General features: G+C 73.2%; 50 protein-coding genes, 3 tRNA genes and 1 pseudogene (2 of these 54 only partly in view). 31 read left to right on the top strand and 23 right to left on the bottom strand.

Annotated elements, in window-relative coordinates:
- On the top strand, window positions 1-47 hold the final stretch of the coding sequence (locus IE257_RS02515; RefSeq protein ID WP_053702965.1) for an acyl carrier protein. The gene continues 205 nt to the left of window position 1, outside the view; only the last 47 of its 252 coding nucleotides appear in the window; its start codon lies beyond the left edge, outside the window; its stop codon occupies window positions 45-47.
- 79 nt (window positions 48-126) lie between these two features.
- Window positions 127-1,407 (top strand): beta-ketoacyl-[acyl-carrier-protein] synthase family protein, encoded by a 1,281-nt coding sequence (locus IE257_RS02520; RefSeq protein WP_189964036.1) that lies wholly within the window; start codon window positions 127-129, stop codon window positions 1,405-1,407.
- A 94-nt stretch (window positions 1,408-1,501) separates the two neighbouring features.
- Here IE257_RS02520 and IE257_RS02525 read toward each other — a convergent pair whose 3' ends face one another.
- Window positions 1,502-1,996 carry a DUF3145 domain-containing protein gene (locus IE257_RS02525; protein ID WP_189964038.1) on the bottom strand — a complete coding sequence of 165 codons (495 nt, stop codon included), beginning with the start codon at window positions 1,994-1,996 and terminating at the stop codon, window positions 1,502-1,504.
- A gap of 249 nt (window positions 1,997-2,245) precedes the next feature.
- Here IE257_RS02525 and IE257_RS02530 point away from each other — a divergent pair, with 249 nt between their 5' ends.
- On the top strand, window positions 2,246-3,145 hold the full coding sequence (locus IE257_RS02530) for an SGNH/GDSL hydrolase family protein (RefSeq protein WP_189964040.1): 900 nt from the start codon (window positions 2,246-2,248) through the stop codon (window positions 3,143-3,145).
- Window positions 3,146-3,232: 87 nt separating this feature from the next.
- On the opposite strand, the gene IE257_RS02535 is transcribed toward IE257_RS02530, so the two are convergent.
- Complete coding sequence (locus tag IE257_RS02535; protein ID WP_189964042.1) at window positions 3,233-5,683, bottom strand: beta-glucosidase family protein; 2,451 nt, start codon at window positions 5,681-5,683, stop codon at window positions 3,233-3,235.
- A gap of 152 nt (window positions 5,684-5,835) precedes the next feature.
- Between IE257_RS02535 and IE257_RS02540 the strand changes: the two genes are divergently transcribed.
- The gene (locus tag IE257_RS02540) at window positions 5,836-6,417 is read left to right on the top strand and encodes a TetR/AcrR family transcriptional regulator (RefSeq protein WP_189964043.1); all 582 of its coding nucleotides are present in this window, start codon (window positions 5,836-5,838) and stop codon (window positions 6,415-6,417) included.
- Here IE257_RS02540 and IE257_RS02545 read toward each other — a convergent pair.
- A complete protein-coding gene (locus IE257_RS02545; RefSeq protein ID WP_189964045.1) occupies window positions 6,414-7,214 on the bottom strand; it encodes an NAD(P)-dependent oxidoreductase in 801 nt (266 codons plus the stop codon). The genes IE257_RS02540 and IE257_RS02545 overlap by 4 nt on opposite strands.
- Before the next feature lie 58 nt (window positions 7,215-7,272).
- On the opposite strand from IE257_RS02545, the gene IE257_RS02550 reads away from it, so the two are divergent.
- The 3 genes from IE257_RS02550 to IE257_RS02560 are packed head-to-tail and all read left to right on the top strand — an operon-like array spanning window position 7,273 to window position 9,667.
- Window positions 7,273-8,172 (top strand): LysR family transcriptional regulator, encoded by a 900-nt coding sequence (locus tag IE257_RS02550; RefSeq protein ID WP_308277852.1) that lies wholly within the window; start codon window positions 7,273-7,275, stop codon window positions 8,170-8,172.
- 4 nt (window positions 8,173-8,176) lie between these two features.
- Window positions 8,177-8,896, top strand: coding sequence for a carbon-nitrogen hydrolase family protein (locus IE257_RS02555; RefSeq protein ID WP_189964049.1), 720 nt, complete (start codon window positions 8,177-8,179; stop codon window positions 8,894-8,896).
- A gap of 42 nt (window positions 8,897-8,938) precedes the next feature.
- Window positions 8,939-9,667, top strand: coding sequence for a PaaI family thioesterase (locus IE257_RS02560; RefSeq protein ID WP_189964050.1), 729 nt, complete (start codon window positions 8,939-8,941; stop codon window positions 9,665-9,667).
- Between the two features lie 4 nt (window positions 9,668-9,671).
- Here IE257_RS02560 and IE257_RS02565 read toward each other — a convergent pair whose 3' ends face one another.
- Window positions 9,672-10,007: a winged helix-turn-helix transcriptional regulator gene (locus IE257_RS02565; RefSeq protein ID WP_189964052.1), complete on the bottom strand. Its 336-nt coding sequence runs from the start codon at window positions 10,005-10,007 to the stop codon at window positions 9,672-9,674.
- 97 nt (window positions 10,008-10,104) lie between these two features.
- Here IE257_RS02565 and IE257_RS02570 point away from each other — a divergent pair, with 97 nt between their 5' ends.
- Window positions 10,105-10,992 (top strand): NAD(P)-dependent oxidoreductase, encoded by an 888-nt coding sequence (locus tag IE257_RS02570; RefSeq protein WP_189964054.1) that lies wholly within the window; start codon window positions 10,105-10,107, stop codon window positions 10,990-10,992.
- A gap of 79 nt (window positions 10,993-11,071) precedes the next feature.
- Here the strand turns inward: IE257_RS02570 and IE257_RS02575 are convergent, their stop codons facing one another.
- The 3 genes from IE257_RS02575 to IE257_RS02585 all read right to left on the bottom strand — a co-directional run bounded on the left by IE257_RS02575 (window position 11,072) and on the right by IE257_RS02585 (window position 13,447).
- The gene (locus IE257_RS02575; RefSeq protein WP_189964056.1) at window positions 11,072-11,872 is read right to left on the bottom strand and encodes an EI24 domain-containing protein; all 801 of its coding nucleotides are present in this window, start codon (window positions 11,870-11,872) and stop codon (window positions 11,072-11,074) included.
- Between the two features lie 65 nt (window positions 11,873-11,937).
- Complete coding sequence (locus IE257_RS02580; RefSeq protein ID WP_030657091.1) at window positions 11,938-12,360, bottom strand: organic hydroperoxide resistance protein; 423 nt, start codon at window positions 12,358-12,360, stop codon at window positions 11,938-11,940.
- Between the two features lie 64 nt (window positions 12,361-12,424).
- The gene (locus IE257_RS02585) at window positions 12,425-13,447 is read right to left on the bottom strand and encodes an NADP-dependent oxidoreductase (protein ID WP_189964058.1); all 1,023 of its coding nucleotides are present in this window, start codon (window positions 13,445-13,447) and stop codon (window positions 12,425-12,427) included.
- Between the two features lie 95 nt (window positions 13,448-13,542).
- Here IE257_RS02585 and IE257_RS02590 point away from each other — a divergent pair, with 95 nt between their 5' ends.
- Window positions 13,543-13,968 carry a MarR family winged helix-turn-helix transcriptional regulator gene (locus tag IE257_RS02590; protein ID WP_189964060.1) on the top strand — a complete coding sequence of 142 codons (426 nt, stop codon included), beginning with the start codon at window positions 13,543-13,545 and terminating at the stop codon, window positions 13,966-13,968.
- A gap of 65 nt (window positions 13,969-14,033) precedes the next feature.
- Here IE257_RS02590 and IE257_RS02595 read toward each other — a convergent pair whose 3' ends face one another.
- Complete coding sequence (locus tag IE257_RS02595; protein ID WP_443728822.1) at window positions 14,034-14,756, bottom strand: SCO2400 family protein; 723 nt, start codon at window positions 14,754-14,756, stop codon at window positions 14,034-14,036.
- Between the two features lie 78 nt (window positions 14,757-14,834).
- Between IE257_RS02595 and IE257_RS02600 the strand changes: the two genes are divergently transcribed.
- A complete protein-coding gene (locus IE257_RS02600; RefSeq protein WP_189964064.1) occupies window positions 14,835-15,416 on the top strand; it encodes a hypothetical protein in 582 nt (193 codons plus the stop codon).
- Here the strand turns inward: IE257_RS02600 and IE257_RS02605 are convergent.
- A complete protein-coding gene (locus tag IE257_RS02605; RefSeq protein ID WP_189964066.1) occupies window positions 15,413-16,126 on the bottom strand; it encodes an esterase/lipase family protein in 714 nt (237 codons plus the stop codon). The genes IE257_RS02600 and IE257_RS02605 overlap by 4 nt on opposite strands.
- Window positions 16,127-16,338: 212 nt before the next feature.
- On the opposite strand from IE257_RS02605, the gene IE257_RS02610 reads away from it, so the two are divergent.
- Together IE257_RS02610 and IE257_RS02615 are read left to right on the top strand one after the other, a co-directional pair.
- A complete protein-coding gene (locus IE257_RS02610; protein WP_189964068.1) occupies window positions 16,339-17,376 on the top strand; it encodes a rod shape-determining protein in 1,038 nt (345 codons plus the stop codon).
- Window positions 17,373-19,031 carry a sensor histidine kinase gene (locus tag IE257_RS02615; protein WP_189964070.1) on the top strand — a complete coding sequence of 553 codons (1,659 nt, stop codon included), beginning with the start codon at window positions 17,373-17,375 and terminating at the stop codon, window positions 19,029-19,031. The genes IE257_RS02610 and IE257_RS02615 overlap by 4 nt, the downstream gene beginning before the upstream one ends.
- A 15-nt stretch (window positions 19,032-19,046) precedes the next feature.
- Here IE257_RS02615 and IE257_RS02620 read toward each other — a convergent pair whose 3' ends face one another.
- On the bottom strand, window positions 19,047-19,481 hold the full coding sequence (locus IE257_RS02620) for an Lrp/AsnC family transcriptional regulator (protein ID WP_189964073.1): 435 nt from the start codon (window positions 19,479-19,481) through the stop codon (window positions 19,047-19,049).
- Between the two features lie 70 nt (window positions 19,482-19,551).
- Between IE257_RS02620 and IE257_RS02625 the strand changes: the two genes are divergently transcribed.
- Window positions 19,552-20,574, top strand: a complete 1,023-nt coding sequence (locus IE257_RS02625; RefSeq protein ID WP_189964075.1) for a LysE family transporter — start codon at window positions 19,552-19,554, stop codon at window positions 20,572-20,574.
- A 235-nt stretch (window positions 20,575-20,809) separates the two neighbouring features.
- Here the strand turns inward: IE257_RS02625 and IE257_RS02630 are convergent, their stop codons facing one another.
- On the bottom strand, window positions 20,810-21,025 hold the full coding sequence (locus tag IE257_RS02630) for a hypothetical protein (protein WP_189964077.1): 216 nt from the start codon (window positions 21,023-21,025) through the stop codon (window positions 20,810-20,812).
- Window positions 21,026-21,238: 213 nt separating this feature from the next.
- Here IE257_RS02630 and IE257_RS02635 point away from each other — a divergent pair, with 213 nt between their 5' ends.
- Complete coding sequence (locus IE257_RS02635) at window positions 21,239-22,606, top strand: carboxyl transferase domain-containing protein (protein ID WP_189964079.1); 1,368 nt, start codon at window positions 21,239-21,241, stop codon at window positions 22,604-22,606.
- A gap of 16 nt (window positions 22,607-22,622) precedes the next feature.
- Here IE257_RS02635 and IE257_RS02640 read toward each other — a convergent pair whose 3' ends face one another.
- Complete coding sequence (locus IE257_RS02640; protein ID WP_189964080.1) at window positions 22,623-23,447, bottom strand: helix-turn-helix transcriptional regulator; 825 nt, start codon at window positions 23,445-23,447, stop codon at window positions 22,623-22,625.
- A gap of 49 nt (window positions 23,448-23,496) precedes the next feature.
- Between IE257_RS02640 and IE257_RS02645 the strand changes: the two genes are divergently transcribed.
- Window positions 23,497-23,859: a cupin domain-containing protein gene (locus tag IE257_RS02645; protein ID WP_189964082.1), complete on the top strand. Its 363-nt coding sequence runs from the start codon at window positions 23,497-23,499 to the stop codon at window positions 23,857-23,859.
- Window positions 23,860-24,180: 321 nt separating this feature from the next.
- Here the strand turns inward: IE257_RS02645 and IE257_RS02650 are convergent, their stop codons facing one another.
- On the bottom strand, window positions 24,181-25,443 hold the full coding sequence (locus IE257_RS02650; RefSeq protein ID WP_372453022.1) for an MFS transporter: 1,263 nt from the start codon (window positions 25,441-25,443) through the stop codon (window positions 24,181-24,183).
- Window positions 25,444-25,657: 214 nt separating this feature from the next.
- On the opposite strand from IE257_RS02650, the gene IE257_RS02655 reads away from it, so the two are divergent.
- The 4 genes from IE257_RS02655 (at window position 25,658) to IE257_RS02670 (ending at window position 34,958) form a co-directional block, all read left to right on the top strand.
- On the top strand, window positions 25,658-26,815 hold the full coding sequence (locus tag IE257_RS02655; RefSeq protein ID WP_189964087.1) for a carboxylate-amine ligase: 1,158 nt from the start codon (window positions 25,658-25,660) through the stop codon (window positions 26,813-26,815).
- A gap of 226 nt (window positions 26,816-27,041) precedes the next feature.
- The gene (locus IE257_RS02660; RefSeq protein WP_189964089.1) at window positions 27,042-28,502 is read left to right on the top strand and encodes a lipase/acyltransferase domain-containing protein; all 1,461 of its coding nucleotides are present in this window, start codon (window positions 27,042-27,044) and stop codon (window positions 28,500-28,502) included.
- Window positions 28,499-33,976, top strand: a complete 5,478-nt coding sequence (locus IE257_RS02665) for a tetratricopeptide repeat protein (protein ID WP_189964091.1) — start codon at window positions 28,499-28,501, stop codon at window positions 33,974-33,976. Before IE257_RS02660 ends, IE257_RS02665 begins: the two co-directional genes overlap by 4 nt.
- Window positions 33,963-34,958, top strand: coding sequence for a CHAT domain-containing protein (locus IE257_RS02670; RefSeq protein ID WP_189964093.1), 996 nt, complete (start codon window positions 33,963-33,965; stop codon window positions 34,956-34,958). The genes IE257_RS02665 and IE257_RS02670 overlap by 14 nt, the downstream gene beginning before the upstream one ends.
- A gap of 118 nt (window positions 34,959-35,076) precedes the next feature.
- Here the strand turns inward: IE257_RS02670 and IE257_RS02675 are convergent.
- The 3 genes from IE257_RS02675 to IE257_RS02685 all read right to left on the bottom strand — a co-directional run bounded on the left by IE257_RS02675 (window position 35,077) and on the right by IE257_RS02685 (window position 35,491).
- Window positions 35,077-35,150 (bottom strand) — tRNA-Ile (locus IE257_RS02675).
- A 190-nt stretch (window positions 35,151-35,340) separates the two neighbouring features.
- Window positions 35,341-35,413, bottom strand: a tRNA-Asn gene (locus IE257_RS02680).
- Between the two features lie 5 nt (window positions 35,414-35,418).
- Window positions 35,419-35,491: transfer RNA gene (locus tag IE257_RS02685), tRNA-Asn, on the bottom strand.
- A 145-nt stretch (window positions 35,492-35,636) separates the two neighbouring features.
- Between IE257_RS02685 and IE257_RS02690 the strand changes: the two genes are divergently transcribed.
- The 5 genes from IE257_RS02690 to IE257_RS02710 all read left to right on the top strand — a co-directional run bounded on the left by IE257_RS02690 (window position 35,637) and on the right by IE257_RS02710 (window position 41,889).
- Window positions 35,637-35,942, top strand: a complete 306-nt coding sequence (locus IE257_RS02690) for a YtxH domain-containing protein (protein ID WP_189964096.1) — start codon at window positions 35,637-35,639, stop codon at window positions 35,940-35,942.
- 96 nt (window positions 35,943-36,038) lie between these two features.
- Window positions 36,039-37,514 (top strand): FGGY family carbohydrate kinase, encoded by a 1,476-nt coding sequence (locus IE257_RS02695; protein WP_189964098.1) that lies wholly within the window; start codon window positions 36,039-36,041, stop codon window positions 37,512-37,514.
- Between the two features lie 118 nt (window positions 37,515-37,632).
- Entirely contained in the window at window positions 37,633-39,366 is a 1,734-nt protein-coding gene (locus IE257_RS02700) for an ABC transporter ATP-binding protein (protein ID WP_189964100.1), read from the top strand.
- On the top strand, window positions 39,363-41,285 hold the full coding sequence (locus IE257_RS02705; RefSeq protein WP_189964102.1) for an ABC transporter ATP-binding protein: 1,923 nt from the start codon (window positions 39,363-39,365) through the stop codon (window positions 41,283-41,285). The genes IE257_RS02700 and IE257_RS02705 overlap by 4 nt, the downstream gene beginning before the upstream one ends.
- An 88-nt stretch (window positions 41,286-41,373) precedes the next feature.
- Window positions 41,374-41,889 carry a GNAT family N-acetyltransferase gene (locus tag IE257_RS02710; RefSeq protein ID WP_189964104.1) on the top strand — a complete coding sequence of 172 codons (516 nt, stop codon included), beginning with the start codon at window positions 41,374-41,376 and terminating at the stop codon, window positions 41,887-41,889.
- Between the two features lie 70 nt (window positions 41,890-41,959).
- On the opposite strand, the gene IE257_RS02715 is transcribed toward IE257_RS02710, so the two are convergent.
- The 6 genes from IE257_RS02715 to IE257_RS02735 all read right to left on the bottom strand — a co-directional run bounded on the left by IE257_RS02715 (window position 41,960) and on the right by IE257_RS02735 (window position 47,071).
- On the bottom strand, window positions 41,960-43,072 hold the full coding sequence (locus tag IE257_RS02715; protein WP_107475574.1) for an RNA polymerase sigma factor: 1,113 nt from the start codon (window positions 43,070-43,072) through the stop codon (window positions 41,960-41,962).
- Between the two features lie 369 nt (window positions 43,073-43,441).
- On the bottom strand, window positions 43,442-45,517 hold the full coding sequence (locus IE257_RS02720) for a molybdopterin oxidoreductase family protein (protein ID WP_189964106.1): 2,076 nt from the start codon (window positions 45,515-45,517) through the stop codon (window positions 43,442-43,444).
- Window positions 45,518-45,562: 45 nt separating this feature from the next.
- On the bottom strand, window positions 45,563-45,736 hold the full coding sequence (locus tag IE257_RS02725) for a hypothetical protein (RefSeq protein ID WP_189964108.1): 174 nt from the start codon (window positions 45,734-45,736) through the stop codon (window positions 45,563-45,565).
- A gap of 72 nt (window positions 45,737-45,808) precedes the next feature.
- The gene (locus IE257_RS39635; RefSeq protein ID WP_506357757.1) at window positions 45,809-45,928 is read right to left on the bottom strand and encodes an SDR family oxidoreductase; all 120 of its coding nucleotides are present in this window, start codon (window positions 45,926-45,928) and stop codon (window positions 45,809-45,811) included.
- Complete coding sequence (locus IE257_RS02730; protein ID WP_506357759.1) at window positions 45,880-46,350, bottom strand: SDR family NAD(P)-dependent oxidoreductase; 471 nt, start codon at window positions 46,348-46,350, stop codon at window positions 45,880-45,882. Before IE257_RS02730 ends, IE257_RS39635 begins: the two co-directional genes overlap by 49 nt.
- A 13-nt stretch (window positions 46,351-46,363) precedes the next feature.
- The gene (locus IE257_RS02735) at window positions 46,364-47,071 is read right to left on the bottom strand and encodes a SanA/YdcF family protein (RefSeq protein WP_189964771.1); all 708 of its coding nucleotides are present in this window, start codon (window positions 47,069-47,071) and stop codon (window positions 46,364-46,366) included.
- Window positions 47,072-47,325: 254 nt separating this feature from the next.
- Here IE257_RS02735 and IE257_RS02740 point away from each other — a divergent pair.
- The 4 genes and pseudogenes from IE257_RS02740 to dnaG all read left to right on the top strand — a co-directional run bounded on the left by IE257_RS02740 (window position 47,326) and on the right by dnaG (window position 52,869).
- Window positions 47,326-48,179 (top strand): annotated as a pseudogene (locus tag IE257_RS02740) (sirohydrochlorin chelatase).
- 36 nt (window positions 48,180-48,215) lie between these two features.
- Window positions 48,216-49,541 carry a deoxyguanosinetriphosphate triphosphohydrolase gene (locus IE257_RS02745; protein ID WP_189964112.1) on the top strand — a complete coding sequence of 442 codons (1,326 nt, stop codon included), beginning with the start codon at window positions 48,216-48,218 and terminating at the stop codon, window positions 49,539-49,541.
- Window positions 49,542-49,634: 93 nt separating this feature from the next.
- Window positions 49,635-50,909, top strand: coding sequence for an NAD(P)/FAD-dependent oxidoreductase (locus tag IE257_RS02750; protein WP_189964114.1), 1,275 nt, complete (start codon window positions 49,635-49,637; stop codon window positions 50,907-50,909).
- Window positions 50,910-50,943: 34 nt separating this feature from the next.
- Window positions 50,944-52,869, top strand: a complete 1,926-nt coding sequence (gene dnaG / locus IE257_RS02755; protein WP_189964116.1) for a DNA primase — start codon at window positions 50,944-50,946, stop codon at window positions 52,867-52,869.
- A gap of 7 nt (window positions 52,870-52,876) precedes the next feature.
- Here the strand turns inward: dnaG and IE257_RS02760 are convergent, their stop codons facing one another.
- Window positions 52,877-53,323, bottom strand: coding sequence for a gamma-glutamylcyclotransferase family protein (locus IE257_RS02760; RefSeq protein WP_189964118.1), 447 nt, complete (start codon window positions 53,321-53,323; stop codon window positions 52,877-52,879).
- 199 nt (window positions 53,324-53,522) lie between these two features.
- Here IE257_RS02760 and IE257_RS02765 point away from each other — a divergent pair, with 199 nt between their 5' ends.
- From IE257_RS02765 to IE257_RS02775, 3 genes are all read left to right on the top strand, one after another.
- Window positions 53,523-54,218: a hypothetical protein gene (locus IE257_RS02765; protein ID WP_189964120.1), complete on the top strand. Its 696-nt coding sequence runs from the start codon at window positions 53,523-53,525 to the stop codon at window positions 54,216-54,218.
- A gap of 11 nt (window positions 54,219-54,229) precedes the next feature.
- Window positions 54,230-55,489, top strand: coding sequence for an ATP-binding protein (locus tag IE257_RS02770; RefSeq protein WP_189964121.1), 1,260 nt, complete (start codon window positions 54,230-54,232; stop codon window positions 55,487-55,489).
- 252 nt (window positions 55,490-55,741) lie between these two features.
- Window positions 55,742-56,244: the 5' portion of a GVDTG sorting domain-containing protein gene (locus IE257_RS02775; RefSeq protein WP_229920073.1), read on the top strand. The gene runs 40 nt beyond the window's last position; the window shows 503 of its 543 coding nt (coding positions 1-503); the start codon lies at window positions 55,742-55,744; its stop codon lies off the right edge, out of view.

Genomic DNA, 56,244 nt, shown 5'->3' on the forward strand with positions numbered 1-56,244 from the left:
CGGTCGGCGACGCCGCCGAGTACATCCTGAAGCACCAGGCCGCCTGAGCCTGACGAGCGTTTGTCGCCACCTGGCGGTGGCGCCGTGACAATTCAGCACCCCCTGAGACGTGGAGAAAGAATTCCTGTGAGCCCGACCAATCGCACCGTGGTCGTCACCGGTATCGGCGCAACCACTCCGCTGGGTGGCGACAGCGCTTCGACCTGGGAAGGTCTGCTTGCCGGCCGTTCCGGCGTCAAGCCCCTGGAGGGCGAGCGCTTCGCCGAACTCCCGGTACGCATCGCCGCTCGGGCCGCCGTCGACCCGAGTGAAGTCCTGCCCCGGCCGCTGGCCCGCAAGCTGGACCGCTCGGCGCAGTTCGCCGTCATCGCGGCCCGCGAGGCGTGGGCCGACGCCGGCTACACCACCCCGGCCGGCGAAGAGACGGAAGAGGGCGCGTTCGTCGCGCCCGAGCGTCTGGGCACCGTGATCGCCTCCGGTATCGGCGGTGTCACCACCCTGCTCGACCAGTACGACGTACTGAAGGACAAGGGCGTACGCAGGGTCTCCCCGCACACCGTCCCCATGCTCATGCCGAACGGCCCGTCCGCCAACGTCGGCCTGGAGGTCAACGCCCAGGCGGGCGTGCACACTCCGGTCAGCGCCTGCGCGTCCGGCGCCGAGGCCATCGGCTACGCCGTCGAGATGATCCGTACCGGCCGTGCCGACGTGGTCGTGGCCGGCGGCACCGAGGCGGCGATCCACCCGCTGCCGATCGCCGCGTTCGCCAACATGATGGCGATGTCCAAGAACAACGAGAACCCCGAGCAGGCTTCCCGCCCGTACGACAAGGCCCGTGACGGCTTCGTACTGGGCGAGGGCGCGGGCGTCGTCATCCTGGAGTCCGCCGAGCACGCCGCCGCGCGCGGCGCCCGGGTCTACTGCGAGGTGCTGGGCCAGGGCCTGTCCGCGGACAGCCACCACATCGCGCAGCCGGAGCCGACCGGCCGCGGTGTCGCGGCCGCGGTGCAGAACCTGCTCGACAACACGGGTCTGGACCCGGCCGAGCTGGTCCACCTGAACGCGCACGCCACGTCCACCCCGCAGGGTGACACGGCCGAGCTGAAGGCCCTGCGCAAGGTGCTGGGCGACGACCTCGACCACATCGCGATCTCCGCGACCAAGTCGATGACCGGTCACCTGCTGGGCGGCGCGGGCGGTATCGAGACCGTCGCGACCGTGCTGGCGCTGTACAACCGGCTGGCCCCGCCGACGATCAACGTCGACGACCTCGACGAGGACATCGACGCGGACATCATCGTCGGCGAGCCGCGCAAGCTGCCGGCCGACGGCCCGATCTCCGCGATCAACAACTCCTTCGGCTTCGGCGGTCACAACGTGACCCTGGCCTTCCGCACGGTCCAGTAACCGCGCGGCAGTCATGGGAAGGGCCCACCCGGTGCATCCGGGTGGGCCCTTCTCGTGTCTGCTGCGGTGCGGGGCCGGGCGGCCCGGACCGGGCTCAGACCACCTGGTGGAGCCAGCGGACCGGGGCGCCCTCGCCCGCGTAGCGGAAGGGCTCCAGTTCGTCGTCCCACGGCTTGCCGAGCAGTTTGGCGATCTCCGCCTCCAGGTCGGTCTCGCCGCGCGCGGACCGGGCGAGGGCGGCGCGCAGCCGGTCCTCCGGGATCAGGATGTCGCCGTGCAGTCCGGTGACGGCGTGGAAGATGCCGAGCTCCGGGGTGGAGCTGTAGCGCTCGCCCTCGGCGTTCGGGCACGGTTCCGCGGTCACCTCGAAACGCAGCAGGTGCCAGCCGCGCAGCGCGGAGGCGAGCTTCGAGGCGGTGCCCGCTTCGGCCTGCCAGGAGAACTCCGCTCTCCAGGTGCCGGGGGAGGCGGGCTGTCTGATCCAGTCGAGGTTCACCCGCACCCCGAGCACCCCTGCAACAGCCCATTCCACGTGCGGGCAGAGCGCGCGCGGTGCGGAATGCACGTACAGAACTCCACGTGTCGTCACCGGGACCTCCAGTGTGGGACGAGGTCGGGAATAAACTCCAGAAAACGGACAGTATGTGACGTGATGTAATGTAACGGAAATTATTTGACATTGCGCTACGGGACCTGCGGCCGAAACGCCACGGGAAAAAGCTACCGTGCGCCAGGGGTCATGGTGTGACGTACGGTCGCTCCGAACCCGGTAAACACAGAGCTTTCACTCAGCAGGACCCCCCGAACGACACGGGGGCGACAAGGAGGGTCCCTTCCCATGCGCACCACCGCTCCGCGCCGCCGCGCGCGCCGGACTCTCGCGGGCGCGGGCACGGCGGTCGTGCTGCTGGCCGGGGCGGCCACCGGGTGCAGCTCGGGCGGGTCGGCCGAGCAGGGCGGGGAGCGCGGGGCACAGAGCGCACCGCGCTGGAACACGGCGCCCGCGTCGATCGCGGCCGTGGGCGACTCCATCACGCGCGGGTTCGACGCCTGTTCGGTGCTGGCCGACTGCCCGGAGGTCTCCTGGGCCACCGGGAACGACCCGGCGGTCCGCTCCCTCGCCGCGCGGCTGCTCGGGGACGCCGAGGCGCCCGCCCGGAGCTGGAACTACGCGGTGACCGGCTCGCGGATGGCGGACCTGCCGGCCCAGCTGGCGGGGGCCGCCGTGCACAAGCCCGACCTGGTCACAGTGATGGTGGGCTCGAACGACGCCTGCCGGCCCACGGCTTCGTCGATGACCCCGGTGGCGGATTTCCGGGCCGGATTCGAGAAGGCGCTCGCGGAGCTGCGGGCCGCCTCACCCGCCTCCCAGGTGTACGTCTCCAGCGTGCCGGACCTGCAACGGCTGTGGGAGCAGGGCAAGGACCTGCCGATGGTGCGGCAGGTCTGGAAGCTGGGCATCTGCCAGTCCATGCTGGCCGATCCGCTGTCGGCGGCCACGGGGGCGACGGCCCGGCGCGAGCAGGTGCGGGCGCGGGTGGTGGAGTACAACGAGGTGCTGCGCGAGGTCTGCGGAAAGGATTCCCTGTGCCGCTACGACGGCGGCGCGGTGTTCCAGTACCCCTTCGCGGCGGATCAGTTGAGCCGCTGGGACTGGTTCCATCCGGGCAAGGACGGGCAGGCGCGGCTCGCGGAACTGGCGCACCGCCAGGTGACGGCGGCCGAGCCGCCACGTTGACGCTCCGGTACGGGAGGGGTCCGGGGGCGGGTGTCAGGGCCCGCCCCCGGACCGGTTCTCAGGGGTGATTTCCGGCCATACCGTGTGTCACGCGATGTCGAGCGTCGCGGTCAGCCGGGTGTCACCGTGCGAGTGGCTCACGCGGACCTCGTAGGCGCCGCCGATCCGCCGCCAGCCGCGGGCCTCCTCGTCCCAGATCTCGAAGGCCCGGGCGGGCAGCGGGATCTCGGTCTCGACGCTCTCGCCGGGGCTCGCCACGACGCCCGCGAAGGCGGCCAGCCAGCTCGCCGGGCGCTCCGCGGTGTCCTGCGCGGGCGCCAGGTAGACCTGGACGACCTCGCGGCCGGGCCGGGCGCCGGTGTTGGTGAGGCGGACCCGGACCGTGTCGGCGGTGGCCTCCAGGGACTCGTAGGTCCACTCGGTGTAGCCGAGGCCGTGCCCGAAGGGGTAGGCCGGGGTCACGCCGTGCTTCTCGTACGCCCGGTAGCCGATGAAGAGCCCCTCGCGGTACTCCAGTCGCCCGTCGGTGGGGACCACCTCGGTGACGGGCGCGTCCGAGAACCTCGCGGGCCAGGTGGTGGGCAGCCGCCCGCCCGGCTCCGCGTCGCCGAGGAGTACGTCGGCCAGCGCGGCCCCGCCCTCCTGCCCGGGGAACCAGGTCAGCAGGACGGCGGCGACGTCCTCGCGCCACGGGAGCTCCACCGGGGAGCCCGCGTTGACGACGACCACCGTGTTCGGGTTGACGGCGGCGACGGCGCGCACCAGGTCGTCCTGGCGGCCGGGGAGGGTGAGGTTCTGCCGGTCGAAGCCCTCGGACTCCAAGCGCTCGGTGGTGGCGACGACCACGACGGCGGTGTCGGCCTCGCGGGCCGCGGCCACGGCCTCGGCGATCAGCTCGTCGGCGTCGCGCCGCGGGCCGAGGTGGAGCAGCGAGAACATGATCGCCCGGAGCGGCAGCGCGGTCATGTCGGGGACCTGGAAGGTCAGTGACACCTCGACGGGCTCGCCCTCGGTGAGGGTGACGCGGGCCCGCTCGTTGGGAGCACCGAAGAAGGCCTCGAAGGGGTCGGCCTCGTTGCCCATCTCCTGGACGCCGCTCCACAGGCTCTCGCCGCCGACGGCGAGGGCGAAGGCGCCGAGTCCGCGGGTGCCGAAGGCGTGCCGGCCGCTCTCGCGCGGCACGAACGTACCGCGCACCTCGATGCTCGCCATGGTCTCGTACGTGACCCCCGCGGGCAGGTCGTCGCCGATCCACTGGACCTGGCCGGACGGCAGGCCGCCCTCGCCGAGGACGGCGCCGGAGGCGTCGCGGCAGACGGCGTGCAGCTCGAAGCCCTGACCGGCGGGGGTGAGTTCGTCGGAGGGGTCGGCGCCGACGCTGAAGGTGAGGGCGCCGTCGGGCAGGGCCGCCGTGAGGCCGTCGAGCGGGGAGACGATCCGCTCGGGGAAGACGGTGGCGCTGCCCCCGCCGAGGACCCGGGCGTCGCGGGCGGCGGCGCCCGCGAGGGCCACGGTGCGGCCGGCGGTGGCGTCGAGCGGCAGCGCCCCCTCGTTCCGGACCAGGACGAAGCCGCGGGCGGCGAGCTCGCGGGCCAGCGCCTGGCCGTCGATCGGGGCCGGGGCGCTCTCCACGGCGGCGGGGGCGCCCTCCAGGACGCCGACGCGGGCGGCGAGGCGCAGGACGTTGCGCACGGCCTCGTCCACGGCGGACTCGGGGACCTCCCCGGCCCGGACGGCCTCGGCGAGGGCGGGGCCGTAGACGGTGGTGGGGCCGGGCATGGCCACGTCCATGCCGCCCCGGATGTCGCCGGTGGTGGAGCGGGCGGCCATCCAGTCGGAGACGTTGCAGCCGTCGAAGCCCCACTCGGCGCGCAGGACCTCGTTGACCAGGTACTGGTGCTCCGTCATGGTCGTGCCGTTGACCTGGTTGTAGGCGGTCATGATGCCCCAGGGGTGGGCATTGGCGACGATGGCCTCGAAGGGCGCGAGGTACAGCTCGCGCAGCGGGCGCGGGGCGATGACGCTGTCGACGGTGAACCGGTCGGTCTCGGCGTCGTTGCCCACGTAGTGCTTGACGGTGGTGCCGACCCCGCCGTCCTGGACGCCGTTCACGTAGCCGGAGCCGATGGCGCCGGTGAGGTACGGGTCCTCGGAGTAGCACTCGAAGTGCCGGCCGCCGAGCGGGGAGCGGTGCAGGTTGACGGTGGGTGCGAGGAGGACGTGGACGCCCTTGCGGCGGGCCTCCTGGGCGAGGAGCCGGCCGGCTCGGCGGGCGAGCTCCGGGTCCCAGGCGGCGGCGAGCGCGGTCGGGGACGGCAGGGCGATGGACGGGTCGTCCGCGGTCCAGCGCACGCCGCGGACCCCGATGGGGCCGTCGGACATGACCAGGGACTCCAGCCCGATCGCGGGGACGGCGGGCAGGGACCACATGTCCCGGCCGGCCAGGAGCCGGGTCTTGGTGTCGAGATCCAGTTTGCCCAGCGCCGCCTCGACGGCGTCGTTGCGTGACTGCTCGCGGACCTGATCGGCATCGGTCACGGCCGTGCCTCCTCGTTGAGTGCGGTTGCTCGGTGCGGTGCCCCCATCGTGGACCTGTTGCCTGTTGAACGGTAGGGTTCGTAATCTGTTCGTGATATTTGGATGCCGTACGGTCCTGTGAGCAGGGCCTGAACGGAAGGGGTGCCGGGGAGATGGTCAGGGCGAGGAGCGAGGAGCGCCGCGGGGAGATCGTCCGCGCCGCCGTCGAGGTCATCGCGGAGCGCGGCTACCGGGGAGCGTCCCTGGCCACCGTCGCCGAACGCGTGGGCCTGACCCAGCAGGGGCTGCTGCACTACTTCCCGACCAAGGAGGCCCTGCTGGTCGCGGTGCTGGAGGAGCGCGACCGCTGGGACACGGGCGGTGGCTCGCGCTCCGCGGCCGACACCTGGCGCCTGGACCTGCTCGCCTCGCTGGTCGAGTACAACGCCATGCGCCCGGGCATCGTGCAGACCTTCTCGGCACTGCTGGGCGAGAGCGTCACCGACGGGCACCCGGCCCGGGAGTTCTTCACCGAGCGCTACGCCCAGGTCCGCTCGGAGATGGCGGCGGTACTGCGCGCCGAGTTCGGCGACCGCCTCCCCTCGGGGCTCACCCCGGAGCAGGCGGCCCCGCTGCTGACGGCGGTCATGGACGGCCTCCAGTACCAGTGGCTGCTGGCCCCCGAATCGGTGGACATGCCCGCCGCCTTCCGCTCGTTCCTGACGCTGCTGCGGGGGCCGGGGGAAACGGCCTAGCGGCGGATGCCGGACAGGTCCCGGTCGGCGAGTTCCGGACGGGACGTCAGTACGGTGTGCACCGCCTCCAGGACCGGCAGCGGCGCGTGGGCGGTGGCCAGGGCCACGTCCTTCGCGGCGAGAGCCACCGGGAAGTTCGAGGTGTCGGCGTACGCGCGGGCCACCGCGCCCGCCAGCGGCCCGCGGGCCAGTCGGCCTCGGACCAGTTCCTCCGGCAGGCCCATGGCCTCACCCAGCCTCAGGGCCTCGGCCACCAGGGCCACCCAGCCGACCGCAGCGTTGATCAGCACCAGCTTCAGCGCCGCGCCCGAGCCCAGCGGCCCGCAGTCGGTGACCTCGCCCAGGACGTCGAGCACCTCCCCCACCCGGGACGGCAGCGGGGCACCGCCGGCCAGCACCCACAACTCCCCCGTGGCAGCCCGGTCCACACTGCCCATCACGGGCGCGTCGGTCAGCGCCACCCCCGCCGGCAGCCGCCCCGCGAGCTCCCGTACCGCCTCCGGCCCGACGGTCGACGTGTCGATCCAGTGGACGCCCGGCCGCAGCGCGGGCAGCACGCTCTCCGCAACGGCCCGCAGGGCCGCCGGATCGGCCAGCATCGTGACGACTAGGTCCGCACCGCGCACGGCCGCGCCGGGCGTGGCGGCGACCACCGCACCGGCCGCCTCCAGCGGCCGCGCATGCTCCGGCGTCCGGTTCCAGACCGTCAGCTCGTACCCCCGGGACAGCAGGTGACGGGCCATCGGGGCGCCCATCCGACCGAGGCCGAGGAACGCGATCTTCAGTGCTGTGTCCATGCCTCCGACGCTAGGTGGGGCCGACCCATGCGACAAGCGAATGTCTAGCATGGCTTCCATGCCCACTTCGCACAGTCTGTACGAGGTCTTCCTACGTGTGGCCCGCCTGGCCTCCTTCACCGCCGCCGCCAGCTCCCTCGGCTACACCCAGTCCGCGGTCTCCCGGCAGATCCAGACCCTGGAGGACGAGTGGGGGACCCCGCTCTTCGACCGCCTCCCCCGCGGGGTCCGGCTGACCGAGGCCGGCCGGATCCTGCTCCCGCATGCCGAGGCCGTCGGTGAGCGGCTGCGCACCGCCCGCGCCGAACTCGACGCGCTGCGCACCCTCGGCGCCGGCCGGCTGCGCATCGGCGCCATCTCCACCGTCGACGCCGCGCTGCTGCCCCGTGCGCTGGCCGCCTTCCGGGCCCGCCACCCCGGCGTGGCCGTCACCCGTACCGAGGGCCCCTCCGCCAAGCACCTGGCCCTGCTCGCCGCCGGGGACCTCGACGTCGCCGTCGTCGCGGACACCTCCGCGGAGCCGCCCGGCGGCTGCACCCCGCACCACCTGCTCGACGAGCGGATGTACGTGGCCCTGCCGAGCGGCCACCGGCTCGCCGGGCGCACCGACGTACGGCTGGCCGAACTGGCCGACGAGGAGTGGATCGCGGCGGACACCCGGCCCGAGGAGACCCTCATGCACTCCGCGCTGGCCGGCGGCTTCCGCCCCCGGACCGGTTTCGTCGCCGCCGACTGGATCGCCAAGCAGGGCTTCGTGGCGGCCGGGCTCGGCGTCACCCTGGTTCCGGCGCTCGCCGCCTCCTCGACCCGGGCCGACCTCGCGCTCGTCCCCCTGCATCCGGACGACACCCCGCGCCGCCGGGTCTACGCCGCCACCCCGCGCGGGATCGCCCCCTCCCCCGCCGCCCTCGCCTTCCTGGCCCTGCTGAAGGAGGCCGCGGCCGGGCTGGCATCCTGACCGCGTGAAGATTGCCGCCGCGCAGCTGACCTGTACCCCCGCCGATGTACGGGCCAATGTCGCCCGGGCCGCGGACCTCGCCGCCCGGGCCCGTGAACAGGGTGCCGAGCTGGTGGTGTTCCCCGAGCTCGCGCTGACCGGGTACGAGCTCGCCGCGCTGGCCGCCGACCCGGGCCTGTGGACGGCCGCCGACGACCCCCGGCTGGATCCGCTGCGCTCCGCCGGGATCGCCACCGCGGTGAACGTCGCCCTGCCCACCGACGGCCCGCGCCCTGCGCTCGCGACGCTGGTCCACGACGCGGACGGCGCGCACGTGACGACGTACGCGAAGCAGCACCTGTACCGGCACGAGCAGGATCTCTTCCGGCCGGGCGAGGGGGACGGGCGCTTCGAACTCGGCGGGATCCGCTTCTCCCTGGGCGTCTGCTACGACAACCACTTCCCCGACCTGCCCGGCCGGGGCGCGGCCGACGGCTGCCGGGTCCACCTGTCGAGCTCCCTGTACGGGACGGGCGACGGGATCCACGAGCGTGCCACCGTCCATCCCGGGATCGCGCGGGAACACGGGCTGTACGTGGTCCTCGCCAACCACGTCGGCCCGGCGGGCCCGTGGACCGGCTGCGGCCGGGCGGCCGTGTGGGCCCCGGGCGGGGCCCTGCTGGCGGAGGCGGACGACCGTACGCCCTCGGTGGTGACGGCCTCGGTCGGGACGGCCCGGTCGTGACGGCCCCGGTCGTGACGGCCCCGGTGTGATGAGGTGGGCGCCATGAGCGACTTCGAGACGATCACGGTGCCGGAACGCCTCCACGGATACCCGGGGGTGGCCTTCGGCGGCTACGTGGCGGGCGTACTGGCCGCCCGCGCCGCGGCGAAGAGCGTACGGGTGGACTTCCGGCGGCCCGTGCCGACCGGGGCTCCGGTCCGGCTCGCCGCGACCGCGGACGGCGGCTGCGAGCTGACGGACGGCGAGCTGCTGCTGGCCGTGGCGAGCCCGGCCGAAGCGCCCCGCACGGACTCCCCCGAAGCCCCCTCCTGGGACCGTGCCGTGGCGGCCGCCGAAGCCTTCCGGGCGGACCCGCCGGAGGGTCAGGCCGACTGCTTCGGCTGCGGCCTGGACCGCACGCCCGCCACCGGGCTGCGCCTGCACTGCGGTGCGGTGCCGGGCCGCGAGCTGGTCGCCGCCGCGTGGACCCCCGCGCCCGAACTGGGCGGCGCGGACGGGCTGCTGCCGCCCGAGCTGGTGTGGGGCGCGCTGGACTGCCCCGGGAACGCGGCCGGCCGGCTGCTCGACGGCCGCGGGGCCGGTGCGGTCACCGCAGCGCTCGGTGCCCGGCTGCTGCGGCCGGTACCGGTGGGCGAGGGGCTCGTCTCGTACGCCTGGATGCTGTCGGCCTCGGGCCGCAAGTACACCGTGGGCACGGCCCTGGCCACGGCCGACGGCGAACTGTGCGCCGTCGGCGAGGCGCTGTGGGTGGAGCCGCGCCCGCGCCCGTGACGGCTCACGCGGAATCGGGCAGGAGGTGCTTGCTGCCCCACGTCCCGAGGGGCTCCAGGGCCGCGTTCAGGTCCTGGCCCAGCGGGGTCAGGGAGTACTCGACGCGCGGCGGAACCTCGTCGTACACCTCGCGGTGCACGATGCCGTCGTTCTCCAGCTCGCGCAGCTGGGCGGCGAGCACCTTCTCGGACACGCCCGGGACGAGCCTGCGCAGTTCACCGAACCGGCGCGGGCGCTGATCGAGCTCCCACAGGAGCGACACCTTCCATTTGCCGTCGATCACGGACATCGCCGCCGCGATCCCGCAGTGGTCCGCACCGGGCCTTCGTGTCACCGCCATCGCACACCCCTCCCCACCTGCTCGCTCACCCCGGGGTAACCACCCACTCCGAAGTGCGTACTTGAGCGCTTCCACGCCTGCCACCAGGCTAATCGTCATGACCGACACCACACCGCAGAGTTCCCTCACCCTCCTCGGCCTGGGCGACATGGGCACCGCCCTCGCCCGCACCTGGCTCGCAGCCGGACACCCCCTGACCGTCTGGAACCGCACCCCCGCCAAGGCCGGGGTGCTGGCCGCCGAAGGGGCCGTCGCCGCCCCGAGCGCGGCCGCGGCCGTCGCCGCGAACCGGCTGGTCGTCGTCTGCCTGCTGGACGACGCCAGCGTCGGCGCCGCCCTGGACGGCATCGACCTGGCCGGCAAGGACCTCGTCAACCTCACCACCGGCACCCCCGCCGAGGCGCGCGCCCGGGCCGTCTGGGCCGAGGAGCGCGGCGCCCGCTACCTGGACGGCGGGATCATGGCCACGCCGACGATGATCGGCGTCCCCGAGACCGGCGGGTACGTCTTCCACAGCGGTTCGCGCGCACTCTTCGACGCCCACCGGGCCGTCCTGGAGGTCCCGGCCGGGGCCCGATTCGTCGGCGAGAACCCCGGGCACGCCGCCCTGCACGACGTGGCGCTGCTCAGCGCGATGTGGGGGATGTTCGCCGGCATCTCGCATGCCTACGCGCTGACCGAGGGGGAGGACATCGCCCCGAAGGACCTGGCTCCGCTGCTGTCCGAGTGGCTCGGCGCGATGGGCTTCTTCGTCGGCAACGCGGCCGAGCGGCTGACCTCGGGGGACTTCACCTCGGGGGTGGTGTCCAACCTGGCCATGCAGGTCGCGGGCAGCGGCACCATGCTGCGCACCGCCGAGGAGCAGGGCGTCAGCACCGAACTGGTCTCCCCGTACGTGGACCTGCTGCGGCGCCGGCTGGCCGCGGACCCGGCCGCGCACGGCGGGGAGGACACCACGGGGGCCATCCTGCTGCTCAAGCGGTAGCCGGCCGGGGCCCGTGGCCGGAGCACGGGTCAGGGCCGGAGCACGGGTCAGGGCCGGAGCACGGGCCGCGGCCCGACGGTCACGAGTACGCGGGCGGCGGCGGTCCGAAACCCGCGGGGGTGGTTTCGGCAGCCGGAGCCTCGTCGGTCCGCAGGAGGTCGCGCGCCATGAGGGTGGCCCCGGCCACCGCTCCCGGCATCAGGAACACCGCGACGAGCGGCACCAGGAAAGCCAGCACCAGCGGCACCCCGAAGCCCAGCACCAGCATCCGCCGCGAGCGCATCAGCGCCAGCCGGTCGGGCAGCTCCATCTTGCGCCGCTGGAGGGCCACGGCGGTGAGCTCCTGGGTGAGGAAGTACCCGGAGACGCAGAACCCGAGCACCGGGATCACGGTCTGCCCTATCACCGGGATGAACCCGAGGGCGAACAGCAGGATCCCGTACAGCAGCACCCGCGCGAGCACCTTGATGCTGTCCCGGGCCGAGACCCACAGCTCCAGCCAGAGCGGGAGCCCGGACTCGGGGACCTCGCCGCCCTCGCTGCGGTCGACCTGCTCCGAGAGGGACTCGTAGAACGGCTGGCCGATCAGCAGGGTCACGGCGGTGAAGGTGATCACCGCGACGAAGAGCCCGAGGCCGAAGAGCAGGGTGGTCAGGAAGCCGCGGAAGAGCGCGAGCCACGGCGAGGACCAGCCGTCGGCGAAGGGGGTGGCCCAGGCGGTCAGGTCGTCGGCGCCGTAGCCGAGCCCGATCAGGGCGCCGGCGTAGAGGACGAACGCCACGAGCCCGGGCAGCAGCCCGAAGCCCAGCCACCGGCCGTGCCGGAACACCCATCGCTGTCCGGCCAGCAGATACCGGAAGCCCCCCGCAAGATCACGCATGGGGCCAGTTTACGGCGAAGGCCGCACCCCGGTCGGGGTGCGGCCTTCGCGCTGCGAGCGCCCGATCAGACGGCGAGCTCGACGGTGATGTTGCCGCGGGTGGCCTTGGAGTACGGGCAGACCTCGTGGGCCTTCTCGATGAGCTCCTTGGCGGTGGCGGCGTCCACGTTCGGGATCACGGCCGAGATCTTGACGATCAGACCGAAGCCCTCGTCGTTCTTGCCGATACCGACCTCGGCGGTGACCGTGGAGCCGGATATGTCGGCGTTCACGTTCTTCGCGACGACGCCCAGGGCACCCTGGAAGCAGGCGCTGTAGCCGGCGGCGAACAGCTGCTCCGGGTTGGTACCGGCGCCGCTGCCACCGAGCTCCTTCGGCGGGTTCACGACGACGTCGAGCTGGCCGTCGTTGGTCGCGACACGACCGTCACGGCCGTTCTCCGCGGTGGCGACAGCGGTGTAGGCGACGTCGGACTGCTGGATGGACATAAAGGAAAATCCTCCTGGTAATCGCCGTGACTCGCGCCCACGATCACGACGGTGTGCAGTGAGCCTAGCCGGTGAAGGAAACGATCATCTTTCCGGTGTTCTCACCGCGGAGCATGCCGAGGAAGGCGGAGGTCGCGTTCTCGACGCCCTCGACGACCGTCTCGTCGTAGCGCAGTTCACCGGAACGCAGCCATCCGGCGACGTCCTGGACGAACTGCTGCTGCAGTCCGGCGTGGTCGTTGACGAGGATGCCCTGCAGGCGCAGGCGCTTGCCGATGACCTGCATCAGGTTGCGCGGACCGGGGGCGGCCTCGGTGTCGTTGTAGCCGGCGATCGCGCCGCAGAGGGTGGCCCGGCCGTTCACCTTCATCGAGGAGATGGCGGCCTCCAGGTGGTCACCGCCGACGTTGTCGAAGTACACGTCGATGCCCTCGGGGGCCGCGGCCGGCAGCTGCTCGGCGACGGGGCCGTTCTTGTAGTTGAAGGCGGCGTCGAAGCCGTACTTCTCCGTGAGCAGCGTCACCTTGTCGTCCGAGCCGGCGGAGCCGATCACCCGGGAGGCACCCTTGATCTTCGCGAACTGGCCGACGAGGCTGCCGACCGCACCGGCGGCGCCGGAGACGAAGACGGAGTCGCCCTCCTTGAAGGAGGCGACCTCGAAGAGACCGGCGTAAGCGGTCAGGCCGGGCATGCCGAGGACGCCGAGGTAGGCGGAGAGCGGGGCGAGTGAGCCGTCCACCTTGGTGGCGTGCGCGGCGTCGAGGTCCGCGTACTCGCGCCAGCCGAGGTGGTGCAGGACGTGGTCCCCGACGGCGAAGCCCTCGGCGGAGGAGGCCACGATCTCGCCGACCGCGCCGCCCTGCATCGGCTCGTCCAGCTGGAACGGCGGGATGTACGACTTCACGTCGTTCATGCGACCGCGCATGTACGGGTCCACGGACATGTGCAGGTTGCGCACGAGGATCCGGCCGGCTGCGGGCTCGGCGGACACGGGCACCTCGCGCAGGGCGAAGTCCTCGGCGACGGGCCAGCCCTGCGGGCGACGGACGAGGTGCCACTCGCGGCTGACGGCGGGGATCTGGGACATGCGGCGCTCCTGGTCAGAACGAAATTGCTTCACTAGGTGAAACAACCATGCGCCTAGATATTTCATGTTGTCAAGTAAATGGGTACGCTGGTTCCATGCCCAGTCGTCGCGTAGACCCAGTGACCATCGAAGTCGTCGAGCTCATCGGCGACGTCGTGGCCAGGTACCACATGGAGTACGAGCACGCGGCCGCCAGCCACCAGCTCACCGGTGCCCAGGCCAAGGTGCTGAACATGCTCTCGCTGGAACCCATGCCGATGCGGCGCATCGCGCTGAAGCTGCGGTGCGAGCCCTCGAACGTGACCGGCATCGTCGACCGCCTGGAGACCCGCGGCCTGGTCGAACGCCGCCCGGATCCGGCCGACCGCCGGGTGAAACTGGCCGCCCCCACCGAGGAGGGCACGCTGACCGCCGAGCGGCTGCGCGAGTCCCTGGACTTCGCACGCGAACCGCTGGCGGGCCTGTCCGCGGAGGAACGCACGGCCCTGCGGGACCTGCTCAGGCGGATGCTGAGCGAGTAGGCGCGGCCTGGGCCGTCTCTTTCGGATCTTGTCGGCCGAGCCCGGCAAGATCCGAAAGAGACGGCCTAGAACCAGCCGCAGAAGATCCAGCAGTCCTTCGTCGGCGAGGGGCTCGGCGACGGGGACGGCGGAAGCGGCGGTGCCTGCGTGCTCGCGGTGGCGCTCTGCGACGGCTTCCCCGAGGCGCCTCCCTGTACGGAAGACCCCGGGCCGGGGGTACGGGAGGCAGGGCCCGATGTCGCGGGCGCGGGAGCGGACGAGCTCGGACCCGGCTGCGTGACGCCCCCGGAGGGCCCGCCGACCCCGGCCGCCTTCGTGGCACTGACGGCGGTGGCCTTCGCCGTGGCCCTCACGGAGCCCGTGGGCGCCCCGGGCGTCGGCGCGTCCGGCAGCGGAGCGGGCTGCTGCGGCCCGTCGTCGGTCAGCACCACGTTCGCGGCGCGGTCGGAGCGCTCCCCGTCGGCGGCCATGCGGGCCACCGCCATCGAGCCCCCGACCGCGATCAGCGCGCCGAGCGCAAGGGTCAGCACGGTCCGGCGGCGGCGCCGGTGCGTGACCCGGCGGCGCGCACCGGCGCGCCGCTCGTTCGGGGCCGACAGCACGACGAGGGAGTCCGCGAACACCTCGGAGAGCTCGGTCGGCATCGCCCGGGGCGGGGCCGCGGCGCCTGGCGCAGCGCCCGGCAGTGCAGCGGACGGGGCGGGTATCAGGTACTCGGCGGGCGTTCCGCATCCGGCGCACGCCAGTGCGCCGTTGAGGTGCCTCCGGCATGCGTGGCAGTAGTTCATGGCGCCCAGAGGCTACGTGGTCTGCGGCAACATCCGGATCCCGAGAACGTAAGGATCCTGTGTGGAATCGTTTCCGGCATGACATCTTTCGGGCCGAGCGCATTCCAGTTGGTGCTGTTGCGGCGGATGGCCGACTTCCAGCCGGACCTCGCCGACGAGGCCCGCCGCCGGCTGGGCGCCTCGCTCGCGGACCAGCGGGAGGCGAACAAGCACTGGCAGGCGATGGTCCGCTCGCCCCGCTCCCGCGGGGCCCTGGCGCGGTACCGCTCGGTGCTCGGCCCGCCGGAGTCGGCCGAGCGGCGCACGATCGGCGATCTGGAGTGCGAGGCGCTGCTGTGGCCGCTGCCGCTCTGGCCGGACCTGCGCTTCGAGGTGCTGGCCGCGCCGGACGGGGCGGTGTGGAACGAGTGGCTGGTACGGGCCCCGGGCGCGCGGGGGCCCGTACTGGAGTCGCCGGACGACCTGCGGCCCTGGTCGGCGACGGTGGACGAGGTCGCGCGGGCCTTCGCTCCGGTCCGCCCGATGGAGGGGACCGCGCCGACCCGCTGGCGCCTGGCCTTCGCCGTACGGGGCCGGCCCTGCGTGGCGGAGTTCACGTACGGCCTGCTCCAGCGCTTCTCCCTCGACGGGCAGACCGGGGCGGGCGGTGCCACGGCCTAGGAGGCGAGGAAGGCGCGGACCGCCGCCGAGGTCGTGTCGTCGCCGAGCAGGTCGTTGTGCTTCAGGCAGCCGACCGGTGTGTTGGCGGCTCCGGTGAGCGGAACGCTGTCGTCGGGGTTGACGATCTCGTCGCAGTTGGACCAGAAGGTCGCGTACTTCACCGCACCCGGGGTCTCGTCCCCGCCGTTCAGGTTCCTCATGACGTACGACCCGGGGGTCATGTCGCGGCAGGCCTGGTCCCACAGGGCGCAGGCCCAGGCGGTGGAGGTGCCGCGGTTGGGTCCGGCCAGCGAGACCCAGCGGTCCACGGTGGCCCCGCCGCCGCCGAACTTCACGTACCAGCGGCTCACCAGGGAGCCGAAGGAGTGTGCGACGACGTCGACCTTGGCGGCGCCGGTCTCCCGGCGGACCTGGTCGACGTAGGCACCGAGCCGCCCGGCGAGGACCTCGTTGACGGACAGGTGGGTGTCGTAGCCGAAGGAGAAGAGCTCGGCATCGGCGTACCCGGCGGCACGCAGGTCACCGCGCAGGGCTCCCCAGACGCCCGGGTCGGCGTTGTAGCCGTGCACGAAGACCACCGGGTTCCGGGCGGCCGCCCGGTCGGCGGCGTGGGCCGGGGCGCCCGCGGGCAGAGCGAGACAGAGGGTCAGGAGTGCCAGGAGTGCCGGGAGCGCGCGAAGCGGCAGCGGTCCCTGTCGGGCCGTCAGCATCGAGTCCCCTTTACCTTGTTACGCGTGAGTAGCGCGTGCGGTGCGGGCATGGTGCTGCCTGTCGGTACAGAAATCCACCCCCATGCAGCCGCGACGCACCCCCCGGCCGGAGCATCCCAACGGGCCATTAGCCCGAATTGCCCGCGATGATATGAAAAGTGACCGACATTTCCGTCGGTCCTCTTGCGTCAGCGCTCTCGGGAGGATCTGCCGTGACCGTCAGTCTTGAGCAGTTGCGCCGCTGCCACGTCGCCGTCGACCTGGGGGCGGCAAGGACCCGCGTGTACGTCAAGGGCGCCGGCCTCGTGGTCGACGAACCCAGCGTCGCCGCGGTCAACACGCGCACCGGTGCACTCATCGCCGTCGGCTCCTTCGCCGAACGGATGACCGGCCGCACGCCCGACTACATCCGGGTCGTGCGCCCCGTCTCCGGCGGCACCGTCGTCGACATCGAGATGGCCCAGCGGATGCTGCGTCACCTCCTCGGCGAGAAGCTGCGGCGCGCCCTGCGCCGCAAGCCGCGACTGCGGGCCGCCGCCTGCACCCCGCACGACGCGGACCCGCTCGCCCAGCGGGCCACCGTGGAGACCCTCGTCGGGCTCGGCGCCCGGCGCGTCGAACTGGTCGACACCCTGATCGCGGCGGCCGTCGGCTGCGGACTGCCCGTGGAGCAGCCGACCGCGACGATGATCATGGTGTGCGGGGCCGCGGCCACCCAGGTGGCCGTCCTCTCCCTCGGCTCGATCGTCACCGCCCAGCGGATCCCGGTCGGCGGCGAGGCCATCGACCACGCAGTCGTCCAGCACCTGCGCCACGCGCACGAGCTGATGCTGCCCAGCCAGGCGGTCCGGCCGCTCCAGCTGGCCCTCCACGGCAACGGCCTCACCGTCGGCGGCCCGACCTCCACCCTGATCCACGGCCGCGACGTGGCCACCGGCCTGGCCCGTTCCGTGCAGGTGGACACCGCCGCCGTACGGGACGCGATCTACACCCCGCTGACCGCCGTCCTCGACGGCATCGGCAAGGTGCTGCGGGACTGCCCGCCGGACCTCGTGGCCGATCTGACCGACCGGGGGATCATGATGGTGGGTGGCAGCGCCCTGCTGCCGGGCCTGGACCAGATGCTGCGGGACGCCACCGGAATGCCCGTCGCCATCGCGGAACGGCCGGACGTGTGCGCCGTACTCGGTCTCGGCGCGATGCTCGAAGGGAAGATCGCCCCGATGGTCCTCAACCCCCTGGCCGAATGACGAACGCCGGGCACGAGCCCGACGCGAGGCCCGGCCGGCCCGACGCGGTGCCCGACCGGGCCGACGCGGTGCCCGACCGGGCCGACGCGGTGCCCGACCGGGCCGACCGGCCCGACGAGGAGGCGGCGCGCCTTCCGGTGCTGCTGGAAGCCGTCCTCAACGTCGGGTCCGAGCTGGAGCTGCACAGCACCCTCCAGCACATCGTGGAGTCGGCGACCGAGCTGTGCGGGGCCCGGTACGGAGCGCTCGGGGTCGTCGACCCCGAGCGCGTCCTGCTGACCCAGCTGTTCACGGCCGGGCTGACCGAGGAGCAGCGGGCCGCGATCCCGCACCTGCCGGACGCGCGCGCCGGGGTGCTCGGAATCCTCGTCAGCGACCCGCGCCCGCTGCTCCTGGACGATGTCGCCCAGGACCCCCGGGCCGCAGGTTTCCCTCCGGGCCACCCGCCCATGGGCAGCCTCCTGGGCGTCCCGATCCGGGTGCACACGGAAGTCTTCGGCAATCTCTACCTCACCGAGAAGCGCGGCGGCGGCCCCTTCACGGACGAGGACCTCGCGCTGCTGCGCGTCCTGGCCTCGCAGGCCGGCATAGCGATCGGCAACGCCCGGCTCTACGAGACCGCGCGCCGACGGGAGCGCTGGATCGACGGCGCCGCCGCCGTCACCACGGCCCTGCTCGCCGGACGCCCGGCCGCGGACGCCCTGCGCTGCGTGGCCGAACGGGCCCGGCTGCTGGCGGACGCCGCGGCCGGAGTGGTGCTCCAGCCGACCCCCGAGGGCGGCATGGAGATCGTGGCCGCCTCCACGCAGGGGGACCCCGGGGACCTGGTGGGGACCGCGATCGCCCCCGGTTCGCCGGTACTGGAACAACTCCTCGGCGGCGAACCCGTCTTCATCGACGACTCGGCGACCGACCCCCGGATGACCACGCACGTCCGGGAGCGGTTCGGGCCGAGCATGATGCTCCCGCTGCAGAGCGGCGGCCAGCTGATCGGCACCCTGGCCCTGCCGCGCGCCCGCGGCGGCCCCGCGTACGACGCGGTGGACCGGCTGCTCGCCTCGCAGTTCGCCTCGCAGGCTGCGCTGGCCCTCGTACTGGCGGACGCCCAGCACGACCGGGAGCAGCTGGCCGTGTACGAGGACCGCGACCGGATCGCCCGGGACCTGCACGACCTGGTGGTCCAGCGGCTCTTCGCCACCGAGATGATGCTGGAGAGCACCCGGCGGCGGGCCGCGAACGCCCCGTCCGGGGACACCGTGGGCGACGAGCTCCGCCGGGCCGTGGACGAGCTGGACTCCACGATCCAGGAGGTCCGGACGGCCATCTTCGCCCTCCAGCAGCCGCCGACCGACGCCCCGACGACCTTCCGGGGCCGGGTGCTGCGCGAGACGGGCGGGGCGGCGGCCGTGCTCGGCTTCCAGCCGTCGGTGCACTTCGGGGGCGCGGTGGACGCCCTGCTGCCGGACCCGGTGGCGGGCGATCTGCTCGCGGCGCTGCGCGGCGCCCTGGCCGCGGCGCACCGGCGCAGTGAGGTCACCTTCATCGACGTGCAGGTGGACGCGGAGCCGTCCCGGGTCCGGCTGACGGTGGCGGACGACGGCCGGACCGAGTCGGGCGCGCGCGGCACGACGATGACCTGGGAGTCGGCGCTGTAGGGGGTTCCCTGCCGATCAGGCCGGGCGAGTGGCCGCGCGCAGCGCGATCCGGGTGTTGGACTGGGCCACCCCCGCCTCCCGTTTCAGCCGGCGGAGCAGCCCGTCGAGGGCCGCGGGGTCGGCGGCCCGGGCGCGGACGAGGTAGTCGTGCTCGCCGGTGACGTGCACGACCTCGGTGATCCCGGGGAGCTTTGCGACCTGCCGTTCGAACTCCTCGTTGGTGGTGTCCTGGCGCAGGGTGACGTCGATGAAGACGACGAGTCCGCCGCCGGTGTCGGCGGCCGGGTCCACGATCGTGGTGAAGGCGCGGATCACCCCCTCGCGGCGCATCCGTCGCACCCGGTCGGCGGTGGCGTTGGCGCTGAGGCCGACGCGGACCCCCAGGTCCCGGTACGAGATCCGCGCATCCTGCTGGAGGATGCCGAGGATTTCCCTGTCGAGGCGGTCCATACCGCGATTCTCGCAGCCGGGGCCGGTATTCGTGCTCATCCCCTGGGCGGTCGGGTCGAACCTCGCCCCCATGAGCGAACTGATGACACCGGCGCTCGCGGGCGCGGCCGCGGGTCTGGGCGTGGCGATGCCCATGGGGGCGATGAGCGTGCTGCTGCTCCAGGAGGCCATGCGCGAGCGCCGCACGGCCGTGGCCGCCGCCGCGGGGATCGCGGCGGTCGACCTCGGCTACGCGGCTCTCGCCACCGCGGTCGGCCCCTGGGCGGCCTCCCACATCTCCCCCGTCGAGGCCTGGGTCCGGCTGGCCTCGGCGGTGATCCTCCTGGCCATCGCGGCCCATGGCCTCCGGGGCGCCACCTCCTCCACCCGTGCCGCCGCAGGCTCCCCGGGCACTTCGGCGGGCCCGGGCACCTCGGGCCCTGTTGCCGTCCCGGGCACCTCGACCGTCCCGGGCACCTCGGGCTCCGCGGCCGGCCCGGGCACCTCAGGCTCCGCGGCCGCCTCGGGGGCTTCTACCGGCCCGGCCGCCTCGGGCACCCTGGGCTCTGCGGCCGCCTCGGGCACCCTGGGCTCTGCGGCCGTCCCGGGCTCCCCGGCGGACCTGGCGCCGTCGGGCCTGCCCGGGCGGGACCGGGCGCCCGCTGCCGCCCCGGCCTCCCCCGCTTCCCCGGCCGCCTCGGGCACCCCCACCACATCGGCCACCCCGGGCGCCCCGGGCACCCCGGACGGCTCTGGTTCCCCCGCCTCCTCAGCCGCCCCGGCCGCCCCGGCGGGCCCGGCGGGCCCTGCCCGGCCGGGCAGGGTCTTCGCCCGGTACGTCGGCCTGACCGCTCTCAACCCCACCACCGCCCTCTACTTCGCCGCCCTCACCACCGCCCAGGGCGCCACCCTGCGCACCGGCCCGGCCGGGGCCGCGTTCCTCCTCGGCGTCGGCGCCGCCTCCCTCCTCTGGCAGCAGTCGCTCGTGGCGCTCGGCGCCCTCGCCGGTGCCCGTGTCCCGGACCGCGCCCGCATCTGGACCTTCCGCCTCGGTTACGGGCTGGTCGCCGCCTACGCCCTCAAGATCGCCTTCCCGCTGCCGACCCTCGGGTGAGGCTCCGGAGCCGGTCGGGGCGGGCTCGGGGAAGCCTCGGGGACATGCCGGATACGGGCCGACCCCCCGGCTCGAATGATCAGTACATGGCCGATCAACCCCTGGGGCACCGCCGGGAGGCCCCACCCGGGCCGCCTTCGCCGCCGCTCCCCCCCTGCATGCCGGCCTACGGCGTCATCCGGCTCAGCGACCTCGACCCCGACCACGGCCCGGGCCCGTCCCGGCCTGCGCCGGCTCACCGGACCCCCTCGGAGCGGCCCGCCTGGGTGTCCGCGCCGCCACCCTCCTCGGCCTGACCGGCGCCCTGGCGGTCGTCGCCCGGGCCGCCATCGACCTCGTCGTCGGCTTCCGCGCCACCGACCGCCCGGAAATGGCACGGCTCTTCGAGCAGATCCGGAGCCACCCGGAAGTGCTGCCCGCCGTCTGCACCGTCGGCCCGATGCCCTTCCACGTCGGCCTCGTCCGACTCCTGATCCGCCTCGCCCTCCAGCGCCGGGCCGGCCCCTGGCGCCCCGTCATGGTGCTGCCGGGCACGGCCACCAGCACTGCCGGCCCACGACCTGCGGCCGCTCGGCGCCCTCCCCTTCACCGCGGCCCTGCTCCCCCTGCCCCTCCTCCCCCTGACCACCCGGCCCGATCGACGGGAACCTTCTAGTGTGACCCCGTGACGACTCGCCTCTCGGCCCGCGCGGCCATCGCCTCCGTGACCGACCCCGGCAGCTTCACCGAACTCCCCGCCCCCCGGCGGGAGTCCCCGGCCGACGGACCCGACGGACCCGACGGCCCGCTGGAGTGGACCGGTTACGCGGACTCCCGCGCCCGCGCCGCCGCCCGCACCGGCGAGCAGGAGTCCGTGGTCACCGGGACCGCCCTCATCGGCGGTCACGAAACCGCCGTCATCTCCTTCGAGTTCGGCTTCCTCGGCGGCTCGTTGGGCCGGCGCACCGGGGACCGGCTCGAAGCCGCGTACACCCACGCCCGCGAGCACCGGCTCCCCCTCGTCTCGCTCATCGCCACCGGCGGCTCCCGCATGCAGGAGGGCATGCTCGCGCTGACTCAGCTCCAGCGGGTGGCCCGTCAGTGCGTCCTGACCCGGGCCGCGGGGCTCCCCCAGCTCGCCGTCCTGCGCGATCCGACCACGGGCGGCGGCTGGGCCACCCTCGGGGCCGGGGCCGATGTCGTCCTCGCGCTCCCCGGGGCCCAGGTCGGCTTCGCCGGGTCCCGGGTGCGCCCGGCCGACGCGGACCCGGCGGCCTATTCCGCCGAGGGCCAGTACGCCGCCGGGCACGTGGACGCCGTCGTGGACGCTGCCGAGCTGCCGGGGACCCTCGCCGGCTGGCTCCGCGTGCTGGCCGCGCCCCGCCCCGCCGGGCCGGTCCAGCCGCCCGCGGCGCTGGCCGCCGCAGCACCGCCGCGGACCGGCTGGGACGCCGTCCTGCAGGCCCGTCACCCCGACCGGCCGCGCGCCGCCGCGTACCTGGACGCGTACTTCGAGCTCCGCCTGCCGCTCTCGGGGGACCGGGCGGGCGGCACCGACCCCGGCATGCTGTGCGGGTTCGGACTGCGCGAGGGCCGGGCCGTCGCCTACGCCGCCCAGTGCGGCACCGCCACCCGCCCGGCGGGCTACCGTACGGCCGCCCGCGTCGTGCGCCTCGCCGACCGGCTCGGCATCCCCGTCCTCACCCTGGTCGACACCCCGGGCGCGGCCAACGACGCCGCCGCCGAACACGCCGGGGCGGGCGCGGCCATCGCGGACAGCTTCGCGGCGCTCGCCGCGGCCACCGTCCCCGTCACCACCCTGCTGATCGGCGAGGGCGGCTCGGGCGGCGCCCTGGCGCTGGCCGCTCCGGGGAACACCTGGGTCACCCCGGACAGCTACTTCTCGGTGATCGCCCCCGAGCTGGCGGCGGCCATCCTCAAGCGCCCGCCGGAGGCCGCCCCGGCCACGGCGGACCAACTGCGCATCCGCCCCCAGGACCTGGTGGCCCTGGGAGTGGCACGCGGCATCGTCCCGCCCGGCCACTACTCCTAGGGATCGCGACTTCCCTTCACAACCGGCCGGATCGCGCGAACCGCGCCGGGCTGATCCCCACGTGCCGCCCGAAGTGCCGGGTCAGATGCGCCTGGTCGTAGAAGCCCGCGGCCACCGCCGCTTCGGCCGGCCGCACCCCTGCCAGCAGCAACCTCCTCGCCAACGCCACCCGCCGCGCGGTCAGATACGCGTGCGGCGGTAGACCGTAGGTCGCCCGGAAGCTCCGGATCAGGTGCGTGGGGTGCAGGTGCCCGAGCTCGGCCGAGGCCTCCTCCAGGGTGATCCCCTCGGCCACCCGTGCGTCGAGCAGCTCGCGCAGCCGTACGGCGACCACCGCGGCCGCCGCCCCCGCCCCCGCCCCGGCGACCGCGCGCCCGGCCAGCCGCCGGTGCAGCCGCTCCCGTACGAAGGCGAGCCGCGACTGCGCCTCCAAGGGGTCCGGGTCCCGCTCCGCGAGCGCCAGGTGCAGCCCGTGCACGCGCTCCCGCAGCGCCGGATCGGCCAGCAGCGGGGTGTCCACGGCGGCTCCGGTGAGCCGCTCCGGCAGCACCGAGGTGTCCAGGTACAGCACGCGCTTGCGGAAGCCCGCCTCGGTCACGGTCCGCCCGTCGTGGGCCACCCCGGGCGGCAGCAGGATCACCGCGTCCGACACCCCGAAGCCGTGTCGTTCCCCGTCGAGGGCGAAGTCCACCCGCCCGCCGTCGAGGATCATCAGCGCCCAGGTGTCGTGCACGTGGGCCGGGTACGCGTGCTCGGTGAACCGGGCGTGGAAGACCTCCGCGATCCCGGGCACCGACGGCTGCCAGGCCCGGACGGTGCTGCGCGGACGTATCACGGCCATGTCAGGAACGTACAAGACCGGTCCGCGGGCGGGCCACCAGGCTGTCCGCATGACGACACGCAAGGTCAACATCGCCGAGAAGCTGGCCGGTTTCACCGAGCAGTGGGCGCCGCGGCGCATCGCCCGCGTCAACGACTACGAGATCAAGGCGGCCCGGATCGAGGGCGAATTCATCTGGCACACCCATGACCACACCGACGAGCTCTTCCTGGTGGTCGACGGCACGTTGACGATCCGCCTGCGCGACGGGGACGTGGTCCTCGGCCCCGGCGAGATGTACATCGTCCCGCGCGGGGTCGAGCACTGCCCGGCGGCGCGGGAGGAGGCGCAGATCCTGCTCTTCGAGCCGGCCGGCACCGCCAACACCGGCGCGGAGGGCGGGGACCGCACCCGGGAGCCGGTGGACGCGTAGCCCGGCCGGCCGCGCCGGGGCCGGGTATGTGCCGGGGCGCTCCCCGCAGGGCGCCGAACGCACTGCCGCCGCACCCTCCGACCCCTCGCCACGCTCGGCGCCCGAGGAGACGCCCCGGCGCGGCGCCCGGCCCCGGCACCACCGGTCACGGCCGGGCCCGGCACGCCCGTCGCCCCCGCCGGCAGGCGACAAGCGCCAGGCGGCAGGCGGCAGGCGGCAGGCGACAAGCGACAAGCGGCAGGCGACAAGCGGCAAGGCACGGCCGGTCGGCCGGCTGGCCGGCCACCACCCACGCACCGTCAGGCCCAGCGGTCCCAGCGGCTAGGCCTGCGGGAACCGGGCGTCGTACCGGGCGAAGTTGCGCCACCGCAGGGCGAGCAGACCCAGCACCAGTACGCAGGCCAGCCCGCCGCCCGTGACGGCCACGGTCGGGGAGATCAGGTCGGCGGTGGTCCCGGCGAGGAAGTCTCCGAGCCGGGGCCCGCCCGCGACGACGATGATGAAGACGCCCTGCAGGCGGCCCCGCATGTCGTCGGGGGTGGCGGCCTGGAGCATGGTCGTGCGGAACACCATCGAAGCGGTGTCCGCGTAACCGGCCAGGGCCAGGAAGAACATGCCGAGCCACAGGTTCCGGGTGAGCCCGAACACCGCGACGGCCAGCCCCCAGCCGGCGACGGCCAGCAGGATCGCCAGCCCGTGCCGGCGGATGCGGCCCTGCCAGCCGGAGAACAGCCCGCCGAGCAGCGCCCCGGCGGCCATCGCGGCGACCAGCAGGCCGACGGTGCCGGCGCCGCCGCCGAACCAGAGCCCGGCGATGGCCGGGAACAGCGCCCGGGGCTGCGCGAGCACCATGGCCGCCAGGTCGGAGAAGAAGGTCATCCGGATGTTGGGCCGGGTGCCGAGGAAGCGCAGTCCGTCGAGGACCGAGGCCCTCCCGCGCGCGCCCTCGGCCCGGTCGGGCTTCATCGACGGCAGCCGCCACATCGCGTAGAGCGCGGCGGTGAAGGTGACGACGTCGATCACGTAGGCCGTCCCGTAGCCCGCGAAGGTGACGATGACCCCGCCGAGGGCCGGGCCGACCATCGACCCGAAGGTCATGGTCACCGAGTTCAGGGCGTTGGCGGCGGGCAGCTGCTCGACCGGGAGCAGCCTCGGGATCATGGCGGACCGCGCCGGTCCGGTGAGCGCCCCGCAGACCGCCTGGAGCGCGACGACGGCGTACAGGAACCAGACGTGGTGGAAGCCGAGCAACGCGGCCACGGCGAGGGCGACCGACAGGGCGGCGGCGCCCATCGAGCTGTAGAGGCCGAGCTTGCGCCGGTCGACGGTGTCGGCGATCGCGCCGCCGTAGAGGCCGAAGACGACGAGCGGGACGAGGGAGAAGAGTCCGACGAGCCCGACCGAGAAGCTGGAGCGGGTGATGTCGTAGACCTGGAGCGAGATGGCGAGGGTGGTCATCGCCTGGCCGACCCAGGAGATGGTTCCGCCGAACCACAGCCGCCGGTAGTCGAGGGATGCGCTCAGCGGGGTCAGGTCGGCGAATATTCGCTGCCAGAGCTGGGGTGGGGCGGTCGTCCGGGTCACAGCGGATGATAACCACCGGCCGTTCCGCATCCCCGGGGATTTTTCGCCGCTTCACACACCGGCAACAGTCGCCACACCCGGCTCCGGGCTTTCGGCGCGGGCCGCCTCTTGCCGGTAACTCGCCACTATCACCGGACATTTGACTGAATCGACGTGCGCTCCTCACCTCGGGTTCAGCTCATGATGAAAAGACTCGTATGTCCAGGGAGGCGTAGTGATCGAACCTGGCAACAGCACCACGAGCACCGGCACGACGCAGAACACGGTGCCCCCCACCGTTCCCCTCACCGTCGGTGTCGAGGAGGAGTTCCTGCTCGTCGACACCCGCACCTTCCGGGTGGTCCCCGCCGCCCCGCTGGTCCTCGCGACGGCCGGCGGGCTGCCCGGCGAGTTGCACCCCGAGGGCACCCGCTACCAGGTGGAGATATCCACCCCGATAGCCCACTCGGCCGCCACGCTGCGCGCCGAGCTCGCCGCCCTGCGGCGCACCCTCGGCCGGGCCGCCCGGGCCCACGGCTGCCGGCTGCTGGCCGCCCCTTCGCCGGTCGTCGCCGTGGAGGGGCCGCTGCACCTGACCGACGACGAGCCGCGCCAGCGCGAGCAGCACCGCCGCTTCGGCGCGCTCACCGACACGCTGGTCAGCTGCGGCCGCCACATCCACATCGGCACGCTCGACGTGGACACGGCGGTGGCCGTGTCCAACCGGATCAGACCCTGGCTGCCCACGCTGATCGCGCTGGCCGCCAACTCGCCGTTCTGGGGCGGCCGTGACACCGGTCACGCCAGCTGGCGGGCGATGGCCTGGTCGGGCTGGCCCTCGGCGGGCCTGCCCCCGCACTTCACGTCCACGGCCCACTTCCGGCGCTCGGTGCAGACCTTGCTCGGCTCCGGGGCGGCCCTGGACACGAAGATGGTCTATTGGGACCTCCGCCCCTCCGGGCACTGGCCGACGCTCGAAATCCGGGCGCCCGACATGTCCCCGGACATCGACTCGGCCGTCCTCCAGGCCGAACTGGCCCGTGCGCTGGTCTCGACGGCGCTGCGCGAGATCGCCGAGCGGCGCCCCGAACCGGCCGTACGGGACGACGTACTGCGCCTCGCGCGCTGGCGGGCGGCCCACGACGGCCTGGAGGGCTTCGGCCTCGACCCGTACACGGGGACGGAACTCCCCGCGGCGGACCTGGCGGAGGCCCTGCTGGACCTGGTCGCCCCGGACCTGGCCGCGGCCGGCGACCTCGACCACGCGGCCAAGACCCTGGCGGGCCTCCTGCGCGACGGCTCGGGCGCCCACCGCCAGCGCGTGGCGTTCGCCCGCCGCCAGGACCTGACGGACGTCCTGCGCCACCTCACGGACGAGACGGAGGACTTCTAGGCCGGGCGGACCCGGGATATGCCAAAGCCACAGGTGCAATCGTTTCTTCACCTGCATCTGCACCTGCGGCTGCGGCAGAGCGGGCGGGACGGGGCACGCCACACCTCCCTGCTCCGCCCGGCTCCGCGTCGGCCAACGACTGCCCGACCGGCTCACCACGCCGCTACCGTTGCCTCTCCGAGGGCCGTCGCGCACCGGCGCGGCCGTGGGGGAACGGGGTGGCGCAATGGCGCGTCTCAAGCATCTGGTCGTCGTGGTTCCGGGCATCGGCGGCAGCCGGCTCCAGACCCCCGAGGGGGTCGCGCGATGGGATCAGCACCGGCGACGCCTCGTCGGCGCGGCCTTCCGGCCGGAGCGGCTCCGGCTCGACCGGCACCCCGCTCTGGTACCGGTCGGGCTGCTGCCCGACATCACCGTCCTCGGCCCGTTCGTCGTACCGGGCTACGACGGCCTGGTCCGCAAGATCCGCAACCACTTCGACGACGTACGGATCGACGTCTCCGTGCCGGGGCGCGACGTCGACACCCGGGCCGACCTCGTTCTGTTCCCGTACGACTTCCGGTACAGCGTCGCGCACGCGGCCGAGCGCCTGGCGGCCGACATCGACGCCCGGCTCGGTGGCGAGCACGCCGGCGCCCGGCGTCGGCGCGTGATCGTCGTGGCGCACTCCATGGGCGGTCTGGTCGCCCGCTACTGGACGGGGCCCCTCGGCGGGGCCGCCGACTGCGCGGCCCTCATCACCCTGGGCACGCCGCACCGGGGAGCCCCCAAAGCCCTGGAAGTGCTGGGGAACGGATTGTCCGTGGGGCGCAAGCGGCTGACGGGCCTGACCGGGGTACTGCGCCAGTGGCCGTCCGCCTACGAACTCCTGCCGCGGTACCCGATGGTGGCGGCGGCCGACGGAGGTCCCGCCCTCATGCCGCACGAGCTCGCGGCGGATGCCACCGAGGCCGCCTCGTTCGCGCAACGGGCGAAACACGCCTTCGAGGTGCACCGCGAGATCGAGACCACCTGGGCCGCGCTGCGGCACGGCCCCGACGAGCCCGAGGTGACGGCCGTGTTCGGACGCGGCCACACCACCCTCCAGCACGCCCTGCTCCCGGCCTCCGGCACCGGGCTGACCGTGCGGAAGGAAGCGGCGCACTGGCTGCCCAACCGCGACTGGCACGGCGACGGTACCGTGCCGGCGATCTCGGCCATCCCCATCGAGCTGGACGACCCGCGCGCCCGGCGGGCCGTACCGGAGCGGCACCTGGCCCTGGGTTCCTCGTCGGTGGTGGTCGACGTACTGGCCGAATACGAGGGCGAGCCCCTGGACGCCGTGCGGGGCGACGCCCCCGACCGGCCGTGGCTGGGTCTCGACCTGGAGGAGACGGCCGCGACCGGGGAACCCGTACCGGTCGAGGTGGCCCTGCACGGCACGACCGCCGACGAGCGCACCCGGGTCCAGGTCCGGGCGCGTCCCCAGGACGGCCGCAAGGAGGGCGGCACGCCGTGGCTGCCGTGCACCGGGACCGGTGACGGCAGGTGGCACGGAGACCTGCCGCCGCTCGCCGCGGGGGCCTACACCGTCGAGGTCGCGGCCGGCGGGGTACCGGTCGTGGGCCGCCTCGGGGTCCACGACGTCATGGGCGTGCTCGACCCGGAGACCGCCGATGACGACGCGGAACGGAAGGCGGACGCGTGACCACCGCATGGCGCCGGTGGGCGGACGGTGACGCCAGGGCCCTGATCGAATACGTCCAGCGCCGGCGCCAGGGCGAGAACACGCACGGGACACCGGCCGACCTGCTCGGCACCAGCATGCCCGCTCCCGGCGTCGGGCCCCCGCTGGCGCGTGCGCGTTCCCTGTACGAGGCCTTCGCCGCCGCCGGCGTCCAGTACGCCGACGAGCCGACCACCAGCGACCCCGGCCGACAGACGGTCCGGCCGCCCGACCAGGTCCTCAGCCGCCCGCGCCACGGCACCTGCCTGGACCTGGCGGTCGCGTTCGCCGGAGCCTGCCTGGACGCCGGGGTCCATCCGCTGGTCATCGTCCTCTCCGGCGCCCGGCCCGGCGATCCGGCCCACGCACTGGTGGCCGTATGGCTCGACGGCGACTGGTCCAACCGGGCCCACCGCGACTACCGCATCACCGAAGAGGACCCCGACTGGACGACGCTACCGGCGGACTTCGTCGACCAGCTAGCCGAAGACGGGGAATCCGGCGGCGCGTTCCTCGCCGTCGACATCACCGGGGTCGCCGCCCGCGCCGACGCGGTCGACCCCAGGCGGCGCGAACGCCAGACCTGGGATCAGGCCGTCGCGCACGGCACGGAACTGCTCCGCGGGGCGGCCGAGGACCGCTGGAAGGTGACGCTCGACGTCGGGCTGGGATACGAACAGACCGAACCCCACCCGCTGCCCCACCGGCCCACCACGGACGTGCTCGCTCCGCCCTATCTCCCGGTTCCGCAGGACGAGGGACACGACAGCGGCCCGCTGCGCCTCCTGTGGGCCCGCCACGACGCCATCCGCTACCACCCCAGGGACGAACTGGACTTCCTCCGCGACTGGTTCCAGGCACCGGACCCGCTCGGGCCGCGGACCCGGATCGCACTGCTCCACGGCGTCGGCGGGGCGGGCAAGACCCGCCTGGCGGCGGAGCTGGCTCATCAGCTCGCGGCCACGAACTGGTACACCGGCTTCCTCGTCCGTGATCCGGATTCCCTTGACCGGGCCTGGCTGGGCGACGTCGAGTCACCGTTGCTCGTGGTGGTCGACTACGTGGAGGACCGCAAGTCCGCCGACGTCATCAACGTCCTGCGCACACTGCGCCACCGGACGGCCCCCACCTGCCTGCTGCTGACCGCGCGCACCGTGAGCGGCTGGTGGGAGGAGGAGATCGCGGTGGCCCTCAAGGAGGACGGGCATCCGTACGTCCTGCACGACAGCGCGCTGCAGGCCCGCCACCCGCGCCAGACCGGCGTCTACCGTTCGGCGCTGCGCTCCTTCGGCGGATCCGAGCTGGCCGCTCTGGGCCACCAGCCGCCCCCGGACCCGAACTCGGGCCGGTGGACCACGCTGGACCTGGTGATGCTGGCCTGGCTCGACGCCCAGCCGGAGGACACCGGCAAGACGCCGGACTCGGAGGAGAAGCTCTACGAGAAGATCCTCGACCACGAAATGGGCTACTGGGTACGGGCGTACCAGTCCCAGATCGGCAAACCGTCGAAGCGGACGAAGGCGATCCTGCGCGAGGCGGGCGCCTGCCTCAGCCTCGTGGCGCCGACGGAGGAACGCCTCGACCACACGCTGAACGCGATCGGTGAGCTCTCCGCCGACGCCGGCCGCCGCGACCAGATAGCGGCGCTCTTCGCGGACCTCCTGCCGTCAGCCCCGGAGGACGGCACGCTGGCGGTCCGGCCGGACCCGCTGGGCTCCCATCTGGCGGCCGGCGTCTTCGGCGCCGACCACGACCTGCTCCGACGGTGTCTGGGCGCGGCGGACACCCAGGAGCGGCTGAACGCGTGCGTGAGCGTGTCCCGCTTCTCCAAGGCGGACGGCGGAACCACCGCGACGGCCGTGGCGCAGGTCGCCCTGGACACGGTCCCCGACTTCTGGCGGCCGGCCCTCGCGGTGGCGAGCACGCAGGGCGGCGTGTTCGTCCGGGCACTGGAACGGCTCGCGGCAGCCGAAGGAACGCCCCTGCCCCTGGCAGAACTGGCCGCCACGGTGCCCTCGGGCCACAGCAACCTACGCGGCCTCGCATTGATCGCCACCGAGGGATCGCAACCGGAGGACTCCTCCGACCTCTCCGAATCGGGCCGGGCCTCCCGGGCGGTGTGGCTGAACAACCTCTCGGTTCGGCAGAGCGAGACCGGGGACAACGCCGCCGCTCTGGCCTCCATCACCGAGGCCGTCCAGATCTACCGCGGCCTCGCCGAACGGGATCCCGAGACCTTCCTCCCCTACCTCGCCGGATCCCTCAACAACCTCTCCAGCCGGCAGAGCGAGCTCGGTGACCACACGGCGGCGCTCGCCACGATCACGGAGGCCGTCGAGATCCGCCGGACCGTGGGCCAGGACAACCCCTCCCGCCTCCCCGACCTCGCCTCCGCCCTCAACAACCTGTCCGTCCAGCAGAGCAACACCGGCGACCGCACAGGAGCCCTGACCTCCATCACCGAAGCCGTCGAGATCCGCCGGACCCTCAGCCGCGACGACTCCCGCTTCCTCGCCGGGCTCGCCGGTTCGCTCAACAATCTCGCCAATCAGCAGAATGACAACGGCGACCGCACAGGAGCCCTGACTTCCAGCACCGAAGCCGTGAAGATCTACCGCGCCCTCACGCGAGACGACCCCGCCGCCTTCCTCCCCGACCTCGCGTCGGCCCTCAACAACCTCTCCATCCAGCAGGGCGCCACGGGAGACCGCACGGCGGCCCTGGACTCCTGCACCGAAGCCGTGAGCATCTACCAGGCACTCGCCGAGGGAAACCCGGGCGCTTTCCTTCCCTACCTCGCCGCCTCCCTCAACAACGTCGCCGTGCAGCAGAGCAACACCGGCGACCGAGCAGGGGCCCTGGCCTCCAGTACCGAGGGCGTCGCGCTCTACCGCATGCTGGCCACGGACAATCCGGGCGCATTCCTCCCCGACCTCGCCGCCTCCGTCAACAACCTGTCCGTCCAGCAGAGCAACACCGGCGACCGTGCCGGGGCCCTCGCGACGATCACCGAAGCCGTCCAGCTCTACCGGACCCTGGCCGCCGACAACCCGGCGGCTTCCCTCCCCCACCTCGCCGGGTCCCTGAACAACCTCTCCATCCGGCGGGGCGAGATCGGCGACCGTGCCGGGGCCCTCGCGACGATCACCGAAGCCGTCCAGCTCTACCGCAGGCTCGCCACCGAGAACGCGGCGGCCTTCCTCCCCGACCTCGCCTCCGCCCTCAACAACCTCGCCGTCCAGCAGGGCGAGATCGGCGACCGTGCCGGGGCCCTCGCGACGATCACCGAAGCCGTCCAGCTCTACCGCACGCTCGCCACCGAGAACGCGGCGGCCTTCCTCCCCGACCTCGCCTCCTCCCTCAACAACCTCGCCGTCCAGCAGAGCGAAGCCGGAGACAGGGCTGCGGCCCTGGCTTCCAGCATCCGAGCGGTCGAGCTCTACCGCACGCTCCCCCGCGACAATGCGGCGGCCTTTCTCCCGGACCTCGCCTCCGCCCTCAACAACCTCTCGATCCAGCAGCGCAACAGCGGCGACCCTGCGGGGGCCCTCGCAACGAGCACCGAAGCCGTCCAGCTCTACCGCACCCTGGCCAACAAGAACCCGGGCGCCTTCCTCCCCAACCTCGCCGGATCCCTCAACAACCTCTCGACCCAGCAGGGCAACACCGGCGACCCTGCGGGGGCCCTCGCAACGAGCACCGAAGCCGTCCAGCTCTACCGCACCCTGGCCAACAGCAACCCGGGCGCCTTCCTCCCCAAACTCGCCTCCGCCCTCAACAACCTCTCGACCCGGCACACCGGCGACCCTGCGGGGGCCCTCGCAACGAGCACCGAAGCCGTCCAGCTCTACCGCACCCTGGCCGACAGCAACCCGGGCGCCTTCCTCCCCAACCTCGCCGGATCCCTCAACAACCTCGCCAACAAGCAGAGCGAGAAGGGCGACCACAGCGCGTCCCTGATCTCCAGCACCGAAGCCGTAGCCATTCGCCGCACCCTGGCGGCTGAGAACCCGGGCGCCTTCCTGCCCGACCTCGCCGGATCCCTCAACAACCTGGCCAACAGGCAGAGTGCCACCGGCGACCGTGCGTCGGCGCTCGTGACGATCACCGAAGCCGTCCAGCTCTACCGCGCCCTGGCCGCCGAGAACCCGGGAGCCTTCCTCCCCGACCTCGCCAAATCCCTCAACAACCTCGCTCTTCAACAAGCGGTCGTCGGCGACCGGTCGGCCGCCTTTCGCTCTGCAGCCGAGGCTACAGAGATCGTCCGCGGTCTCGCCCAGGCCAACCCCACAGCGTTCCTGCCCCTCCTCGCCGCGTCCCTCGACACCCTCTACATGAACGGGCACGAAAGCGTGACCGAGGCTCTGCACATATCCGAGGGGGTCCTCCCGGTGCTCCCTTCAGGGCAGCAAGCCGAGCTCCTCGCGCGCCGTGCAGGGTGGCGCGCCACCCTCGGCGACCACGCCGGTACGGTGGCCGATCTACTGACTGCCATCGCATGCGCAGAGGCCACGAACGACCCGGTGGACATGGGGCTGGCCCGTCGCGCCGTCCGGGGTCTCGTGTCCGCCCTGGAGCAGGACACGTCGAGGCGGCACATCCTCGACCAGCTTCCGTCCAACCTGCCGGACTGGTCGCGGGAAGACCTTTCCGATGAGGCCGTCGAGCTGTTCAACAAGTGGCTTTCCCAGCCAAGTCTGAAGGGCCGGGCCGACCTCCTCGAGCACCAGTACCCGACCCTCGCGGCCCCCGAGACACACCGCGTCCTTCGCCTCGCGTGCAGCCTCTACCCGGAAGCATCCGGACTGAGCAGCCTGGTCAACCTGCTCGACCTGGCGGCCGAGCAGGGGCTCGCCAAGGTCCTGGGCGATCTCCGTCGTTTCGACACCACGACGGCCCTGGTCCACGACTGGCTCGCCACTCCGTCGTGGCAGGACGACATGGAGTATCTGGTTCGTCATCCCGACCTGCTGAATGACCCGCTCGTACGGGCGCTGCTCTCGCAATGGAGCGGAGACCTCGCGTCGCTCCAGCATCTGGGCATCCTCCGCCTCGGCGACCTGCTCCCGCTGCCGGACGTCTACGACATCGTCACCGACCCGTCCACCGCGAACGACACCGCCATGACCTTCATCGACGAGGGTCGGCCCGAGGTCCTGCCCTTCCTGTTGGCCGCGGCCCCGGACCTGCAGGAGGCGCCGTTCACCGCGCCCTACCTCCTCGCCGTCCTTCGCCTCTTCGAAGAAACGACTCCCCCGTCGCCCGAGCCGCCACCTGCCCCGGAACTCATCACGCAGGCCGCCGCTCAGGGCTCCGAAGTCCAACGCGGAGCCGGCGCGGCGCGGCTGCGGCGGCTGGCGCAGCGACGCCCGGAACACAGCGCCGCGCTCCTCGAACTCGCCGATCTGCTCGTCAGTGCCGTCCCTGCCGCGGAATCCGTCCGTGACACCCGGTGAGGCGCTGCCCGCCGCCGCGGACCCCACACGCGCCCTGTCCCTGCCCGAGATCACCTACCTGAACAACGTAGGTGCGCTCTTCCGCTCCGCGCCCGGTTACCGGGCGTCCCAGGACGCGCTGGACACGGCCCTGCGGGCGGCGGAGCGGTTCCGTGCCGAAGGGGTGGCCTGGCCGGAGATCACGCGTGCCCTCGGCATCCCGCAGGACGAACTGCGCCACCGATTGGCGGAGACCACCCGGAAGCCGCACCCGGGCCTCCCCGCCCCGGGGGTGCCGGCCACGCGGACGCACTGGCACGCGCCCCCCTTCGCGGGGCTGATGGACCAGCAGGGTTCGTCCTCGATCTCCACACCGTCGCCGCAGAGCTTCTTCTCCCCCACCCCCACCCCGTCGCCGGCCTACGAGGCGAACGTGATCACACCCTCGGCCCTCACCAGACGGCTGCTCTTCATCGCGGGCGATCCCCGGCCCGGGCGCAACAACTTCGGCCCCGAGGTGGCCGAGATCCGGGCCGTGCTCTCCGGGAGCTACGTCGGCGTGACGGAGATGTCGTCCGCCTCACTCGCCGAGTTCAGTCCCGCCCTGGACCTCCACGCCCCCGCGGCCCTGCACGTCGCGGCCCACAGCTCCTTCGGGGGGATCCACCTCACCCAGGCGGGCGGCGACCTGTGCGTCGCCCTGGAGGCTTTCGTCGAGCAGATCGCCCGGGTGCGCCTCCCGCCGCGGCTGGCCGTGCTGAACTTCTGCCACTCGTCCGCGCTGGCCGCCGAGATGGCCCGCACCGTCACCACGGTGATCGGCTGGCCCCATTCCCTGAGCGACCACGAGGCCCGGACGTTCACCGGCCAGCTGTACCGGTCCCTGGTCACGCGGCGCTCGGTCGGCGAGAGCTGCAAGGACGCGGAGGCGGCTCTGGCGGGGCCGCACCCGGACGCCCCTCCACCCGACCTCTACGGCTCGGCCGTGACCCACGTCTTCTGAACCCCGCGGCCGCCCGCGGTGAGGAGAAGGGGCGGAAACGACATGTGTCCCGCCCGGAAAGTCCGGGCGGGACACACGTGCCGACGGGCCAGAACGTTTCTCCTGACCTGCTGCGCTGTGGGGCGGGTGGGACTCGAACCCACGGCCGACGGATTATGAGTCCGCTGCTCTAACCGGCTGAGCTACCGCCCCTTCACGGCGTGGCGCGTACACGTGTGCGCGCCGTCTGCCGCAGCATAGCCGCTCATACGATCTCCTGCCTCGGATGCCTCGCATGATCGGCTTCGCCTGTTCAGAGAGACCGCGCTGAAGGCTGTCCGGTTCCCGGACGGGGCGACAAAGAAAAGAAGAGGACCCCGTGGGGCCCTCTTCTTCTTCCTTGCTCCCCCGGCTGGACTCGAACCAGCAACCCTCCGGTTAACAGCCGAATGCTCTGCCAATTGAGCTACAGGGGACCGCGCTCCCCCGACTGGACTCGAACCAGTAACCTGCCGGTTAACAGCCGGCTGCTCTGCCAATTGAGCTACAGGGGATTGCTGCGGTGCATCGAACAGCCCACCTCCGGCCTTGCCGGGGGGCGAGTGCCCGTTGCGAGTCATAGATTAGCGCAAGCAGGGGGGTGCTCCGCCAATCGGTTTCACCAGCGGGCCGGGCACCACACGACGAAGGGTGGCAGGCATGCGGTACAAGGTCACGTTCGTGGTCGGACTGGCCCTCGGGTACGTGCTCGGAACCCGGGCCGGACGCGAGCGCTACGAGCAGCTACGGAAGTCCGCACGGCAGATCGCGCAGAACCCCGCGGTGCGCAACGCCGCCGAGACCGCCGGCCAGACCGGGCGCGAGTTCGCCGGGAAGGCCTTCACCGCGGTGAGCCAGAAGGTCGGCGACGCCGTCCCGGACTCGATCACCGGGCGGGTACGCGGACTGCGCGACCGGATCGGTGGCGGCGGCGCCGACGACGACTGGGGCACCAGCAACACCTAGACCCACAGGTCCGCGCGCCGGGGCCCACGGGATCCATGAGGTTCCGGGGGCTCCGGAGCGGTCGAGACCGGCCCCGCGTGCGGCAGAATCCTCCACATGGGGATAGTCGCCGGGCTGGACAGCTCTTCCGCGTTCACACGCATCGTCGTCTGTGACACCGAGACCGGCGCCGTGCTGCGCCAGGGGTACGCGCCCCATCCGCAGCCCACGGCCGAACCGGACGGCGCAAGTCCCCATGAGACCGATCCGCAGGCCTGGCTGCTCTCGCTCGGCGAGGCCGCCGGCGGCGGGCTCCTCGAAGGGGTCCAGGCCATAGGGGTCTCGGCCCAGCAGCACGGTCTGCTGCCGCTGGACCCGCAGGGCGGGCTGGTACGTCCCGCCCTCGTCGGCAACGACAAGCGCGGCCAGGTCGCCGCCGCCGACCTCATCGAGGCCTTCGGCGGCCGGCATCCCTGGGTCGAGGCGGTGGGCTCGGTCCCGCACGCCGCGCAGCCCGTGGCGAAGCTCGCCTGGCTGGCCCGCACCGAGCCCGAGGCGGCCCGCCGGATCGCCGTGGTGATGTCCCCGCACGACTGGCTGGTCTGGCAGCTGCTGGGCCGACCGGCCCGGCGGACCACCGACCGCGGCGGCGCCTCCGGCACCGGGTACTGGTCCGCGGCCACCGGAAGCTGGCGCCCGGACCTGGTCGAGCTGGCGCTCGGCCACCGGGCACTGCTGCCCGAGGTGCTCGGCCCGGCCGATGCCGCCGGGACCACGCCCGAGGGGCTGCTCATATCCGCCGGCACCGGCGAGACGATGGCCGCCGCGCTCGGGCTGGGACTCGGCCCCGGCGACGCGGTGGTCTCGCTCGGTGCCTCCGGTTCGGTGATGGCGGTGCACCACGAGGCGGTGTCGGAGCCGGGCGGGCTCGTCACCTCCCTGGCCGACGCCACCGGCATGCACCTGCCCGTGGTGAACACCTCCAATGCCGTAAGGGCCCTGCGCGGCACCGCCGAGCTGCTCGGCACCGATCTGGAGGGGCTGTCCGAGCTCGCGCTGAAGTCGACGCCGGGCGCGCACGGCCTCGTACTGCTGCCGTACCTGGAGGGCGAGCGGACGCCGAACCTGCCGCACAGCGCCGGCACCCTGTCCGGGCTGCGCAGGGACTCGATGAAGCCGGAGCACCTGGCCCGCGCCGCCTTCGAGGGCATGCTGTGCGGGCTGGTGGACGCGCTGGACGTGCTGCGCTCGCGTGGGGTCGAGATCCGCCGGGTGTTCCTGCTGGGCGCGGCGGCCGAGCTGCCCGCCGTACAGGCCGCGGCCCCCGGGCTGTTCGGCACCCAGGTCGTGGTGCCGGCGCCGGCGGACTACGCGGCGCTGGGCGCGGCGCGCCAGGCGGCCTGGGCGCTGGGGGTGGCACAGGGCACGCTGGCCCCGCACACCCCTCCGGTCTGGCCGGCACCCGCGGCCCAGGTCTTCGAGCCGGGCGAGGAGTTCCCGGCGTGGCAGGCCGTGCGCCAGCAGTACATCGCGACGCGGGAGCAGATCCACCCCGGGGCGTTCCAGGGGCCCGACCGGCACAACGCTCCCTAGGTCGCGGGTCGGGGCGGACTGGTCCTTTTGACCGGCCTTTGCGAAATCCGGTGGGGATCAGGGGGCCGGTTGGCCCAATATGGGTTGACCCCTCGATCGTGCCGACCGGAGCCTGCGCGTGCTCATACGACTTCTGCGGACCCATCTGGGTCCGTACCGCAAACCCATCGCGGTGCTGGTCCTGCTGCAACTGCTGCAGACCAGCGCCAGCCTCTACCTGCCCACCCTCAACGCCGACATCATTGACAACGGTGTCGTCAACGGTGACACCGGCTACATCCTGCGCTTCGGCGCACTGATGCTCGGTGTCTCCCTCGTCCAGCTCGTCTGCAACGTCGGCGCCGTCTACTACGGGGCCCGTACCGCCGCGGCCGTCGGCCGGGACCTCCGCGCCGCCGTCTTCGACCGCGTGCAGAGCTTCTCGGCGCGGGAACTCGGCCAGTTCGGCGCGCCCTCGCTGATCACCCGTACGACGAACGACGTCCAGCAGGTCCAGATGCTGGTGCTGATGACCTTCACCCTGATGGTCTCGGCACCCATCATGTGCGTCGGCGGCATCGCCATGGCGCTCTCGCTCGACGTGAAGCTGTCGGGCGTACTGCTCGCCGTGGTCCCCGTGCTCGGGATCTCGGTCGGCGCCATCGTCTTCAGGACGCGGCCACTGTTCCGCCAGATGCAGGAGCGGCTGGACACCGTGAACCGGGTGCTGCGCGAGCAGATCACCGGCAACCGGGTGATCCGCGCCTTCGTCCGCGACGACTACGAGAAGGACCGCTTCCGGGAGGCCAACGCCGACCTGACCGGCGTCTCGCTGGCCGCCGGCAAGCTCCTGGCGTACATGTTCCCCACCGTCATCGTGGTCGTGAACATCTCCAGCGTCGCCGTGATCTGGTTCGGCGCCATGCGCGTCGACAGCGGCGGCATGGAGATCGGCCAGCTGACGGCCTTCCTCGCCTACCTGATGCAGATCGTGATGGCCGTGATGATGGCCACCTTCATGTTCATGATGGTGCCGCGCGCCGAGGTCTGCGGCGAGCGCATCCAGGAGGTCCTGGACACCGAGTCCAGCGTGGTCCCGCCCAAGGACCCGGTGCGCGAACTCGTCCGCCGCGGGCGCCTGGAGCTGCGCGGCGCCGACTTCCGCTACCCGGGCGCCGAGGCGCCGGTGCTGCGCGGGGTGGACCTGGTGGCCCGCCCCGGCGAGACCACGGCGGTGATCGGCTCCACCGGAAGCGGCAAGTCCACGCTGCTGGGCCTGGTCCCGCGGCTGTTCGACGCGACCGGCGGCGAGGTCCTCGTCGACGGGGAGGACGTGCGCGCGCTCGACCCGGAGCTGCTGGCCAAGACGGTCGGCATGGTGCCGCAGAAGCCGTACCTGTTCTCCGGAACCATCGCCTCCAACCTGCGCTACGGGCGCCCGGACGCGAGTGACGAAGAGCTCTGGCAGGCGCTGGAGGTGGCCCAGGCCAAGGAGTTCGTCTCCGCGCTGGAGGGTGGCCTGGAGGCTCCCGTCGCCCAGGGCGGAACCAATGTCTCCGGCGGCCAGCGCCAGCGTCTGGCCATCGCCCGCACGCTGGTGCAGCGCCCGGAGATCTACCTCTTCGACGACTCCTTCTCCGCCCTGGACTACGCGACGGATGCGGCGCTGCGCGCGGCGCTCGCCCGCGAGACCGAGGAGGCGACCGTGGTCATCGTGGCCCAGCGGGTCTCCACGATCCGCGACGCCGACCGGATCATCGTTCTGGACGAGGGCCAGGTCGTGGGCGAGGGCCGCCACCACGAGCTGATGGCCGGCAACGAGACCTACCGGGAGATCGTGCTCTCCCAGCTGACGGAGGCGGAGGCCGCATGAGCGGGCCCGGAGGACGGATCATGATGGGGCCGGCCCAGCGGTCCATGGACTTCAAGGGCTCGGGAAAGCGGCTGCTGCGTCAGCTCGCCCACGACCGGGCCAAGATCTGGGGCATGGTCGCGGCCGTCGTCGGCAGTGTCGGCTGCGCCGTGGTGGGCCCGAAGATCCTCGGTGAGGCCACCGACCTGGTGTTCGCGGGGATCGTCGGCCGGGAGATGCCGGCCGGGACCACCAAGCAGCAGGCACTGGACGGGCTGCGGGCCCGGGGCCAGGACGGTATGGCGGACATGCTCGCCGGTACCGACTTCACCCCGGGGCAGGGCATCGACTTCGGCGCCGTCGGCGTCGTGGCGATCTGGGCGCTGGTGGTCTTCACCCTGGCCGGCCTGCTGATGCTGGTCGCGACGCGGCTGTCGAACCACGTCATGAACGGCACCGTCTACCGGATGCGTGAGGAGCTGCAGTCGAAGCTGTCGCGCATGCCGCTGTCGTACTTCGATCAGCAGAAGCGCGGCGAGGTGCTGAGCCGGGCCACGAACGACATCGACAACATCGGCCAGACGCTCCAGCAGACGATGGGCCAGCTGCTGAACTCGCTGCTGACCATCGTCGGCGTGCTCGTGATGATGTTCTGGATCTCGCCGCTGCTGGCGCTGGTCGCGCTGATCACCGTACCTCTGTCGATCTTCGTCGCGGCGAAGATCGGGAAGAAGTCGCAGCCGCAGTTCGTGGCCCAGTGGAAGTCGACCGGCGCGCTCAACGCCCACATCGAGGAGATGTACTCGGGGCACAACCTGGTCAAGGTCTTCGGCCGGCAGAAGGAGTCCGCGGCCGTCTTCGCCGAGCAGAACGAGGCGCTGTACCGGGCCTCCTTCAAGGCGCAGCTGGTCAGCGGCATCATGCAGCCGGTGATGTTCTTCATCTCGAACATCAACTACGTGCTGATAGCCGTCGTCGGCGGGCTCCGGGTCGCGTCCGGCACGCTGTCGATCGGTGACGTGCAGGCCTTCATCCAGTACTCGCGGCAGTTCTCGATGCCGCTGACGCAGGTCGCCTCGATGGCGAACCTCGTGCAGTCCGGTGTCGCCTCCGCGGAGCGGGTCTACGAGCTGCTGGACGCGGCGGAGCAGGAGCCGGACGCCGAGGTTCCGGAGCGTCCCGAGGACCTGCGCGGTCAGGTCACCTTCGACAAGGTGGCCTTCCGCTACGAGCCGGACAAGCCCCTGATCGACAACCTCTCGCTCACGGTTGAGCCGGGCCACACGGTCGCGATCGTCGGCCCGACCGGCGCCGGCAAGACCACGCTGGTCAATCTGCTGATGCGGTTCTACGAGGTCACGGGCGGGGAGATCGCCCTCGACGGGGTGGACATCGCGAAGATGACCCGCGAGCAACTGCGCAGCGGCATCGGCATGGTGCTCCAGGACACCTGGCTGTTCGGCGGCACCATCGCCGAGAACATCGCCTACGGTGCTTCGCGCGAGGTCACGCGCGCCGAGATCGAGGCGGCGGCGCGGGCCGCCCACGCCGACCGGTTCATCCGCACCCTGCCGGACGGCTACGACACCGTGCTGGACGACGAGGGGGCGGGCGTCAGCGCGGGCGAGAAGCAGCTGATCACCATCGCCCGGGCGTTCCTGTCGGACCCGGTGATCCTGGTGCTCGACGAGGCGACGAGCTCGGTGGACACCCGTACCGAGGTGCTGATCCAGAAGGCGATGGCGCGCCTCGCGCACGGCCGTACGTCCTTTGTGATCGCGCACCGGCTGTCCACGATCCGCGACGCGGACGTGATCCTGGTGATGGAGAGCGGCTCGATCGTGGAGCAGGGCACGCACGAGGAGCTCCTGGCCTCGAACGGCGCGTACGCCCGGCTGTACGCGGCGCAGTTCGCGCAGGCGGTGGCCGAGGTCGACTAGACGGTCGGCAGCGCGCGTCGCACGGCGGAGGGGCACTGGGGTACGGGCACGTACTCGGGTGCCCCTCCGCCGTCGTTAGCATGGCGGCATGGCATTGGACGTGGTGATTCGCCCGGCCCGGGCGGAGGACGAACGCGAGATACTGGAGCTGCTCCGCTCGGCATGGTCCCGCGTGAGCGAACCCGGACCCGAGCGCCCGGCCGACGCGGCCGTCTTCGACGAGCGGCATCCCGTGGAGAGCTTCATCGTCGCGGAACGCGGGCAGAGGATCGTCGGATACGTCGCCCAGGCCCCGGCCAGCCCCCTCGAATCCAACCGGCACGTCCGTCACGTCCAAGGACTGGCGGTCCTCGCGTCCGCCCGCGGCAGCGGGGTCGGGCAGGCCCTCGTCGAAGCCGCCTGCGCCGCCGCCCGGGCCGGTGGTGCCCGCCGCATGAACCTGCGCGTCCTCGGCCACAACCGGCCCGCGCAGCAGCTCTACCGGCGGTGCGGCTTCGCCGTGGTGGGTGTCCTGCCCGGGGAATTCCTTCTGGACGGGGCCTATGTCGACGACGTGTGGATGAGCCGGCGCCTGTCCGACTCCCCTGAGCCGGCGCACCCGTAACGGTGGCAACGGAGCGGGGGCGCCTGGCGGGGCGCCCCCTTTTCCGTCGGTCCGTCGGTCCGTCGGTCCGTCAGTCCAGGTAGCCGCGGAGCTGGTCGGCGAAGGCGTGGTCGCGGAGCTTGTTGAGGGTCTTGGACTCGATCTGGCGGATCCGCTCGCGCGTCACGCCGAAGATCCGGCCGATCTCCTCCAGGGTGCGGGGCCGCCCGTCGGCCAGGCCGTAGCGCAGCTGCACGACTTTGCGCTCGCGCTCGCCGAGGGTGGACAGGACGGCTTCCAGGTGCTCGCGCAGCAGGAAGAAGGCGGCCGACTCCACGGGCGAGGCGGCGTCCCCGTCCTCGATGAGGTCGCCGAGCGCGACGTCGTCCTCCTCGCCCACCGGGGCGTGCAGGGAGACCGGCTCCTGGGCGAGGCGGAGCACCTCGAGGACCCGCTCGGGGGTCAACTCCAGGTGGACCGCCACCTCTTCGGCCGTCGGCTCGTACCCGCGCTCCTGGAGCATGCGGCGCTGCACCCGGACGACCCGGTTGATCAGCTCGACCACGTGGACGGGGACGCGGATGGTCCGGGCCTGGTCGGCGAGGGCCCGGGACATCGCCTGCCTGATCCACCAGGTGGCGTAGGTGGAGAACTTGTACCCGCGGGCGTAGTCGAACTTCTCGACGGCCCGGATCAGCCCGAGGTTCCCCTCCTGTACGAGGTCGAGCATGGTGAGCCCGCGGCCCACGTACCGCTTGGCGACGGAGACGACGAGCCGCAGGTTCGACTCGATGAGACGCCGCTTGGCCATCCGCCCCATGACGACGAGCTTGTCGAGGTCGAGGGCGAGCTGGGAGTCGAGGTCGGGGGTGTTGCCCAGCTTCTCCTCCGCGAACAGGCCGGCTTCGACGCGTCGCGCGAGGTCCACCTCCTCGGCGGCGGTGAGCAGCGGGATCCTGCCTATCTCGCGGAGGTACTGCCGGAACAGATCGGCGGACGGGCCCGCTCCGCCTCCACTGTCGCTGTTGCTGCGCCTGCGCTGCACGGGCACCGGCTCGATGAGTTCCAGTACCTCGGGCTCTTCGTCCACGGCCTTGGCCTCCGAGGACTCGCTCACGTTCACGGTCAGGGTCCGGGTCTGCACGGGGGCGACCTCCAGGGCTCCGAGGACGGGGGCACCGCACCTCAGTGTGGGGTACGACACATCGCGGCCACGAGGGGCGTGCGAGCACTTTCTGAGTCCGGTGCGTGACCGGATGGTTACCCCCCGGCGGGAATCCCGATGCGGCTCGGACGCATGTCCGAGATGATCGGCCCCATGGCGGAGTGCGAGACCCGTGTGACGGTGCGCTGTGCGGACGCGGCCGAGCCGGCGCGGCCCGACGCCTGGGCCGGGGACGGGAGTTGAAGGTCACGCACCTCCTGCCGGCCCGAGGCCGGACGGTCTCCCGGCCGATGCTGCCCCTGCCGGACCGCACGGGGCACGAGCGGTCGGCGCCGCGGGGGTCTCCGGCTCCGCCGCGTCCTGCGGCGAGCGGCTGCCGGCCGCCCTGGCGCCGACCCTCGCGGGGGGCTAGGCCGGCTCGACGCGGACCGCGCAGACCTTGAATTCCGGCATCCGGGACACCGGGTCGAGTGCCGGGTTGGTCAGGGAGTTGGCGCGACCCTCGCCCGGCCAGTGGAAGGGCATGAAGACGGTGTCCGCCCGGATGGTGTCGGTGATGCGGGCCGGGGCCACCGCGCGGCCCCGGCGGGAGGTCACGGCGAGGGGGCTGCCGTCGACCGCGCCGATCCGGGCGGCCAGCCGCGGGTGCAGTTCCACGAAGGGGCCGGGGGCGGCCGCGTTGAGCTCGTCCACCCGGCGGGTCTGGGCTCCCGACTGGTACTGGGCGACCACCCGGCCGGTGGTGAGCAGCAGCGGGTAGTCCGCGTCGGGGACCTCGGCGGCGTCGCGGTGGGAGACGGGGACGAAGCGGGCCCGGCCGTCATCGGTGGCGAAGCGGTCCAGGAAGAGGCGCTCGGTCCCGGCGGAACCTTCGGGGCAGGGCCAGAAGACGCCCTGTTCGGCCTCGATCCGGGCGTAGGTGATGCCGGAGTAGTCCGCCGGGCCGCCGGCCGATGCGCGGCGCAGCTCCTCGAAGACCTCCTCCGGTTCCGTGGGGAATCCCTTCTCGACGCCGAGGCGGGTGGCCAGTCCGTGCAGGACGTCGAGGTCGCTGCGGACCCCCGGCGGCGGGGTCAGGGCGCGGCGGCGGAGCAGGACGCGGCCCTCCAGATTGGTGGTGGTGCCGCTCTCCTCCGCCCACTGGGTGACCGGAAGGACCACGTCCGCGAGGGCCGCCGTCTCGGAGAGGACGACGTCGGCGACCGCGAGGAAGTCCAGGGAGCGGATGCGGTCCTCGATGTGGGATGCGCGGGGGGCCGAGACCACCGGGTTCGAGCCCATCAGGAGCAGGGCCTTCACGTCCGTGCCGAGGGCGTCGAGGAGTTCGTAGGCGCTGCGGCCCGGTCCGGGGAGGCTGTCGGGGTCGACGCCCCAGACCTCGCCGACGTGGGCGCGGGCCGCCGGGTCGGTGAGCTTGCGGTAGCCGGGGAGCTGGTCGGCCTTCTGGCCGTGCTCGCGGCCGCCCTGGCCGTTGCCCTGCCCGGTGAGGCAGCCGTAGCCGGAGAGCGGGCGGCCGGCCCGGCCGGTGGCGAGGCACAGGTTGATCCAGGCGCCGACGGTGTCGGTGCCCTTGGACTGCTGCTCGGGGCCCCGGGCGGTGAGGACCATGGCGGATTCCGGGGCGCAGAACAGGTCGGCGGCCTCGCGGAGCCTGGGGACCGGTACCCCGGTGATGCGTTCCACCAGTTCCGGCCAGTGGGCCATCGCGGCGGCCCGGGCCTGCTCCCAGCCGGTGGTGCGGGCCGCGATGAACTCCTCGTGGGTGCGGCCTTCCGCGACGATCAGGTGGAGCAGGCCGAGGGCGAGGGCGAGGTCGGTGCCGGGGCGCGGGGCGAGGTGCAGGTCGGCCTGTTCGGCGGTGCGGGTGCGGCGCGGGTCGATGACGACGAGGGTGCCGCCGTTCGCCCTGAGCTCGGTGAGGTAGCGCAGGGCGGGCGGCATGGTCTCGGCCAGGTTCGAGCCGACGAGGATCACGCAGCCGGTGCGCGGGATGTCCTCCAGCGGGAAGGGCAGCCCGCGGTCGAGCCCGAAGGCCCGCTGGTGGGCGGCGGCGGCCGAGGACATGCAGAAGCGGCCGTTGTAGTCGATCTGCGAGGTGCGCAGGGCGACGCGGGCGAACTTGCCGAGCGCGTAGGCCTTCTCGTTGGTGAGCCCGCCGCCGCCGAAGACGCCGACGGCGTCCGGCCCGTACGAGCGGCCCGTGCGGGAGAGGCCCTCGGCGACGGCGTCGAGGGCCTCCTCCCAGGTGGCCGGCTCCAGCCGCCCGGCGTGGGTGCGGACGAGCGGCTCGGTCAGGCGCACCCGGGAGGAGAGCACGGCGGGGGCGGTGCGGCCCTTGCCGCACAGCGCGCCCCGGTTGACGGGGAAGTCGGCCCGCTCCTCCACGGTCACGGTGGCGCCGCCTTGTTCGGGGCGGAGCCGCATCCCGCACTGCAGGGCGCAGTACGGGCAGTGCGTGTCGGTGGCGGAGTCGGAGGTGCGCATGGCCCCAGCGTGCGCCGCCGGTGTTACACGGGCCGCCGCCCCGCGTTACGGCCCTGGGTGCTCCGCCTCAGCGCCGGCCGCCGGCCCCGGTGAGGCGGCGGCCCGGGTCGGCGTGAGGCCCGCCGTGAGGGCCGCGGTGAGCGCCGGCCGCAGCTCGGGCCGGTCGAGGACCTCCACGCACATGATCCGCTGACCTTGGTCCTGATCTTCCTGTTCCACAGGCCGGACCGTAGTCCGGCGCCCCGCCGGGGCACGTGAATAAACGGCGGTCGGAGCCGAGCGCCGGGGCACTCACTGCCCCGTCAGGTACTTCACCGTCAGGCCGGCCGTCCAGCCGCCGTCGACGGCGAGTTCGGCGCCCGTCATGTACCCGGCGGCGTCCGAGAGGAGGAAGGCGATCGCGGCCGCGATCTCCTCGGGTACGCCGACGCGGCCCAGCGGGGTCCCGGGGTAGTTGCCCGCACCCTCCCGCTCTCGTGTTCCAGGAACTGGCCGGTGGATATGCCCGCGTTGTTCACCAGGCCGTCGATGCGGCCGAACTCGGCGACCGCGTACTCCAGGGCCGCCTGCCAGTCGGCCTCGCTCGTCACGTCGTGCCGGACGAAGCGCGCCGCGTCCCCGAGCTTCGCGGCCGTCCCGGCGCCCTCCGCCTCCAGCACGTCGGTGATCAGCACCCGGCCGCCGCCGTCCACGACGGCCTGTGCGGCTGCGGCGCCCAGGCCGCGGGCCCCACCGGTGATGACGACGACCTTGCCGCTCAGATCCACGACAGCCACGGTTCCACACCCCTGATGCTCGCGTACGGGACTGACCGGCATATGACTAATCGGCATAGTCGGCGCCGCGTCAGCCTGCCAGAGCGGCCAGGGCCCGCGACACCCCTTCCTCCTTCGGTCCCAGGAAGTGCGGGGCGGGCTTGAAGGCCGCGTCCAGCGCCGCCTTGCCCGCCGCGAAGACCTCGCGGGTCTCGCCGTAGTACCAGGTGGCGTCGTGCACGTCGGCCACTCCGACGCCGTACGAGTCCAGGCCCGCCGCCTGGCACAGGGCGACGGCCCGGCGGATGTGGAAGCCCTGGGTGACCAGCACGGCCCGCTTCACGCCGAAGATCTCCTTGGCCCGTACGCAGGAGTCCCAGGTGTCGAAGCCCGCGTAGTCGCTGACGATCTGGGTGTCCGGCACCCCCTGGCGCGTGAGGTACGTCCGCATCGCGTTCGGCTCGTCGTACTCGGTGCGGCTGTTGTCCCCGGTGACCAGGACGACCTTCACCTTGCCGGTGCGGTAGAGCTCGGCGGCGGCGTCGAGCCGGTCGGCCAGGTAGGGAGTGGGCTGCCCCCGCCACAGACCCGCACCGAACACCACGGCCACTTCGGCGGCGGGCGCGTCGGCCGTGGTCCGCAGCCGGTCTGCGGCCACCGCGTGCATCCACGCCGAGGGCAGCAGCGCCAGCACGCACCCCGCCATGACGGTCTGCACCACCAGCCGCCGCGTCCGTACGCTGCGCAGCGCCGCCACCGCCCGGCTCCACTCGATTCTCGGCAGGCGCGGTCGGCGCATCATCCATCCCCTGGTGTCTCGGCTGCTGGTCCGCTGGTCAGGACGCGTACGGGCGCCGTGCGGTTCACCCGGGCCCGCGTGCCGGGCGGGCAGCCCGCGCGCCGGCACTTGCTCCGGCACCGGCTCCGGCACTTGCTCCGGCACCCGATCCGGCACCGGCTCCGACATCCGCGCCGGCCGCCGTGTGAGCACCCGGCAAACACCCGTCATCCCCGCGCAACGCACCGGCAATCTCGGGCGCGCAGGATCGATTCATGACGGAGCCGGTGCACCCTCCCGAATTTCCCGCCCTCCCCTTCGACAGTACGGCCGAGCTGCTCGGCCGCATCACCCTCCAGCTGGGCACCCAGCTCAGCGGCCTGCGCCGACCCGGAGTCCGCCCATGCAGCCCACCCTCGTCGCCGTGGCCCACGGCAGCCGCGACCCGCGCGCCCTGCACACCGCCCGCGCCCTCCTCGAACGGGTCCGCGAGCTCCGCCCGCGCCTCGACGTCCGGCTCGGCCACGTCGAGCTGAACGAGCCGCTGCTCGACGACACCCTGAGCGGACTGTCCGGTTCGGCGGTGCTCGTCCCGCTGCTGCTCGGCCGCGGGTACCACGTCAAGCGTGATCTCCCGGCCGCCGCCGCCCGGGCCGGTCACCTGCTCACCCGCGTCGCAGCCCCGCTGGGCCCGCATCCGCTGCTCGTCGAGGCGCTGTACGAGCGGCTCCTGGAAACGGGCTGGACCCCGGCACCCGGTTCGGCCGTCGTGCTGGCCGCCGCCGGTTCCCGCGACCCCGACTCGGCGGCCGACACCCGGCGCACCGCCGCCCTGCTCTCCGAACGCCTCGGCGGCGTCCCCGTGACCCCCGCCTATGCCTCCGCCGCCGCGCCGAGCGCCCCCGACGCGGTCCGGGCCCTCGCCGCCCGCGGCCACCACCGGATCGCCGTGGCCTCGTACTTCGCCGCTCCCGGCCGCTTCGCCACCCAGACCGCGGCTGCCGCGCAGGGCCCCGCCGCCGCCCCGCTGGGCGACCACCCGGCCCTGGCCCGCCTGTTGCTGCACCGCTACGACGAGGCCCGCGCCCTCCCCCTCGACCTGGCACGGCCGGAACTGCTCTCCGCCTGATCCCGATTTGTCAGAGGTTCCGGTTACCGTCTAGTCATGGAAGGCACCACGCACGCCCTCACCGACGACCAGCACGGCCTCTACGACGCGGCCGACACCGAGCGATGGGCCACGGAGCCCGACAAACGGCCCGGCCGGACCGCCTTCCAGCGCGACCGGGCCCGCGTGCTGCACTCCGCCGCGCTGCGCCGGCTCGCCGGGAAGACCCAGGTCGTCACCCCGGGCAGCCGTTCGTACGACTGGGACGCGAGCCCCCGTACCCGCCTCACCCACTCGCTGGAGTGCGCCCAGGTCGGGCGGGAGCTCGGCGCCGCGCTCGGCTGCGACCCCGACCTCGTCGAAGCGGCCTGCCTCTCCCACGACATGGGCCACCCGCCCTTCGGCCACAACGGCGAGGAGGCGCTCAACGAGTTCGCCAAGGACTGCGGGGGCTTCGAGGGCAACGCCCAGTCGCTGCGCCTGCTGACCCGCCTGGAGCCCAAGCGCTTCGTGCCCGATCCGGCGAGCGGGGAACTCGTCAGCGTCGGCCTCAACCTCACCCGGGCCTGCCTGGACGCCGCCACCAAGTACCCGTGGGCGCGCGGCGACCACCCCACCGACCCCGACTCGGTGAAGTTCGGCGCGTACGAGGACGACCTGCCGGTCTTCGCCTGGCTGCGCCGCGGCGCGCCCGCGGACCGCAAGTGCTTCGAGGCCCAGGTCATGGACTGGGCCGACGACGTCGCGTACTCCGTCCACGACTTCGAGGACGGCCTGCACGCCGGCCACCTCGACCCCAACCTCCTCTTCTCGGAGCCCGAGCGCACGGCTATCTGGCAGGTCGCCATCGGCCGGTACGTCCCCGCCGACACCGCGCCCGAGGAGCTGCGGGCCGCCCTCGACCGACTGATGGAGGAGGAGTGGTGGCCGCACGGGTACGACGGCTCGGCCGTCGCCCAGGCCCGGCTGAAGGACGCCACGAGCCAGCTGATCGGCCGGTTCTGCCTGGCCGCCGAGGGAGCCACGCGGGAGGCGTACGGCTCCGGCCGCCTCACCCGGTACGGCGCCGAACTGGTGGTCCCGCGCGAGGCGCGCAACGAGTGCGCGGTGCTCAAGGCGGTCGCCGACCTGTACGTCATGCAGCGCGACGAGCAGGAACGGATCCGCGCCGACCAGCGCATCGTCCTGGCCGAACTGGCGGAGGCGCTCAGCGCCCGCGCGCCCGAGGGGCTGGACCCGCAGTTCCGGGCGGCCTTCGACGCGGCCCCGGACGACCGGGCCAGGAAAAGGGCGGTCATCGACCAGATCGCGTGCCTCACGGACGCATCCGCCCGTTCCCTTCACGCACGCCTCACCCGGCGCGGCCGACGCGCCGAAAGGTGAGCTGATCGAGCCACTCCCCCTTCACGCGGCAGGCTCGGTGCGGGACGCTCGCATGTGCTCGCATGTGGCGGAGAGGTTATGAGGAGGCATCAGGTGGTCGACGCACACCGGACATTCGTCATCGTCGGCGCAGGGCTCGCCGGGGCCAAGGCGGCCGAAACGCTGAGGTCCGAGGGGTTCACGGGGCGGGTGATCCTGATCGGCGACGAGCGCGACCATCCGTACGAACGCCCCCCGCTGTCCAAGGGCTACCTGACGGGCAAGGAGGACCGGGAGAGCGTCTTCGTCCACGAGCCGTCCTGGTACGCGGCCGCCGACGTCGAGCTGCACCTCGGCCAGCCGGCGGTGCACCTCGACCGGGACGCCAAGAAGGTGCTCCTCGGCGACGGCACGGTCCTGCACTACGACAAGCTGCTGCTGGCCACCGGTGCCGAGCCGCGCCGGCTGGACATCCCCGGCACCGATCTGGCCGGGGTCCACCACCTGCGGCGCCTCGCGCACGCGGAACGGCTGAAGGGCGTCCTGGCCGGTCTCGGCCGGGACAACGGTCACCTGCTGATCGCGGGCGCCGGGTGGATCGGCCTGGAGGTGGCGGCCGCGGCCCGCGGCTACGGCGCGGAGGTCACCGTCGTCGAGCCGGAGGCCACCCCGCTGCACGCGGTCCTCGGCCCGGAGATCGGCCGGCTCTTCGCGGACCTGCACGCCGATCACGGGGTGCGGTTCCACTTCGGGGCGCGGCTGACCGAGATCGTCGGCCACGACGGCATGGTGCTGGCCGCCCGCACGGACGACGGGGACGAGCACCCGGCGCACGCGGTGCTCGCCGCCATCGGGGCCGCCCCGCGGACCGCCCTCGCCGAGACGGCCGGGCTCGCCCTCGTCGACCGGGAGCACGGCGGCGGAATCGCGGTGGACTCGTCCCTGCGCACCTCCGACCCGGACGTGTACGCGGTCGGGGACGTGGCCGCCGCACACCACCCGATGCTCGGGACCCGGCTGCGGGTGGAGCACTGGGCCAACGCGCTGAACGGCGGCCCGGCCGCCGCGCGGGCGATGCTGGGGCAGGAGGTCGGCTACGACCGGGTGCCGTACTTCTTCTCGGACCAGTACGACGTGGGCCTGGAGTACTCGGGGTACGCGCCGCCCGGCGGCTACGACCAGGTGCTGATCCGCGGGGACGTGGGCAAGCGGGAGTTCATCGCGTTCTGGCTGTCGGAGGGGAGGGTGCTGGCCGGAATGAACGTGAACATCTGGGATGTCACCGAGCACATCCAGGCTCTGATCAGGTCAAAGGCCCCGGTCAACCGCGAGGCGCTGGCGGACCCGTCCGTTCCGCTCGATGCCCTGGTGCGGTCCCAGGGGGCCTGACAGGATTGCCGGCGCCCGGCCGTAGACTTCACGGGTGGCAGGACGGATCAACGACGACGACGTGAAGGCGGTACGGGACGCGGTCCCGATCGACGCCGTGGTCTCCGAGTACCTCCAACTGCGCAACGCGGGCGGCGGCAACCTCAAGGGCCTGTGCCCCTTCCACGACGAGAAGTCCCCTTCCTTCCAGGTCAGCCCCAGCAAGGGGCTCTACCACTGCTTCGGCTGCCAGGCGGGCGGGGACACCCTCGACTTCGTCATGAAGATCGACCACCTCTCCTTCTCGGAGGCGGTCGAGCGCCTGGCCGGCCTGGCCGGCATCACCCTGCGGTACGAGGAGGGCGGCTACACCGCCGGCACCAGCGGCCGCGGTGACCGCATCCGGCTGGTCGAGGCGCACAAGGCCGCCGCCCAGTTCTACGTCGACCAGCTGGGCAGCCCCGAGGCGGAGATCGGCCGCAAGTTCCTGGCGGAGCGCGGCTTCGACCAGGCCGCGGCCGCGCACTTCAGCGTGGGCTACAGCCCGGCCGGGTGGGACCACCTGACCCGCTTCCTGCGCGGGAAGGGCTTCAGCGACAAGGAGCTGATCACCTCCGGCCTCGCCCAGGACAGCCGCAGCGGCAAGCCGATCGACCGCTTCCGCGGCCGCCTGATGTGGCCGATCCGCGACATCAGCGGCGAGGTGGTCGGCTTCGGCGCGCGCAAGCTGCGCGACGACGACAACGGGCCGAAGTATCTGAACACCCCCGAGACGGCCATCTACCGCAAGTCCCAGGTGCTGTACGGCATCGACCTGGCGAAGAAGGAGATCGCGAAGACCTCCCGGGCCGTGGTGGTCGAGGGCTACACGGACGTGATGGCCTGCCACATGGCCGGGGTCACCACCGCGATCGCGACCTGCGGCACGGCCTTCGGCGGGGACCACATCAAGATCCTGCGCCGGCTGCTGATGGACAACGCCACCGCCGAGGTGATCTTCACCTTCGACGGCGACGCGGCGGGCCAGAAGGCCGCACTGCGGGCCTTCGAGGACGATCAGAAGTTCGCGGCGGAGACCTCGATCACCATCGCCCCCGGCGGGATGGACCCCTGCGACCTGCGCCTCGCCCAGGGCGACGCGGCCGTGTCCGGCCTGGTGGAGGCCCGCACGCCGCTGTTCGAATTCGCCCTGCGGCACATCGTGTCCCGGCACAATCTGGAGAACCCGGCGGGCCGGGCGGCCGCGCTGGCCGAGGCCGCTCCGGTCGTCGCGAGCATCAAGGACCTCTCCATCCAGCACGAGTCGGCGGTCCAGCTGGCGGGCATGCTGGGCATCCTCGACGAGCAGTTCGTGGTCAAGCGGGTCGCGCAGCTGGCCCGCTGGGCCCGTGAGCGCGGCCAGGGCGACGGTCCGCAGGGCGGCCGCCCCGGCGGGGACCGGCAGCGGGGCCGCCCGTCCCACGAGGTCGCCCCCGCGCCCGCCGTCCAGCCGGCCGGCGGTCCCGCGCTGAACCTGCGCAGCCCGGCCCACCGCACCGAGCGCGAGCTGCTCAAGCTCGCCCTCCAGCGGCCGGCCCTGGTCTCCCCCGCGTTCGACGCGTACGGGATCGACGAGTTCACCGCCCCGCCCTACGCCGCGGTGCGCCAGGCCATCCAGGATGCGGGCGGCGCCTCGCAGGCCACCGACGACTACCTGGCCCGGGTCCGCGAGGCCGCCCCGAACGACACCGTCCGCGCGATGGTCACGGAGCTCGCGGTCGAGGCCATCCACGCCAAGACGGTGGACGAGATCTACGCCGGGGTCCAGCTGGTCCAGGTCCGCCTGCGTGCCGTCGACCGACGGGTCCTGGAGATCCAGGGCACCATGACGCGCCTGAGCCCGCAGGCCCCGCCGGAGCAGCACGCGGCCGTCCAGCAGGAGCTGTGGGTGCTCCAGCAGTACGGTCAGCGGCTGCGCAACCGCGGCGCCGAGGGCCTGTAACCACGGTTCAGCGGCGCGCGAACCAGTCGCCGCCGGGGATCTCCCTACCCGTTTCCCGCAGGTCACGGGCTATCAGCGGGGACGCCAGATAGACCCAGGCGCGCACCGTGGTGCCGTCGGGGCGCAGGGCCGGCCGGGCGATCCGGTCGTAGATGTTCCCCGGGCGCCCCGGACCCTCGTACTCCTCCAGCTGGTCCAGCGCGGCGAGCAGCTTTCCGTACGCGCCCGGCGCCGCCGTGATCAGTTCGCCGACGATCGCGGTACCGGGGCGGTGGACCGCGTACGGGTATCCGGGGCCGTCGTAGAGCGCCGCGTCCGGGAGGGTGGCGGGCTCCTCCCGGGCCGTGCGGCCGCGCAGGAAGAGGTCGTGGTTGACCTCGCCCGGGCGCAGGGTCCCGTAGACGAAGAACGGGAGCGGATCGCTCGGGTCCGTTAGCCGTTCGACCGATGTCACGGGGCCCTCCCTCGGGTATGGCGCGGCAGTGCGCGGGCCGGGCCGAAAGTCCCGACTCCCCCGCGCCCCACCACCGTACGCACCGCTGTTACACAACCTCCCGGCGGCCGTGACCCGGGCCGTCTAGCGTCGGCGATGCCCCTCCTTCCGCCTCCTTTCGCCCCCCTTCCGCCCCCTTCCGCCTCACGGTTCTGCATCCATGACACCTTGGTCCCGCCGCCTGCCGGCCGCCCTCCTGTGCGTCTGCGCACTCGCCGCCGCCGGCGGCTGCTCCGTGCCCGGCGGCGGGCTCGGCGCCGCGACGCCCGCGCCCCCGGTGTCCAGCCAGCCGCACCCCGAACCGCTCTGGCCCGCCTGGTCCTCGGCCCCCGGTGCGGCGGTGGGCCGGCAGGAGCCGGCGCCGACACCGCTGAAGAACGCCCCCGAGGTGGGGGCGGAGGGGCTGGGCGGGGTGGACCCGGTTCAGGTGGCGCGCGCCGACCCGCGGATGCGGCCGTACCTCGCCAAGGACTCCATCGAGGCGCCCGGCCGGGCGGGTCTGCGCCCGCCCGTGCACCGGGACCTGACGGGGGACGGGCAACCCGACCTGATCGTGGCCGCCGACACCGCCACCGGCCGCTCGGCCCTGAGCGTCTACTCGGTGGTCGACGGCCGGATCGTCTCCGTCCTGTTCACCATCGGCCGGCAGCTGGCGGCCGACGCGATCGGCACGGACCTGCTGGTCCGCATCGCCGCCGACGACGGCTCCGAGCAGGTAGTCCGCTACCACTGGGGCGGCGACCGGATGACGGTCGTCAACGACGAACGGCGCTTTCGCAAGTCCGGGCCCCGCTGCGACCCCGACGAGACCCCGGCACCCGACTGCGCCACCTCGGACGGGCGGCGCGCACCGTGAGGCCCCTGCTGATGCGCAGCCGGCGTCTGCTGCGGGCGCTCGGGCTGCGCTGGAAGATCGCGATCCTGCTCGCCGTCGGCTGCTCGCTCGTCGCGGTCGCCATCGGGATCCTGATCCACGGGGCACGGGCCCGCCAGATCGGTGACGCGGCCCGGGCGAGCGCCACCGCCCAGCTGATCAGCGTACGGAGGGTGTACGAGCTGACGGGCCGGCTCGACCGCGACAAGGTCGGCGAGGCCGACGCCCGGATCGACTGCCCGCAGCTGCCGGGCCCGCTGCGGGCGGCGGCCCTCGCCGGGCAGCGCAGCACCTACCTGGACATGGCCGGTCCGGACCCGGTGGTCTGGGCCGCCCGGCCGATCGGCGGGGACCACGTGCTGTCCGTACGGCAGTCGCTGGCCGGCGAGCGGGCCGAGCTCGCCGAGCTGGACCGGCAGCTGGTGGCGTACGGGGCCTCGGTCGTGGCGCTCGCGGCGCTGGGCGGGGCGCTGCTGGCCTCCCGGCTGAGCCGGGACCTGCGGACGGCGGCGGAGACGGCCCGCCGGATCAGCGCGGGGGAACTGGACGCGCGCATCGGGCCGTCGGGGGTGCCGGGGGCCCGGGACGAGGTCGCCGCGCTGGCCTCGGCGGTCGACACGATGGCGGCCAGTCTGCAGCAGCGGCTGGAGGCGGAGCAGCGCTTCACCGCGGACGTGGCGCACGAGCTGCGGACCCCGCTGACCGGGCTGCATACCGCTGCCGAACTGCTGCCGCCGGGGCGGCCGACGGAGCTGGTACGGGACCGGGTCGCGGCGCTGCGGACGCTGACGGAGGACCTGCTGGAGGTCGCCCGGCTCGACGCGAACCGGGAGGAGCCTCAGTGGGAGGCCCACCCGCTGGGGCCGCTGGTGGAGTCGATCACGCGGCGTTCGGGGGTGGCCGCGGAGATCGTCGGCGGCCGGACGCCGACCCGGGTGCGCACCGACGTACGGAGGCTGGAGCGGATCCTGGCGAACCTGCTGGCCAATGCCCGGCGGCACGGCGGTGGTCCGGTGACGGTGACGGTGTCGGGGACGACCGTGACGGTACGGGACCGCGGGCCCGGTTTCCCGGAGCGGCTGCTGCGGGAGGGCCCGCAGCGGTTCCTGACGGGCGCGCCCGAACGCGGCCGGGGCACGGGGCTGGGGCTGACCATCGCACTCGGCCAGGCGCAGGTCATCGGGGCCCGGGTCACGCTCGCGAACCCGGCCCCCGCGGGTGCCTCGGCCACGGTGACGCTCCCGCCGGCCTGACGTGCGGGCGGCCGGGCGGGCGGCTGGCCCATGTGCCGGCGGGCGGCCTGGCGGGCGGGCGGCCTCGCGGGCGGGCGGGCGAAATCACCCGGACGGCGCGGACCTCCCTGATGGCCTCAGCCACGGGTCCGACCTGCGAAAACGCGGCTCCGGAGGGCACGGAAAGGCATACCTGACGGGACATCAGCAGGCGCGTGGCGGGTGGGCCGGGTTTCCTCGGAACCACGACCCCGTGTCTCCAGGAGAGTCCCCATGCGCCGACGTACCGCACACGTGCTGACCGCGACCGCGCTGACCGCCGCCGCGTTCACCGGGCCGGTCGCCGGCGCGGTCGCCGCCGCGGACCTCGGCATGGTGGGCTTCGCGCCCGGGGACTTCTCGCCGCTGGAGGTGTGGCCCAAGTCCGCCGCCCCCGGCGCCACCGTCACCGTGAACACCACCGCCTGCGGCAGCGGCAGTCACGCGGACGGCGACGCCACGACGGTCGGCGGCGGCCGGTTCAAGCTGGTCCCGGGCACCCACAAGGAGGTGGTCGTGGGGCAGTTCCACGTCGCCCACGGCACCCGCCCCGGCACCTACGGCATCGGCGCGACCTGCGCGAACGGCAAGTTCGCCACCGGCGACCTGATCGTCACCGAACGCGGCCCGCAGGGCCACGTCAACACCGGGGTGGGCGGTGGCACGACCACCACCACCGACCCCGCCAGGATCGCGGCGGGAGCGGCCGTACTGGCCGCGGCCGCCGTCGGCGGTAC

It is taken from the genome of Streptomyces avidinii, from assembly GCF_014650695.1.
In the GTDB taxonomy this organism is placed as follows: Bacteria; Actinomycetota; Actinomycetes; order Streptomycetales; family Streptomycetaceae; genus Streptomyces; species Streptomyces avidinii.

What these genes read in the sequence shown, in the direction of transcription:
- IE257_RS02695 (WP_189964098.1), top strand. Translation starts at nt 36,039, where the DNA reads ATGGGGATAGTCGCCGGGCTGGACAGCTCTTCCGCGTTCACACGCATC.
- IE257_RS02625 (WP_189964075.1), top strand. Translation starts at nt 19,552, where the DNA reads ATGAGCGAACTGATGACACCGGCGCTCGCGGGCGCGGCCGCGGGTCTG.
- IE257_RS02765 (WP_189964120.1), top strand. Translation starts at nt 53,523, where the DNA reads ATGACACCTTGGTCCCGCCGCCTGCCGGCCGCCCTCCTGTGCGTCTGC.
- IE257_RS02595 (WP_443728822.1), bottom strand. Translation starts at nt 14,756, where the DNA reads ATGAACTACTGCCACGCATGCCGGAGGCACCTCAACGGCGCACTGGCG.
- IE257_RS02585 (WP_189964058.1), bottom strand. Translation starts at nt 13,447, where the DNA reads ATGTCCCAGATCCCCGCCGTCAGCCGCGAGTGGCACCTCGTCCGTCGC.
- IE257_RS02710 (WP_189964104.1), top strand. Translation starts at nt 41,374, where the DNA reads ATGGCATTGGACGTGGTGATTCGCCCGGCCCGGGCGGAGGACGAACGC.
- IE257_RS02640 (WP_189964080.1), bottom strand. Translation starts at nt 23,447, where the DNA reads ATGGCCGTGATACGTCCGCGCAGCACCGTCCGGGCCTGGCAGCCGTCG.
- IE257_RS02735 (WP_189964771.1), bottom strand. Translation starts at nt 47,071, where the DNA reads ATGCGCCGACCGCGCCTGCCGAGAATCGAGTGGAGCCGGGCGGTGGCG.
- IE257_RS02580 (WP_030657091.1), bottom strand. Translation starts at nt 12,360, where the DNA reads ATGTCCATCCAGCAGTCCGACGTCGCCTACACCGCTGTCGCCACCGCG.
- IE257_RS02730 (WP_506357759.1), bottom strand. Translation starts at nt 46,350, where the DNA reads ATGCCGATTAGTCATATGCCGGTCAGTCCCGTACGCGAGCATCAGGGG.
- IE257_RS02720 (WP_189964106.1), bottom strand. Translation starts at nt 45,517, where the DNA reads ATGCGCACCTCCGACTCCGCCACCGACACGCACTGCCCGTACTGCGCC.
- IE257_RS02605 (WP_189964066.1), bottom strand. Translation starts at nt 16,126, where the DNA reads ATGCTGACGGCCCGACAGGGACCGCTGCCGCTTCGCGCGCTCCCGGCA.
- IE257_RS02770 (WP_189964121.1), top strand. Translation starts at nt 54,230, where the DNA reads ATGCGCAGCCGGCGTCTGCTGCGGGCGCTCGGGCTGCGCTGGAAGATC.
- IE257_RS02690 (WP_189964096.1), top strand. Translation starts at nt 35,637, where the DNA reads ATGCGGTACAAGGTCACGTTCGTGGTCGGACTGGCCCTCGGGTACGTG.
- IE257_RS02590 (WP_189964060.1), top strand. Translation starts at nt 13,543, where the DNA reads ATGCCCAGTCGTCGCGTAGACCCAGTGACCATCGAAGTCGTCGAGCTC.
- IE257_RS02705 (WP_189964102.1), top strand. Translation starts at nt 39,363, where the DNA reads ATGAGCGGGCCCGGAGGACGGATCATGATGGGGCCGGCCCAGCGGTCC.
- IE257_RS02600 (WP_189964064.1), top strand. Translation starts at nt 14,835, where the DNA reads ATGACATCTTTCGGGCCGAGCGCATTCCAGTTGGTGCTGTTGCGGCGG.
- IE257_RS02645 (WP_189964082.1), top strand. Translation starts at nt 23,497, where the DNA reads ATGACGACACGCAAGGTCAACATCGCCGAGAAGCTGGCCGGTTTCACC.
- IE257_RS02615 (WP_189964070.1), top strand. Translation starts at nt 17,373, where the DNA reads ATGACGAACGCCGGGCACGAGCCCGACGCGAGGCCCGGCCGGCCCGAC.
- IE257_RS02530 (WP_189964040.1), top strand. Translation starts at nt 2,246, where the DNA reads ATGCGCACCACCGCTCCGCGCCGCCGCGCGCGCCGGACTCTCGCGGGC.
- IE257_RS02550 (WP_308277852.1), top strand. Translation starts at nt 7,273, where the DNA reads ATGCCCACTTCGCACAGTCTGTACGAGGTCTTCCTACGTGTGGCCCGC.
- IE257_RS02660 (WP_189964089.1), top strand. Translation starts at nt 27,042, where the DNA reads ATGGCGCGTCTCAAGCATCTGGTCGTCGTGGTTCCGGGCATCGGCGGC.
- IE257_RS02620 (WP_189964073.1), bottom strand. Translation starts at nt 19,481, where the DNA reads ATGGACCGCCTCGACAGGGAAATCCTCGGCATCCTCCAGCAGGATGCG.
- IE257_RS02570 (WP_189964054.1), top strand. Translation starts at nt 10,105, where the DNA reads ATGACCGACACCACACCGCAGAGTTCCCTCACCCTCCTCGGCCTGGGC.
- IE257_RS02540 (WP_189964043.1), top strand. Translation starts at nt 5,836, where the DNA reads ATGGTCAGGGCGAGGAGCGAGGAGCGCCGCGGGGAGATCGTCCGCGCC.
- IE257_RS02745 (WP_189964112.1), top strand. Translation starts at nt 48,216, where the DNA reads ATGGAAGGCACCACGCACGCCCTCACCGACGACCAGCACGGCCTCTAC.
- IE257_RS02575 (WP_189964056.1), bottom strand. Translation starts at nt 11,872, where the DNA reads ATGCGTGATCTTGCGGGGGGCTTCCGGTATCTGCTGGCCGGACAGCGA.
- IE257_RS02545 (WP_189964045.1), bottom strand. Translation starts at nt 7,214, where the DNA reads ATGGACACAGCACTGAAGATCGCGTTCCTCGGCCTCGGTCGGATGGGC.
- IE257_RS02560 (WP_189964050.1), top strand. Translation starts at nt 8,939, where the DNA reads ATGAGCGACTTCGAGACGATCACGGTGCCGGAACGCCTCCACGGATAC.
- IE257_RS02565 (WP_189964052.1), bottom strand. Translation starts at nt 10,007, where the DNA reads ATGGCGGTGACACGAAGGCCCGGTGCGGACCACTGCGGGATCGCGGCG.